We start from the raw sequence: 52,324 nt of genomic DNA, 5'->3' as shown, positions 1-52,324 counted from the left end.
TGATTTTGTGATCCACTACAACCTGGCCCGGATGGGCGCGAACCACGTTGGCCGGCAGGCGGATATTCATATCCATCCCGCTATCCACCGTTTGTGCCCGCGCAAAGGTTACGTCCTGGTAGCTTGCCAGCGGCACGGCATAGGTGCTGCCCCCACCTACCGGGGTGCCTTCTACCTTGAAGCCGTATTTCGCCTCCCCCAGCTTCGGCGTGGTCACCAGCAGGGCGGCACCGCTCGGGCTGGTGCGCCCCAGCGCGATCCCGTCTTTGCTGGCAGCCAGCATGCCGTTGTAGTTGAAGCTGCCGCTGGTCACGTCATTGTCCACCCCGACCCGCACAGAGGCGTCCCCGCGGGTGCCGCTGCGGCGAGCACTTAGCCCCACGGCGTTGGTGCGGCCTATTTCGCTGAAGTCCACGCCCGCGTAGGTGGTGCCGGTGCTGTCCTCAAACTCGCGGCTGTAGCTGCCACCGGTATGGAGCTTGCCGCCGTAATACGCAGCGTTCAGCGTGCCGGTATTGCGGTCCAGCATGATGGTGGTATTCAGGAACAACCCGTAATTGTTGTTACTGTCGTTAAAGCCCCCCTTCTGTACCCCGGTGGAGATCACCGCCCAGACCCCATTGCCGCGCCAGTTCCAGGAGCTCTGCAACTGGTGACGTTCGCTGTTGGCAAAACGGCTGTAGTTGTAGCCCAGACGGGTAGGACCAAACTGACGGCTGTAGCTGAAGGTGGTGCTGTTACTCGCCGGGTACAACGTGGAGACGGCCGTATTCTGGTACTGCGACGCCGTCAGGTAACCCAGTTGCTGGTTGCCTGCCGTCAGGCTGGCATAGCCCCCGACGTGTTTTTCACCGGCCATCAGCCCCACAGTCGGGGTCACGTCCACGTCGGCCACCTGCATCGGTCGGGTCAGGTTGTGCTCCATGGCCCAACTGTTGCCGCTGCCCTTGAGCAGGGCACTGCTGGCGGCAAACCAGGCGGTCTGGAAACTGGCCCCCATATTGAACAGGGTGTGCTCGGTATCCAGCTCTTTGCCGAGCGTCAGGTACCAGCCGGTACCGCCGCCGTAGTTGATGTTGGCAATCTGCTGGTTTTCGGTGCTGACCACCTGACCGCTGCGGTTAACCAGGCGGATCTCCACGTTATAGAACCCGCCGGGCAACTGGTTGTAATCAATCTCGTTGCGACCGATCACTGCCGGTACGCGGCGGATCAGGCGGCCATCGCGGTAAAACTCGTAGTCCCCGTCAGCGGTGGCAAACAGTACCATCTTGCCGGCAGACTGGTTGTCTCGTTTGAGGTTGTCCTGGCTGCCCAGGGTCACGAACTGGTCAAAGCTCGGGTTCAGCGACGTGTTGACGCTGCCCGCAACGTTGTCGCGGCTGTCCTGGCGGCCACCGCGCAAGTAGGTACTGGCGAAGTTCTTTTGCAGATACCAGGTACTGACACCCTGATCGGTAGTATGAACGTCGTAGTTGTGGTTTTCGTTGTAATACCAGTTGAAGTAACCATAACTCTGAGCGGGTAAACCGATAAAACCCTGACCGAAAGCGGAAACCGCTTGGTAATCGTTCGAGGCGGTACGCACATCCAACGACTGGTTATGGATGAATCCCATCATGGTCTGCGGTTGTACATACCGTTTGCTGCCATCGCTAATGGTCAGTGACTGTTTGACTTTATCCAATGAAACAACCTGGCCACCAACCGTGTAATCACAGCCATTGGGGCAAACCGCATAGGGGATATTGGCCAGCACCTTGTTGAGCAAGGCGATCTGTTCGGTGGATACCCCATTCTGGCGGTAGAGAGCTTCATTAAAAGAGAGGCGGTTGTCTTTTGCCGACCAGGTCACCGGCCCTGGCAATGGTTTACTGTCCAGGGTGGCAAGATACTGTATGGAGGTATCCTGTTCGGTATCGGAAAAACCGGCAGGAACCTGATATTCGATCTGGGCACTCTCTGCATATGTCGCGGCTGACGGCGCCAATAACAATAAGCCGGTTGCCCATCCTGGGATAACTTTGGCCATGGAGATTCCATTCTATAAAGAAGTAATTAACGTCAAAGGTTATTAACCTAATATTATTTGCAATAAAACAATTTTGTTTTATTGATGTTTTCCGCAGCAAATTAAAAAACGGCTATTTGCACTGTAAACACATTAAACTTAAATGTATTGCAAAAAACCTAAACAATAGGGTCACCTAAGCAACCCTATTAAATGAATAATGTTCAATAAAGAATATTATGCGACTATATTATGCTTTTGGTTCGAACAGCATAACCAGGTCACCCTGATATGCGCCGTTGGTAGAACCTGTGGCGTTGGTTGGCGCTTTAGCAGTGATCTTCAGCGTATAGGTGTTGTCATAGCCACCTGGTGCAGCGGTGGTCTGAATGACTTTCACAGGCGTGCCCTGAACAACCGCTTTACCCGCGAAGCTAACAGCAACGCTAGACAGCTGGGCACCATCAGCACGTGCAACAGTCAGTGGCTGTACCAGAGAAACATTCACTTCGGTGTCAGTGGTGTAAACACGCACTGGCAGATCGTTAGAAGCGAATGAAGTCTGGGTGTAGTCTTTGGCGAACAGTTCTTCTTTGTCATACCAGGTGCTGCCGTCTGGCTTAGAAACAAAGATGGCATCATTGATATTTGCAACAATAGCGATCTCTTTATTGATACCAGCAGCGTGAGCCATACCGGTAGACAGAACAGCAGCAGCGACAACAGACAGAAGAATCTTTTTCATTATTACTTTTCCTTTTTCAAGACGATCTTATTCATTAAGAAACGTTTTAATCCAGTACTGAACATAGTCAATAACCATCATCAAATGGCTTGCCAGCTCAATAAAGGATGATAACCAAGATTTATTTTTTATGGTCAACAAAGAAGCCAGACACGACAGAAAAACTTCAATCAGCAAGCCCCTTAACCACGGAGACTAATATAAGACTTTTCCTTGGGTCTGGGGAGTTAATGATTTTCTATCATTGATAACAAAAATGACTAATCGTGTGTGGAGTTAGTTGATTTAGAACCTCTATGCCAAATAATTCAAGTTACTTGTTGGCAACAAGAACTAACCCATAGGAGCGGGCCCGACCTGGGTCGGGTAACGCAGGCAGTACCCAAGTAATTTGAAATATCTCAATCGGTGAAATTGTTACCGGTGATTCGGAAGCAGCCAGCCAGGAAGGGCTCGATATCACACACACAAATGAGAAAAATCTTAATTTAAAGTCATTCTTGTCAAGGGCGATTGGATAGATTTGGCATGCAAGAGGTCACGGCGTTACGGCACAATTGTTGAAAACCTGGAGCAACCATACCATTATTCCCATAAAATAAATGCGGTTTAACAGAAAATCAGGATAAGATTAATAAAGTCACGGCATAGCAAAACAACAAAAAAACTTAACTAATTGATTTTTATTAAATAAAAATATCTTTTATCACTATGGTATAATTTTTTTGCATGACGGATAAAAAAATGTTGGATTTACATAAACAGAGAATAATCTTATATTCCCCCTACTGATTTAGTTAGTGGCTTAATTATACCCCCCTTTCTATGTCTAATTAAATTTACCTCTAATACTTAATGGTTTTCTTCACATATAGACTGAAAAATTCAATTTGCAAAAAGGTGGCGACTCGACGGCCCAATGTGGTGAAACCCACAAATGGACTGATTAAAAAAGTCACCCCTTATGAAAATTGAAGCATGATGAATATATTGAAAAAATTTAATCGCATTAAGTTTAGCAGGCAAATACCCCAAACCAAATAAGTTAAATTTTAAAAGGTAAGACGTAATGAAAAAGACACTTCTGTCTGTTGTCGCTGCTGCTGTTCTGTCTACCGGTATGGCTCACGCTGCTGGTATCAAAAAAGAGATTACTATTGTCGCAAATATCAATGATGCCATCTTTGTTTCTAAGCCAGACGGCAGCACCTGGTATGACAAAGAAGAACTGTTCGCCAAAGACTACACCCAGACTTCATTCGCTTCTAACGATCTGCCAGTGCGTGTTTACACCACTGACACCGAAGTGAATGTTTCTCTGGTACAGCCACTGACTGTTGCGCGTGCTGACGGTGCTCAGCTGTCTAACGTTGCGGTTAGCTTCGCGGGTAAAGCAGTTGCTCAGGGCACACCTCTGAAAATCACTCAGACCACCACAGCACCGGGGGGCTATGACAACACCTATACGCTGAAAATCACTGCCAATGCGCCAACCAACGCAACAGGTTCAACCAACGGCGCATATCAAGGTGACCTGGTGATGCTGTTCGAACCAAAAGCATAATATATTTTAATTATCGCTTTTAATTAAGTAATTAGGGTTATTTCTATAACCCTAATTATTACTAAAAAACAATAGAGAATAATAACAAAAAAACTTTTTTTGCTATTGGTTTTTATTGATGTTTTTAATAAACATTATTTTGGAGTTGTCCATCATGAAAAAAATTATCCCAGGATGGGCAACCGGCTTATTGTTATTGGCGCCATCAGCCGCGACATATGCAGAGAGTACCCAGATCGAATATCAGGTTCCTGCCGGTTTTTCCGATACCGAACAAGATACCTCCATACAGTATCTTGCCACCCTCGACAGTAAACCGCTACCAGGGCCAATCAGTTGGTCAGCAAAAGACAACCGCCTTTCTTTCAATGAGGCTCTCTACCGCCAGAATGGGGTGTCCACCGAGCAGATCGCCTTGCTCAACAAGGTGCTGGCCAATATCCCCTATGCGGTTTGCCCCAATGGTTGTGATTACACGGTTGATGGTCAGTTCGTCTCTTTGGATAAAGTCAAACAGTCGCTGAGCATTACCAATGGTAGCCAACATTATGTAAAACCACAGACAAGCTTCGGCTTTATTCATAACCAGTCGTTGGATGTGCGTACCGCCTCGAACGAGTACCAGGCCGTTTCCGCCTTCGGCCAAGGGTTCCTGGGTTTACCTGCCCAGAGTTATGGTTACTTCAACTGGTACTATAACCAGAGCCAGAATTACGACGTTCATACTACCGATCAGGGCGTCAGTACCTGGTATCTGCAAAAGAACTTCGCCAGTACCTACTTGCGCGGTGGCCGCCAGGACAGCCGCGACAACGTTGCGGGCAGCGTCAACACGTCGTTGAACCCGAGCTTTGACCAGTTCGTCACCCTGGGCAGCCAGGAAAACCTGGAACTCGACAACCAGTCTGCCGGCAAGATGGTGCTGTTTGCCACTGCCGAGGGGGACTACGAGTTTTACCGCGATGGCCGCCTGATCCGCCGCGTACCGGCGGTGATTGGCCGCAACGAGATTGATTACAACCAGTTGCCCGGCGGGTTCTACAGTGTGGAGATCCGTTTGATCAACCGCAGCGGCCGGATAGTCAGCACCGAAAACCAGCAGATTGCCAACATCAACTACGGCGGCGGTACCGGCTGGTACCTGACGCTCGGCAAGGAGTTGGATACCAAACGTACCCTGCTCAATATGGGGACCAGTTTCCAGACCGATTGGTTTGCCGCCAGCAGTGCCCTGCTCAAGGGCAGCGGCAACAGTTGGGCCATGGAGCACAACCTGACCCGGCCGATGCAGGTGGCCGACGTGGACGTGACCCCGACTGTGGGGCTGATGGCCGGTGAAAAACACGTCGGGGGCTATGCCAGCCTGACGGCAGGCAACCAGCAACTGGGTTACCTGACGGCGTCGCAGTACCAGAATACGGCCGTCTCCACGTTGTACCCGGCGAGTAACAGCACCACCTTCAGCTACAGCCGTCAGTTTGGTCCTACCCGTCTGGGCTACAACTACAGCCGTTTTGCCAACAGCGAACGTCACCAGTTGCAGAGCTCCTGGAACTGGCGCGGCAATGGGGTCTGGGCGGTGATCTCCACCGGGGTACAGAAGGGGGGCTTTAACGACAGTAACAACAATTACGGGTTGTTCCTGAATACCACCATCATGCTGGACCGCAATACCGGCACGCTGAACGCTGCGTATTACGGCGGCAAGCTCCATACCGGTGGCAGCTACAGCCGCGAGTTTGAGGACAGCACTGGCACCACCTACGCGGGCGTGGACTTCAGCGAAATAGGCCGCACCAACGCCGTGGGGCTAAGTGCTCGCCGCAGCGGCACCCGCGGGGACGCCTCTGTGCGGGTCGGGGTGGACAATGACGTGACCAGCGGCAGCTTCAACTACAACGGCATGCTGGCTGTCAGCAAAGACGGGATCGCGCTGGGGCGCACCAGCCCGAGCGGTGCCGCCCTGCTGGTGACCACGCCGAAGCTGGGGGAGGCGAAATACGGCTTCAAGGTAGAAGGCACCCCGGTAGGTGGGGGCAGCACCTATGCCGTGCCGCTGGCAAGCTACCAGGACGTAACCTTTGCGCGGGCACAAACGGTGGATAGCGGGATGGATATGAATATCCGCCTGCCGGCCAACGTGGTTCGCGCCCATCCGGGCCAGGTATACCCGGTGAAAGCAGAGGTGAGCATGAACCTGTTGTACAACGGTTTCCTGGTGGACTCGCAGGGTGCACCGGTCAGCGGGACGCTGCAGGAGAGTGGCGATACGGTTTATCCGAACGGGTTGTTCTCGCTGGCGTCTTCGACGCTGCTGAAGGAAATCACCGTGAGCGGCAAACAGGGGCGCTATCGCTGTGACCTGACCAAACCAAAAGACAATTACTACACCTGTGTGGTGGCTTAAAACAAATGACAGGAACACAGATGAACCATTGGAAACAGGCACTCACCACGCTATTACTGCTGTGGGTGGGTCTGGTAAGTGCAGCAGATACCCCATTAGGCGGCGTACCGGTCAGCATTACCCTGACTCAAATGCCAAAGATCACCGTAGAAAAACCCGGTGGCGGCTGGTACGACACGCTTACGCTGAGCAACAGCACAGGCAGTGACACCACCTGCTACCAGGCCCAGGTGCCGGTGCAGGTCAGCATCCGTAACGAGCGCAATTTTGCGGTGTCGCTGGTGAACCCGCTGGTGCTGACGCATGAAACCAAACCCGAACTGACATTCACCACTGAGCAGGTGAGCTTTGGCAGCACGCCCACATCACTGCAGGCCCTGAGTACCACGCCGGTTGCCTTCAGCAATCCGCCGCTGGTCGGCGACACCTCAAGTGGCAGTTATCTGCTGTCTTTGAGCGCACTTCAGCCACAAGGGGTATTGGGCAGTATCTCAGGCAATTACCTGGGCAAGCTGGTACTGCTGTTTGAAGTTCAGGTTTAAGGCTGCCGCGTTACTGGCAGGTCGGTCTGGCATGAGGCCGGTGTGACCGATGGTAAATAGCGAACCCGGCAACGGGTTTCCACAAACATAGAGGATAATGTGTAATGAAAACGAAGATTTTTTCTGTATTGGCTTGTGCTTCAGGTCTGCTGGGTATGACGGGCGCTCAAGCAGTTGTCAACATCAGTAACTGCCTGGTTACCGAGATTGGTAATGGCATCTGGGAAGGTTCATTTAATTTTGTTGCAGATAACTTTCCTACAACTCAGACTCTCAACATAATTTATGTCGGTATACCGATCCCAGTGAATGGATTCATCGGTGGACAAACGATGCCAACTGTCACGCCGTCACCGCTGCAAGTGGCAGACTTTACGCTCGCGTTAACATTAGGTAACGCGCAAGTCATCAAACAGAGTGATGGCGGGATAGCGATCGTACCACCGTTCGGGTCCGTACTGCGGAACGTCACAGGTTCTGTCAAGGTCAGGTTCGATATGAGCAACCCCTTGATTTACCCGGCTCTCAGGATAGATACAAGATTTGTATCCCCGGATCAAACTATCTCGGGATGGTATTTTGCCGTCCCTGGCAGGACAACAGGCTGTCTGGCAGGTTCATCTACGGCGATCGCACCCCCAAGGGAGGATCTGATCAATTCAGACCCCAAATTCACGCTGAAAACGGCCCAATGGATATTAGGGACGGCGGACGTGGGTGACCTGCCAGACGTTTCGGTGGCGGGCAACGGTTATGCGGCTACGATCAATGCCGTGGCAAGTAACAACCTGTGCGTGAACTATCTCACCGACAAGGTTAAGGCTAATAGCTATGCCCTGAGCGTCAGCAACAGTTACAGCTCGCAAGGGGGGCGCAACCTGTTTGCCCTGAATGGCAGCAACGGCAGCCAGTTGCTGTATAACCTGCAACTAGTGAGTAATGACGGGGTGACGGGCAATAACTTTAACTTCCCGGCCACTGCCGCTAATTACATTACGCTCTCACAGTTGCCCAGCAGCGTCGATAAACGCAGCGAAATGTGCTGGACGCCAAAAATCAATCTGTTCAAGAATGCAACCACCCAAGCGGGCATGCATACCGACACATTAAATTTTATGATCACGCCAAAAGCCTAAATTCATCTCTAACCGAAGTCATTCGAGTAACGCGGTAACTGAACGAACAACTTGAAGTATGACGAGTATATTCAAGTCACTTCGAGCAGAGCTCTCTCTGCTGAAGTGATGTTTAACCCATATTTTATATTTACTAGCAATTTAAAAGGATATCTATGCGTAAGGGAAAAATTGTCATTCAATCTCCCTGTCACTTTACTTCCATTGGTATTGAGACATTATTTAATCATTCTCTTTACACGAATAAACCAACCGAGCTCGTAACGTTTAAAACCCTGGAGGAGTGTAAGGAATACTGTGTTTCCGTATCAGGTATTGATATTTTAATCCTTGCCTTGAACGGCAAAGAAAACAACCTGGCACCATTAATTAACTTTATATCTAACACATTACCCATAACACACCCAAAAACAAAGGTGTTATTGCTTGTCCATGGCAGGCATACGGAATTTTTAAGCAACTATCTTTCCAGGAATGGCAATATCAGCGCAATACTGGATATCTCTAGTCCGCTAAAGCAAATACAGAAAGTGTTAGATAATGTTTTTAATGGCGTTAAAGAAGATATTAATGCCAATATTTCACTCTCATTACGTGAGTTGTCGGTGTTAAATGGATTATTAAGTGGCAGAACACCAATACAGATAGCCAATGAATTGCGGCTAAGCATTAAGACAGTGAGCCACTACAAACGGGCCGCTCTGGCAAAATTGGGCTTACCCTCTCTGCATCCTATATTTATGCAATGTTCGATTCCTGCGGTAACGTCAAGATATCGTCGGGTAGCAAAAATTGATACACAGAGTAAATCTTGTTTACCTAAAAAACAGGGGGAATTAATAGAACCACCTGAATGCATAAACATGGCCGAATAAAAAGCCAGTAAAACCCTAAACAAACCATTATGGAATGCCGATAAAAACAGCATTAAGTTTAATTAAAAAACAATAAAAGTAAGAAATATATAGTATTTATGAAACACCTGCCAAAATTAAGTCAACTGCAAATATTCGAGTCTATTATACAGCACGGCAGTTTCCGCTCTGCCGCGAAAACCTTGAATCAGGCACAACCCGCATTAACACGGGCAATTAATGAACTTGAAAACACATTGGGTACCTCGCTGATGGTACGTGGCCCGAAAGGTGTCGTGCTGACAGAGGCCGGGCAATTACTGGAACCCCGTATCCAGTTTATCCTGAGGGAGCTGGAACGGGCCGTCAATGAAGTGGAACAGGTGACCTATTCATCGCGCGGGAGCGTCGCATTGGGCAGCTCCTCGCTGCCCTTTTTCGCCATGCTGCCTGCGGCCATTAAACGCTTTCAGAAGCGCTTCCCCCAGGTGAATATCTATCTCACGGAGGGGCAACCTCCTGAGCTGCTGTCTGGCATACGGCAAGGCAAACTGGATTTTGCTATTGGCACCACAGGAGCCGAGGCAATACCCAGCGATTTTATTACCGAGCCCTTTTTCACGACCTCCTTTTGTGTGCTGGCCCGCAAGAAACACCCTCTGGCTCAGTGCACTTCTTTGGAACAACTGGAAGAAGCAAAGTGGTATTTACCGGGGGAGAATCAGGGCTATCACAGCCAGTTAACTCCGCTGTTGTTCCCCAAGCCGCACCATCCCTATACGGTTGTCAGAGGTGATACATTCACCGCAGGGCTGCAAATGGTTTTCGACGCTGATTATTTGATCGTGGCATCCCAAGAGATGTTAAAAGTACCTTATTTAAAAGATCATCTTTGTATGCTTCCGCTTAAAAAGCCGTTGCCGGATGCCACTTATCACTTTATTTACTCGCAACGTCTCCCTCTGACGCTGGTTGCAAAAAAGTTGATGAATGAGCTGCGTGCGGTTGGTGAAAATCATGTCTGGAGCTGATACGGGCAACTAGATGCGCGGTGCGAACCAAGGGCAACCTACATTCCGAGCTTAGCTGGTCGGTAAGGGTAGTCGGTTGCGCCACCAGCGCCAACCGCGTTTCAGCACCTGAGTTTGTGGGCTAAAACGCTGGTTTAACCCATTCGCCAGCACATCCAACGCAAGGCAAAAGATGAAATACACCAGCGCCACAAACAGGAACACTTCCATCGGATACACCATACTGCGGTTATTCACTTGGGTTGCCAGGAACGTCAGCTCCCCGACGCCGACGATATAAGCCAGCGAAGTATCTTTAATCAACGAGATCCACTGGTTGATAAACGAAGGCACCATCATGCGCAGCGCCTGCGGCAAGACAATCATCCGCAGCACCTGCCAGCGGTTCAGCCCCAAAGAAAGCCCCGCCTGCCATTGCCCAGCCCCGATGGCGACAATCCCCGCTTTGACCGCATGAGCCAGATAGGCCGAGGCGATCAGCGCCAGCGCGCACACGACGGTGGTAATTTCTGGAATGTCTACACCGAACACCATCGGCAGTAAGAAATAGGTCCAGAAAATCAGCATGATCACCGGGATAGCGCGGAAGAAACCCAACAGCGCCGCCAGTAACCCCGCCAGCACCCCGCGCGACATCGCCAGCGCTACCCCCAGTAAAGTACCCAAGATCGCCGAGGCGACCCCAGCCATCAGGCTGATCGCCAACGTCAGCGCCGCACCACCCAATGGCCCATCGGGAAAAGTCCCCCACAGCAGGTAACCTAAATTCTCGTGGATAACGGTGAAATCCATCTTAGTGCCCCCCAAGCGGTTTACGCTGTTGACGCCACATGCCCCACCCTTCCAGCAGAGCAATGATGGCGATATACAACACCGTTGCCACGCCAAACGCCTGGAAGGTGCGCAGGGTTTCGGTTTCTACCTGGCGCGAAGCGTAAGACAGCTCCGCCACGCCGATGGCCATGGTCAGGGATGAATTCTTGATCACATTCATGTACTGCCCCAAAAGAGGCGGGAAAGCGATTTTCAGCGCCTGCGGCAACACCACATAACGCATAGATTGCCAGCCAGTCAGCCCTAATGCATGGGCGGCATGCTTTTGCCCAGCGGCAACGCCACGGATGCCAGAGCGGATCTCCTCAGCAATAAAGGCGGTGGAATAGAGCGTCAGGCCAAAGAAACCCGCCAGAAATTCAAATGATGGCCATTCGATCCATCCCAAAGCGTGCGGAGTATTCAGCCACTGCATAGCGGCTGAGGGCAGAATTTGCCCGGCGGCGAAATACCAGAAGAACAGTTGCACCAGCAGAGGAGTATTACGAAACAGCGCGCTGTAAGCCACTGCCAACCCGCTTAACGGGCGGAGAGGGCTATCGCGCATGGCTGCCAGCACCAATCCCAGCAGCGTCGCAGCCAGCCCGGCGCAGGCCGATAGCCAAAGCGTCAGCAGGAAGCCATGCCAGAGCCAGCTCAGATATTGCGGTGCCAGCAGCCAATCTGAGAGTTGTTGCAAATTCATATGCGGTATACCCCTCCTCAATAAGGAAGGGCCTCGGGAGATTAAGCTTTAGGCTGTTGATCCAACGGGCCGATCTTGAAGCTGCCACGCGGCTGGGCAGAATTGGTTTCCGGGCCAAACCAGCGATCGTAAAGCTTCACCGCTTCACCCCCTTGTTCCAGTTTGATCAGCGTATCGTTAATGGTGGCAGTCAGGCGCTCTTCACCTTTAGGAATACCCACGCCCTGGTACTCTTTGGTGATACTGAACGGGGAAATCTCGAAATCCGCTTTTTGCGCCGCAGGCAGATTACCCAGTAGGCCAACCAGCTTGGCATCATCCTGAGTAATCGCCTGTACGTTGCCGTTACGCAGGGCCACAAACGCCAGCGGCGTGTCGTCATAAGAGATCACTTTGGCGGTAGGGTAATGCTCGCGCAGGGTAATTTCCTGCACCGTACCTTTATCTGCGCCAATGCGTAGGTTTTTGATGTCTTCCGGGGTTTTCAGCACGCCTTTATGGGCGATGAACTTCTGGCCGGTGGCGAAATATGGCACGCTGAAGTTCACTTCTTTGGCTCGCTCATCGGTGATGGTGAAGTTGGCGGCAATCAGATCCACCTTTTTGGACACCAGCAGAGGAATACGGTTGGCCGGGTTGGTGGCGCGCAGTTCCACTTTCACCCCCAGCGCTTTGCCGATGGCGTTAGCCACATCGACGTCATAACCCACCAGCTTTTTGCTTTGCGGATCGATATAGCCAAACGGTGGATTACTGTCGAATACCGCGATACGCACCACGCCAGCTTTTTTAATATCGTCGAGTTTGTCGGCATGGGCAGCCCCTACAACAAGACTGCTCAGGCTGGCTAACAAGGTTAAGGCGAGAACGCGCTGTTTCATAAGAGGCTCCTAATGGATGAATGTTGTGCTGGCTGACAAGCTAGCAAGCCTCACTTAGGTCAGGAAATAATATTAAACGCTATATTTATAACCATTTGATATTTGTGGCCTCTTAATGCACCAAAGGCGCTGTTTTCAGCGCCTTTGGGTGTAACACATTGGCAAAATTACTGTTTCTTCTCATCTTTGTTTTCAGCCAACAGCGTTTCCAACGCATCGCCGCCCAGATGGCGGAAGTCCTGGCCTTTAACAAAGTAGAAGATAAATTCGCAGATATTCTGGCAACGATCGCCAATCCGCTCAATCGAGCGGGCGCAGAACAGGGCGGTCAGCACGCTTGGAATGGTGCGTGAATCTTCCATCATGTAGGTCATCAGTTGGCGCACGATACCTTCATATTCCTGATCGACCTTTTTGTCTTCGCGGTAAATACGAATCGCTTCGTCCAGATCCATACGCGCAAAAGCATCCAACACGTCATGCAGCATCTGCACGGTGTGGCGGCCAAGCGATTCCAAGCTCACCAGCAATGGCTGATGCTGCTGGGAGAATTTCTCCAAAGCGGTGCGGCAGATTTTATCCGCCACGTCGCCGATACGTTCCAGCTCGGAAATGGTTTTGATGATCGCCATCACCAAACGCAGGTCGCTGGCGGTGGGCTGGCGTTTGGCAATGATGCGCACGCAGGCTTCGTCGATCGCCACTTCCATCATATTAACCTTGGCATCACCTTCAACCACGCGCTTGGCTAACTCACCGTCCTGATTATGCATTGCGGTGATCGCGTCGGTCAGTTGCTGTTCCACCAGCCCACCCATGGTCAAGACCTGAGTGCGGATGTGCTCGAGTTCTGCGTTGAACTGGCCAGAAATATGTTTGTTTAAATTCAGGTTATCCATGATGCATCCTCATCAACCATAACGGCCAGTAATGTAATCTTCGGTCTGCTTCTTTTGTGGCGCAGTGAACAGGGTGTCAGTATCGCTGAACTCGATCAGCTCACCCAGATACATAAATGCAGTGGAATCAGAACAGCGCGCCGCCTGTTGCATATTGTGGGTCACAATCACCACGGTGTAGTCAGACTTCAGCTCGCTGATCAGTTCTTCAATCTTGCCGGTCGAGATCGGATCCAATGCCGAGCAAGGTTCATCCAGCAACAGCACTTCCGGGCGAATGGCAATACCGCGCGCGATGCACAAACGCTGCTGCTGGCCACCGGACAGGCTATAGCCACTCTGGTGCAGCTTGTCTTTGGTTTCGGTCCACAGCGCCGCCTTGGTTAACGCCCACTGCACGCGTTCGTCCATATCGGCACGCGACAGCTTCTCGAACAGGCGCACACCGAAAGCGATGTTGTCGTAAATCGACATCGGGAACGGCGTTGGTTTCTGGAACACCATACCCACTTTGGCGCGCAGCAGGGCAATATCCTGGTTATCGGTCAGAATATTCTGCCCATCCAACAGGATACCGCCTTCAGCACGCTGCTCTGGGTAGAGCTGATACATCTTGTTGAAGGTGCGCAGCAGCGTGGATTTACCACAGCCGGACGGGCCGATAAACGCGGTCACTTTATTCTTGGCGATATCCAGCGTGATGTTTTTCAGCGCATGGAATTTGCCGTAATAAAAATTCAGATCGCGTACCTGAATTTTGCTGCTGGAAGTAGAGTCAACCATACTCATCAAGACTTCTCTCTTTTCACCGCGCCAGCCAGGCTGGCGCTTAAATTTTTATGAATGCTTTTTCTTGGCGAAAATCACACGCGCCAGGATGTTCAGTAACAGTACGCACAGGGTGATCAACAGCACCCCCGCCCAAGCCAGCTGTTGCCATTCGGCAAACGGGCTCATGGCGAATTTGAAAATGGTCACCGGCAGGTTGGCGATTGGCTGCATCAAATTCGTGCTCCAGAACTGGTTCGACAGCGAGGTAAACAGCAGCGGCGCGGTTTCACCCGCAATACGCGCAATCGCCAACAACACGCCAGTGATGATGCCAGAAACCGAAGCCTTCAAGGTGATCGCCGAGATCATGCGCCATTTCGGCGTACCCAACGCGTAGGCCGCTTCGCGCAGCGTATCCGGCACCAGTTTGAGCATGTTCTCAGTGGTGCGAATAACGATCGGGATCTGCAGTAAGGCCAGCGCGATAATCCCCGCCCAACCAGAGAAGTGCTGCATTTTCGCCACGACCACGGTGTAAACAAACAACCCCACCACGATGGATGGCGCAGACAACAGAATGTCGTTAATAAAACGGATCACTTCCGCCAGCCAGGATTTACGGCCATATTCCGCCAGGTAGATCCCCGCCATAATGCCCAGTGGGGTGCCAAAAATGGTCGCCCACAGGATCAGCAGGCCGCTACCGGCGATAGCGTTCGCCAAGCCACCACCTGCGGTGTTCGGCGGCGGCGTCATTTCAGTGAACAGCGCCAGCGACATGCCGTCGATGCCTTTGGTGACGGTAGAAAACAGGATCCACACCAGCCAGAACAGGCCAAATGCCATCGTCGCCATCGACAGGAACAGCGCAATACGGTTCTTCTGGCGGCGCCAGGCCTGCATTTTGCGGCGGCTTTCTGCCAGTGCCGCAGGGTTTTGCATATCCATCGTTGCCACGTTAGCGTCCCTCGTTCTTAGCCAGGCGCATTACCATAAATTTCGATAGCGCAAGGACGATAAAGGTGATCACAAACAGGATCAGCCCCAACTGCATTAACGCAGAAGTGTGCAACCCGGACTCTGCTTCGGCAAATTCGTTAGCCAGCGCCGAGGTGATGCTGTTGCCCGGCATAAACAGCGAGAAGCTGTCGAGCTGGTAGGTATTACCGATGATAAAGGTCACCGCCATGGTTTCCCCCAGCGCACGGCCTAGCCCCAGCATGATGCCGCCAATCACGCCGTTTTTGGTGAACGGTAGTACGATGCGCGAGATCACTTCCCAGGTAGTACAACCGATGCCGTAGGCCGACTCTTTCATCATCACCGGGGTTTGTTCGAACACATCGCGCATGACTGCGGCAATGTAAGGAATAATCATAATCGCCAGGATCACCCCAGCGGCCAGGATGCCGATACCAAACGCCGGGCCGGAGAACAGCTCACCGACAATCGGGATGCCGGAGAGCACGTTGCCCACCGGGGTCTGGAAATATTGGGCAAACAGCGGAGCGAACACGAACAGGCCCCACATGCCGTAAACAATGCTGGGGATCGCCGCCAGCAGCTCAATGGCAATACCCAGTGGGCGCTTCAGCCAGTTAGGAGCCAACTCGGTCAGGAACAGGGCGATCCCAAAGCTGACCGGTACGGCGATCAGCAACGCAATCAGTGAGGTCACCACCGTGCCGTAGATCGGCACCAGCGCACCAAACTGTTCAGCCGGTGCATCCCACTCTTTGGTCCACAGGAAGGCGAAGCCGAACTTCTGCATGCTCGGCCAGGAGGCAATAATCAGCGAAACAATAATGCCGCCCAGTAACAATAGGGTAATCAGCGCCGCCAGTTTAACCAGCGCGCTGAAGATAATGTCACCATTCTTACTTGGTGCTTTCATGGTCGGCTTAGATCCAGCCATAGGTTACTCTTCTGTTTAAAGCTAGGAGGGCCCAGCACGCTGAGCCCTGACACATCAGGCTGAGGCGCGGTAAATTCCGCACCCCCTGCATAGTTAGAACAAGGCTTTACCGGAACTGTCTTTAATGTTGGTTCTCCAGGCGGCACGGATCTGCTCAACCACTTCCGCAGGCAGTGGAGCATAATCCAAGTCGCTGGCTTGCTTGGCACCGGTTTTGTAAGCCCAGTCAAAGAACTTCAGCACTTCTGCGCCTTGCTCAGGCTTCTTCTGCTCTTTGTGCATCAGAATGAAGGTGGTGGAGGTGATCGGCCAGACGTTGTCGCCTTTCTGGTTGGTCAGATCCTGAGCAAAAGTTTTACTCCAGTCCGCGCCCTTGGCCGCTGCGCTGAAGCTCTCTTCAGTTGGGCTAACCGGTTGGCCGTCTGCTGAGATCAGTTTAGTGTATGCCAGGTTGTTTTGCTTAGCGTAAGCGTATTCAACATAGCCGATAGAACCCGGCAGGCGCTGAACGAACGCCGCGATGCCGTCGTTGCCTTTACCACCCAGCCCGGTTGGCCAGTTAACGGTTGAACCTGCGCCGATATTCTCTTTCCACTGCGAGTTGGCTTTAGACAGGTAGCTGGTGAAGACGAAGGAGGTGCCAGAACCGTCCGCGCGGCGGACGACAGCAATGTTCTGATCCGGCAGCTTGACGTCAGGGTTCAGCTTAACGATCGCCGGGTCATTCCATTTTTTGATGTTACCCAGATAAATATCACCCAGGGTTTGGCCATCAAGGGTCAATTCACCAGACTTGATGCCAGGAATGTTCACGGCCAGCACCACACCGCCAATCACGGTAGGGAACTGGAACAGGCCGTCGGCAGCCAGTTTGTCGTCCGACAGCGGTGCATCAGAAGCACCAAAATCAACGGTATTGGCAATGATTTGCTTCACACCGCCGGAGGAGCCAATCCCCTGATAGTTAACTTTGTTGCCAGTCTCTTTCTGATAAGAATCTGCCCACTTGGCGTAAACCGGCGCGGGAAATGTCGCACCTGCACCGGTCAAGCTGGCAGCAGCGAACGCAGACACAGAGGCCAGGGAGAAAGTCGCTGCCACAATACCGGCGACGGTAGTACGCATCAGTTTCATAATCCCTCCTAATGGGATATTCAAAAATCAACTTTGGGTTGTTTTCATCAGAGTAAGTATTGTTGCAGGAGGGAAAATAGGACAGTTTCGTGACAGAAAAATGTATGAAATATGACAGTTGTATTACAACGAACAGAAACCTACAAATCCAGTTTAAAATCAATGAAATAAAAATGGCAGTGCGTCACTGCCAGCCAGATTTATATTGCGATCGGGTTTAAAAATAGTAGTTGAGTAACAATTGCCAACGCCGTTCTGGGCTCGGCTGCCCCCATTGTGTTGCATCCATACGATAGACTTTCTGCCATTGCACCGCCAAGTCCACCGGGCCGATATGGCGACGCACCTCAGCAAACCCCATATTACGCTGCCGCTGCAGATCGCGCTGCCAGATGGCGTTGATATCGTAATTATCAACAGCATCTTTCCAATAGGCCTGGAACAGCACGGAGCGGCGCGGCATCAGCCCGTTTTGCACCTGCTGCTGGGACTCACCGAGAGAGATGTTACCTTGTGCCGTAGCATAAGATGGCAAATTGGAGAAGAAACCCAAGGCTCGCTGATTATCCGCACTCCCGTTGTAGTGGCCTTCGGCACGTAGCGTTAACCGGTTTTCACCGCTCCAGGTGAAACCATAGGCCAAGCGGTTACGCCAGCGGACTTCCTGCTGCTGTTCCGGCCAGGAAGTTTGCCAAGCGTAAGCCTGCCGCCCACCAGCCCATTCGGTGTAAAACAGAGTGGAATGGGACAGTACCCTGGAAAGGTTGAAACCCAACTGCGGCGAGCGGCCTTGCTCTTGCAAAAACAACCCTTGTGGATTCAGATTCTCTGCAAATTGATAGCTGCCCACCAGCAAAATACGCTGTCTGGAGTTGCTGGCACCCCAATCCAGGCTGGCACTTTGCTGGCTTGGCTGTTCGCTGAGCTTGGGTGACCAAATAGCCGTAAAAGCAGCCTTATCCCAAAGATACTGCCAACGGAGCATGGCATTGCCCAAACGGTTATTTCTCAGTGTTTCAGGATCGGCAGAGGTAACCGAGCGCACCGTACCCTGCCCAAGGAAATCGGTAGGATTGTAACCAAATGCCAGGCCATAGCGCGTATTGACCCGGCCCGCATCTAACAGCAGGCGCGGCGTCACTTTATAAGCCAGGTAGGCTTCTTTCAGCGAGTTCACGCTGCTGTCACTACGCAAGGCCGGGGAGAAATGGCTGTCAAAACGGTTAGCCAATATAAAACGCCAATCCTGAGAAGGATTAGCGGTCAAAGGCGCATCCCAACGCAGATCGATAGAAACACGTTGCGCATTGCCACCGTTCTCTTTCATGCTGGTGGCCGCTTCCGCCATCATGTTGAGCTTTTTGCTCTTTATGAGTGAAAACGAGGTGTTGTCAGCCAGATCCAGAGCCGCCAGCGTAGCATCTTCTGCATGGGCAGACTGGCCATAGAGAACCGATAATGCCACCATCCATGACAAAGAAGAGTATCGCGCTCTGTTCATCCACTAGTCATCCTTGAAATGTGGCAGGTAATCCCGCTGTAACCAGGCTTCAGGAACATCGTACCAGGCGAAATCCTGATGCTTGAGCACGGTAACCAACTGTGAGTTTACCCCATCAATAATCACCGCCTCTGTCGGGCGATCGCCACCAAGCACTGGCTGGTAACGACGAAAATAGGTGGTCTTCAATAAATTGCCGTTCACAGCGTAAAACTCGGCTTTGCAGCTTTTGAAGTCCTGTTTGTCTACCCAGAGATCCATCGACGGATAGGCCGCATCCTGATGACGGGCCACCAGATGCAGGCGATAACAATCACGCTGCTTGCGTTCCCCGTCCAACACCTGCTCTTCACCGGCTAAAGTGGCCTGATAGTCGTAACTCCAGTTTGCCGTCACCACATCACCATTGGCGGCCTGCCCCAGCAGACGTTGCTGTGGCGAAATCGGCACACTGGCCTGGCTGACCGGATCGTAAAGCCACAGATCCCTGCCGCTTTTCAAGGTCAACTTACCGGCATCGCGCTGCGGGCTGATAAACTTCACCAGGCTGCGAAACTGGCCACTCGGATAGGCACGAGAATATAGACGCAATGTGCTGGTCTCATGCTGTTTGCCATTTTTATAGCTGACCAGAACGGTACTCAGGCTAAAAGAGCGATCGGGGTTACGAACCTCATCACTTTTTTTCAATATTTCCTGAGCATCGAGCGCAGCCAATGCTTGGCCACCGGTAAACAGGCTGAATAAAAGACCAGAGATTAAGCAAAGCTTCATTAGGTAAATCTTCCGTGTAAGTGAACAATATCCCACCATCCATTGCGATGGGATCAGGCATGGCGCAGCGCTTGTACAATATGAACGTTGGCTGCTCGCCGGGCAGGCCACCAAGATGAACACACCGCGGCTAACATCAGGATAACCAGCACGCTTAACAGCATCGTCCATTCCCCCCAGATGCGTATCCTGATCGGGATCGGTGAAATAACGCCCGGCGGATGCCAGGTGAGGCCGGAACGGTTAATGATATAAGCCAAAAACAGCGAAATAATGATACCGGCAATACAACCGATAATGCCGAGCAGGACGCCTTCATTCAGGAACAGGCGCTGGATATCCTGGCGTTTCAGCCCCACCGCACGCAGCGTGCCGATCTCAGCCGTACGCTCCATGACAGCCATGCTCATCGTGTTGCTGATGGTAAACAGCGCAATACACAGGATGAGTACCAGCAGGAAATGGAAAATCTTGCCAAACATGTCCAGGATCTGGCTGTACAACGGCTGCAACTGAGAAAAATCGTATACAGCGAGAGGCTCATCAGCTAACGAGGTCTGGAACAATTGTTGCAAACGCGTGCGTGCAGCCTCTAATTGTTCTGTATTACGCAACTGCAGATTAATCGCCGTGACGCCAGGCTGCTCACGCCCAAAAACCAGTTGCTGAGCCTGCGCCAAATGGATGCCGACGTAGCTGTCGTCCAGCTCTCTGGCAGCCTGCGGTTGAACGGTTTCCACCTTTACACGAATGATGTTGGGTGCCCCACCAACCGAGGCGGCCAAAAGTTCAATTTGATCTTCGGCAGCTGGTTCCCTTTGTTCATGCGTCTGCTGCGCCAGCAGTTGCAGATCGTCAGGCAACTCTGTGCTGCCGCTCTCTGCCAGAGGGGCTGAACTGCCACAGAGCTGATCGGCGATAAAACCACACAACTGCAACATGCGGGCCACCCCTGTACCAATCAATGCTGCATTGGGTTCCTTCGCACTGAGAGTGTTATCACGGATCCCTTTGCCAAGATGGTATTCGTCCCATTGGTTCAGAGCCTCCTGCCCTGCCGCTTCACTGCCATAAATTAATACTGGCCGAGAGGTGCCCGCAGCATAGTTCCCGGCAATACCATTGAGGATCAACACAGGCGTGCTGACCACGACCATCTCGCGTAATTCGGGGTCTTTATCAATTAACGCCATGATTTTCTGGTAGTGCTTGATGCTATATTCTGCCGGGTTGGCCGTTCCGTACAATAAATAGTCTTTGTGTTGAATTTGCAGGTGGCCGGTATCGCGGACAAAAGTTGTTTGCAAACTATATTCAATAGAGCGGTTATAGCCACCGAACAACAGAATGCCGATGGCGCCAACGATAATTGCACAAAGGGTCGAAAAAGTCCGCCGCCTGTTGCGTAGTAAATTGCGTAAGGCTAGCTTGAATGTTTGCATGGTGATTATTTCTCCAGCGGGAAACTTACTGCATTGCAATCTGGGTAACGTTGCCGTCATGTACCTTATAAAGAACATCAGCTTCCGCAATAACTTGGGGATCATGGGAGGAAAACACCACGGTCACCGAATGTTCCTGCTGCAAACGCCGAAGCAACTGCAAGATAGAGTTGCCGGTTTTGCTGTCCAGATTAGCGGTTGGCTCATCTGCCAACACTAAAGAAGGGCGATGGATAAGCGCCCGGGCAATAGCGACACGCTGACGCTGGCCGCCAGAGAGTTGCCCCGGTAACGAACGAGCCTTGTCTGCCAAGCCAACGGTTTCCAACATATTCGTAATTACAGATTTCCGCTGTGCAACGGTTGTCCCTTGCAGGATGAGTGGGATCTCAACATTCTCCCAAACGTTCAAGACAGGGATTAAATTAAAGTTCTGAAAAATAAACCCTAAATAACGAGCGCGAAATGCACTGCGCTGATCGTCACTTAACTGTGACATTTCCTGCCCGGCAATAACCAAACGACCACTATCGGGGCAATCAATCCCCCCAATCACATTCAATAACGTCGTTTTACCACTCCCGGATTGGCCAGATAATACGGTGAAACGCTGAGAGGCAATCTTTATATTAATATCTCTCAGTGCCTCTACCTTGGATTGCCCGAGATAATAACTCTTGCAAATCTCTTTAATTTCCACCGCCCACATTTCTCACTCCTTTGAGAAAAAACTCCTTATTTCCTAACGAATATACCACAAACTCGATATAACATTCACTCAACAATTTAAATTACTTTTTTAAAATTTAGAAATCATTCATTTATCCCTAATATGATTCAGCCTTATTCTAAGATAAAGTAAAGTTAATTAAGCATAATCTTAGACTTAATTGCCCACAATAAAAAAAGGTATTACTTTAATAATTCGAGTGGTGGGAAAACAGCGATGCAGCGCCAAGAGGCAAAACTGGAATGCAAAAAACCGGCACAAAGGCCGGTTTTTTTAGTGGCTGACAAGCGGTTATTCTACGGTGACAGACTTCGCCAGGTTACGCGGCTGATCCACGTCGGTACCTTTGATCAGCGCGACATAATAGGACAGCAACTGCAACGGTACAGTGTAGAAAATAGGTGCCACGATCTCTTCAACATGTGGCAACTGGATGATGGTCATGCCTTCACTGCTGACAAAACCGGCATCCTGATCGGCAAACACGTACAGTTGACCACCACGCGCGCGCACTTCTTCGATATTGGACTTCAACTTCTCCAACAATTCGTTGTTTGGCGCCACCACAATCACCGGCATATCCGCATCGATCAGCGCTAACGGGCCGTGTTTCAACTCACCCGCGGCATAAGCCTCTGCGTGGATGTAAGAGATTTCTTTCAGCTTCAGCGCCCCTTCCATCGCGATCGGATATTGATCGCCACGGCCAAGGAACAGTGCGTGATGCTTGTCAGAGAAACCTTCCGCCAACGCTTCAATACTCTTATCCAGAGACAACATCTGCTCAATGCGTGCTGGCAGCGCCTGCAAACCGTGAACAATTTCATGCTCGACGCTTTCAGCCATGCCTTTGAGGCGGCCAATACGTGCCACCAGCATCAACAATACGGCAAGCTGAGTGGTGAAGGCTTTGGTTGATGCTACGCCAATTTCGGTCCCGGCTTTAGTCATCAGGGCCAGATCGGATTCACGCACCAGAGAAGAACCGGCAACGTTACACACCGCCAGTGACCCCAGGTAACCCAACTCTTTAGACAGGCGCAGTGCAGCCAGCGTATCCGCCGTTTCACCAGACTGAGACAAGGTGACGATCAGGCTACCAGGGCGCACGGCAGACTTGCGGTAACGGAATTCTGAAGCAATTTCCACATCGCATGGCACACCCGCCAGCGATTCGAACCAGTAACGCGCCACCATACCAGAGTGATAAGAAGTACCACAGGCGATAATCTGTACGTGTTGCACTTTTGCCAGCAGCTCATCAGCGCGTGGGCCCAGTTCACTCAGATTGATCTGGCCATGGCTGAAACGCCCTTCAAGGGTGTTTTTCAGCGCCATTGGCTGTTCAAAAATCTCTTTCTGCATGTAATGACGGTACGCGCCTTTATCACCAGCATCGTATTGCACCTGAGATTCAATCTCTGGGCGCTCAATCGCGTTACCCTGCTTGTCAAAAATACTGACAGTGCGGCGGGTTACTTCCACCACATCCCCCTCTTCCAGGAAGATAAAGCGGCGGGTTACCGGCAGCAGTGCCAACTGGTCAGAAGCGATAAAGTTTTCACCCACACCACGGCCAATCACTAACGGGCTACCTGAACGGGCAGCAACCAATACGCTCGGATCGCGGCTGTCCATCACGACGGCACCATAGGCACCACGCAGTTGCGGGATCACTCGCTGAACCACTTCCAGCAGTGTACCGCCCTGTTTTTGCTCCCAATGCACCAGGTGGGCAATCACTTCGGTATCGGTTTCTGAGCTAAAGCGGTAACCACGTTCAACCAGCAGTTCACGCAGCGGTTCATGGTTTTCGATAATGCCGTTGTGCACCACGGTAATGTAATCAGAAATATGAGGATGCGCATTCGCTTCGGTAGGTTCACCGTGCGTTGCCCAGCGGGTGTGAGCAATACCGGTTCCTCCGTGCAGAGCATGCTGTTCTGCCGCTTCGGCCAGTTTTTGTACTTTGCCGACACGACGCAAACGGCTGACGTTGCCTTCAACATCAACCACAGCCAACCCCGCAGAGTCATAACCACGGTATTCCAGACGGCGTAAACCTTCTAACAGGATCTCTGCAATATCACGTTGCGCTACTGCGCCTACAATTCCACACATCAGTTTGTATTCCTAATTAAACGCCTTTCGGGGCGTCTTCGATGTCTTGACCTGATTTCGCCGGTTTTTTTACTCTAAATAATTCGAGTTGTAGGAAGGCGGCAAGTTCGCGAGTTCCCAGGAACATAGATAACTATGTGACTGGGGCGAACGAACGCAGCCAATGCACATACAACTTGAAGTATGACGAGTAAACCGTGCATCCCCGAGCCTGTAGATGGTGGGGTTATTATGTTTTGCTCTGCGCTCTAGGATAAAAGTACAGAGCAAAACAGGGGCAGGAGTGGTTTATTCCCCTCACCCCAACCTTCTCCCACAGGGAGAAGGGGGCGAAACGAGTTACTTTTTCTTCACCGGGCGCTGCCAGCCTTGAATATGCACCTGCTTAACGCGGCTCAGTACCAGTTCATCTTCTGCAATATTCTGGGTAACCGTAGTGCCAGCAGCAATAGTGGAGCCTTTACCTACCGACACCGGAGCCACCAACTGGGTATCAGAACCCACAAACACGCCATCACCAATAATGGTCTTATGCTTGTTAGCTCCGTCGTAATTACAGGTGATCGTCCCGGCACCAATATTCACATCTGCGCCGATCTCGGCATCACCCAGATAGCTCAGATGGCCCGCTTTGGACCCCTTACCCAACCGCGCTTTCTTGATTTCCACAAAGTTGCCGACGTGTGCACCTTCAGCCAGCTCTGCGCCTGGGCGCAAACGGGCAAACGGGCCCACCGTACAAGCCGCGTCCAGTACCGCATCTTCCAGCACGCTGTAAGGGCTGATTTCGCAATCATCACCAATTACGCAATTTTTCAGCACACAACCGGCACCAATCTGCACGCGATGGCCCAGCTTAACCTTGCCTTCAATGATGACGTTGGCATCAATCGAGATATCGCGGCCATGTTCTAGTTCACCCCGCAGATCAAAACGCGCCGGATCCAGCAACATAACGCCCGCCAGCAGCAGTTTTTCAGCCTGTTCGGCCTGATAGACACGCTCCAGTTGCGACAATTGCAGGCGATTATTCACGCCTTCCACTTCGCTCAAGCGTGCGGGATGCACTGTTTCAATCTTTTTGCCGTCGGCATGAGCCAGAGCGATAACATCGGTGATGTAGAATTCACCCTGAGCATTATTGTTATTCAACATCCCCAACCAGCGCTTCAGATCGCGACCATTCGCCACCAGAATGCCAGTGTTGATTTCATTAATCTGACGCTGCTCATCGCTGGCATCTTTATGCTCGACGATACCCACAACGTCACCATTGTTACGCACGATACGGCCATACCCGCTCGGATCGTCAAGTTTTACCGTCAACAGGCCAATACCACCCTGCGGTTTTGCCGCCAGCAGGCGCGTCAGCGTATCGACTGAAATCAATGGAACATCGCCATACAACATCAGAATGTCTTCATTATCGGCGAAATGTGGAGCGGCCTGCTGCATCGCATGGCCTGTTCCTAACTGTTCCGACTGTAGCACCCAGCTAAGCGCATTATCCTTTAACCTGCTTTTCAGCAGATCTCCACCATGACCATAGACCAGATGGACTTTCTGCGCGCCCAATTTCATGGCTGCATCAATAACATGCTGCACCATCGGCTTACCTGCCAACGGATGCAACACTTTAGGAAGATCGGAATACATGCGTGTTCCCTTGCCTGCGGCGAGGATAACCACACTCATTGCGCTGTTCGACATAAGCAACCTGGTAACTCCATTTTGATGGACGAAAGTAAAACCCTTTGGTGGTGAAAATACTACATATTTCTCTACACAAATTCAGCACAGGCCGCATGGCTCTAAGCGTGCCGCTAACCGGAACAATATCAGCCGGTGGTGAAAAAAACTGTCGGCGATCGGAGACGCTTTAATCCCGCTGACCAAGCTAATACATCACAATGCCAACCCGGTTGAAACGCTTATTTTAAAGCAAAAAAAAAGCGACCACATGGGCCGCTTTCTTAATTCCAGGCACTGTATACAACGCCGGGATTTTACATCGCTTTTCTGGTGAGCTCGATAACGCGCAGTTTCGCGATCGCTTTCGCCAGTTCAGCAGATGCCTGAGCATAGTCGACATCACCATGAGAGCTACGGATGTGCTCTTCAGCTTTACGCTTCGCTTCCAGCGCTCTAGCTTCGTCGAGGTCCGTTCCACGGATGGCAGTGTCCGCCAACACGGTAACCACGCTCGGCTGCACCTCAAGGATACCGCCGGACAGGTAGATGAACTCTTCTTCACCGTGCTGTTTAACAATACGCACCATGCCAGGCTTGATGGCAGTCAGCAGCGGCGCATGACCAGGGAAAATCCCCAGTTCGCCTTCGCTGCCTGTCACCTGGATCTTCTGCACCAGGCCGGAAAACATCTGTTTTTCAGCACTGACAACATCCAGATGGTAAGTCATAGCCATATAAACCTCCTCTCAGGCGTTACAGTTTCTTGGCTTTTTCCACTGCTTCTTCAATGGTGCCAACCATGTAGAACGCCTGCTCTGGCAGGTGGTCATAGTCGCCTTCCATAATGCCTTTGAAACCACGGATGGTGTCTTTCAGCGATACGAACTTGCCCGGAGAACCGGTAAAGACTTCTGCCACGAAGAACGGCTGAGACAGGAAACGCTGGATTTTACGCGCACGGGATACCACCAGCTTGTCATCTTCTGACAGCTCGTCCATACCCAGGATCGCGATAATATCTTTCAGTTCCTGATAGCGTTGCAGAATAGACTGCACGCCACGCGCGACGTCGTAGTGCTCCTGGCCAACAACCAGTGGATCCAGCTGACGGCTGGTGGAATCCAGCGGGTCAACAGCCGGGTAGATACCCAGAGAAGCGATGTTACGGCTCAGTACCACGGTTGCATCCAAGTGAGCAAAGGTGGTGGCTGGTGATGGGTCAGTCAAGTCATCCGCAGGCACGTAAACGGCCTGTACGGAAGTGATCGAACCGGTCTTGGTTGAGGTGATACGCTCTTGCAGAACGCCCATCTCTTCCGCCAGCGTTGGCTGATAACCTACCGCCGATGGCATACGGCCCAGAAGTGCGGACACTTCGGTACCGGCCAGGGTATAACGGTAAATGTTATCCACGAACAGCAGAACATCACGGCCTTCGTCACGGAACTTCTCAGCCATGGTCAAACCGGTCAACGCAACGCGCAGACGGTTACCTGGTGGCTCGTTCATCTGGCCGTAAACCAGGGAAACTTTGTCCAGTACGTTGGAGTCGTTCATTTCGTGGTAGAAGTCGTTACCCTCACGAGTACGTTCACCCACGCCCGCAAACACCGAATAACCGGAGTGCTCGATCGCGATGTTACGGATCAGCTCCATCATGTTTACGGTTTTACCTACGCCCGCACCACCGAACAGACCGACTTTACCGCCTTTAGCAAACGGGCAGATCAGGTCCATTACTTTGATACCGGTTTCCAGCAGATCCTGGGAGTTCGACAGCTCTTCGTAGCTTGGTGCCGGACGGTGAATCGCCCAACGTTCTTCTTCGCCGATGTCGCCCTTCATGTCGATTGGCTGACCCAATACGTTCATGATACGGCCCAGGGTAGCTTTACCTACCGGTACTTCGATTGGGTGCTGCAGGTTGGTCACTTTCAGACCGCGACGCAGACCGTCTGAGGTCCCCATGGCGATACAGCGAACCACGCCACCACCCAACTGCTGCTGAACTTCCAGCACCAGTTTCTCGGTGCCGTTTTCGACCTCAAGAGCATCGTACACTTTTGGTACGGCATCCTGAGGGAACTCGACGTCCACTACGGCGCCGATTACCTGGATAATCTTTCCAGTAGCCATCTTGAATCCTCTACGTAATTCGTTTACCCGTCATATTTCAAATTGCTGTTGCGTTAGCCGCATCCCCGCAACCTGAACTATTAAGGGTAATAACCTGGTTAAACCGCGGAGGCTCCCGAAACGATCTCGGTGAGTTCCTGAGTGATGCTGGCCTGACGCGCTTTGTTGTATACCAACTGCAGCTCTTTGATCAGGCTACCGCCGTTATCGGTTGCGGCTTTCATCGCGACCATTCGTGCGGCCTGCTCGCTGGCCAGGTTTTCCACGACGCCCTGATAAACTTGCGATTCCACATAGCGGCGCAGCAAGGTATCAAGCAGCACTTTTGGATCGGGTTCATACAGGTAATCCCAGGATTTTTTCTTCAGCTCACCGTCATCGGAAGGCGGCAATGGCAGAAGTTGCAGTATCTGCGGTTCCTGGGACATCGTATTAACAAATTTGTTGCTGACGATGTACAGCTTGTCCAAACGACCTTCGTCGTAGGCTTGCAGCATCACTTTCACTGGCCCGATCAGGTCCGACAGGGAAGGGTTATCCCCCATGCCGGTTACCTGGGCAACCACTTTGCCGCCCACGGAACCAAAGAAAGAGGTGGCTTTTGAGCCAATCAGTGCCAAATCAACTTCGACACCTTTCTCAGACCAGCCTTTCATCTCTGCCAGCAGCTTCTTGAACAGGTTAATGTTCAAACCGCCGCAGAGACCACGGTCAGTAGACACCACCAGATACCCAACGCGCTTAACGTCACGCTCATCCAGGTACGGGTGCTTGTATTCCAGATTCCCTAACGCCAGGTGACCGATCACCTCGCGCATGGTCTCTGCATAAGGACGACTGGCCGCCATGCGATCCTGCGATTTACGCATTTTGGAGGCGGCGACCATCTCCATCGCTTTAGTGATCTTTTGCGTGTTTTGCACGCTAGCGATCTTACTACGTATCTCTTTTGCGCCGGCCATCTCTGCTTCTCCTCATTGCCAGACAGCCTGCTGTTTTTCAACAGCAGGCTACTGTGCGTTACCAGGACTGGGTTGCCTTGAAGGTATCGAGGATGCCTTTCAGCTTGCCTTCGATCTCATCGTTATAAGCGCCAGTTTGGTTGATGTGGTTCAGCAGTTCGGCATGTTCGCGATCGGCATAGGCAACCAGAGCGGCTTCGAAGCTCACGACTTTCGCGACTTCAACGTCGTTCAGATAGCCACGCTCAGCGGCAAACAGCACCAGAGACTGTTGTGCGACAGACATTGGCGCATACTGTTTCTGTTTCAGCAGCTCGGTCACTTTCTGACCGTGGCTCAGCTGTTTGCGGGTTGCATCATCCAGATCGGAAGCGAACTGAGAGAACGCAGCCAGTTCACGATACTGTGCCAGAGCGGTACGGATACCACCGGACAGTTTTTTCATGATCTTGGTCTGTGCTGCACCACCCACACGGGATACGGAGATCCCTGGGTTAACTGCCGGACGAATACCAGAGTTGAACAGGTTGGATTCCAGGAAGATCTGACCATCGGTAATCGAGATTACGTTGGTCGGAACAAACGCGGAAACGTCACCAGCCTGGGTTTCAATGATCGGCAGAGCGGTCAGTGAACCGGTTTTCCCTTTCACTTCACCTTTGGTGAAAGCTTCAACGTATTCAGCGTTAACACGCGCTGCACGCTCCAGCAAACGGGAGTGCAGATAGAATACGTCACCAGGGTAAGCTTCACGACCTGGTGGACGACGAAGCAGCAGGGAGATCTGACGATAAGCAACAGCCTGCTTGGACAGGTCATCGTAAACAATCAGAGCATCTTCACCACGATCACGGAAGTATTCACCCATTGCACAACCGGCATAAGGCGCCAGGTACTGCAGTGCAGCAGATTCAGATGCGGTAGCAACCACCACGATGGTGTTAGCCAGTGCGCCGTGCTCTTCCAGTTTGCGCACCACGTTAGCGATGGTTGACGCTTTCTGGCCGATAGCCACGTAAACACATTTGATACCGGAATCGCGCTGGTTGATGATCGCATCGATCGCCAGAGCGGTTTTACCGGTCTGACGGTCACCGATCACCAGCTCACGCTGGCCACGGCCAATCGGGATCATGGCATCAACAGACTTATAACCGGTCTGTACAGGCTGATCGACCGACTGACGCTCGATAACGCCAGGTGCGATAGTCTCAACCGGGGAGAAACCGTCGTGCTCAACCGGGCCTTTACCGTCGATAGGTGCGCCCAAGGTGTTGACCACACGGCCCAACAGGCCACGGCCAACGGGAACTTCCAGAATACGGCCAGTACATTTAACCTTCATGCCTTCGGCCAGATCCGCGTACGGACCCATTACCACGGCACCTACAGAGTCACGCTCCAGGTTCAATGCGATTGCATAACGGTTGCCTGGCAGTGCGATCATTTCGCCCTGCATAACATCGGCCAGACCATGTACGCGGATGATCCCGTCACTGACGGAAACAATGGTACCTTCATTGTGAGCTTCGCTCACTACATTGAACTGAGCAATGCGCTGCTTGATCAGTTCGCTGATTTCGGTGGAATTCAGTTGCATGCTCCAGTCCCCTTAAGACTGCAAGACGTCTGTCAGGCGTTCAAGACGACCGCGAACGCTGCCATCAATCACCATATCGCCAGCACGGATAATGACACCGGCCAGTACAGACTTGTCAATTTTGCAATTCAGCTTAACTTTGCGTGACAGACGTTTCTCCATCGCAGCGGCAATCTTGGCCTGCTGTTCATCGCTCAGTGCACTCGAAGAGAGCACGTCGACTTCGATGGTGGATTCCAGCGCAGCACGCAGTTCGATGAACTGCTGCAACACGGCTGGGAGAACCAGTAAACGTCCATTTTCGGCCATTACGCGGATAAAGTTCTGGCCATGTTCGTCGAGCTCATCACCACAGATCGCAATGAACGTTTTGGACAGCGTTTCTGGTGCAACAGCACCGGAAAGCAATTCAGCCATCTGTTCGTTACGGGTGACAACAGCAGCAAACGCCAGCATTTGTTGCCAGCGCTCCAGGCTTTGGTTCTCAACGGCAAAGTCAAAAGCTGCTTTGGCGTAGGGGCGAGCTACAGTAACAAATTCAGACATCAGCCCCTTCCTCCTTACAGTTCAGCGACCAGTTTATCAACGATGTCGCTGTTAGCAGCTTCATCCACGGAACGTTCGATAATCTTCTCGGCACCAGCAATTGCCAGCATCGCGACTTGTTTACGCAACTCTTCACGAGCGCGCTTACGTTCGGCTTCGATCTCAACCTGAGCCTGCGCCACGATTTTGTTACGTTCCTGCTCGGCTTCTGCTTTCGCTTCATCCATGATCTGAGCTTTGCGTTTGTTGGCTTGCTCGATGATCACCTGAGCTTCTGCTTTAGCAGTTTTCAGTTGGTCGGTCGCATGGGCTTGCGCTAAGTCCAAATCTTTTTTGCCACGCTCTGCAGCAGCGAGACCGTCAGCAATTTCTTTCTGACGCTTCTCAATGGCAGCCATGATAGGCGGCCATACATACTTCATGCAGAACCAGACAAACAGGATGAACGAAATAGCCTGGCCGAGGATTGTTGCGTTAAGATTCACAGCACAATGCCTCTTTAAAAGTTAATAATGTGGTTTCTTTGTCGAGAACTATTTCGACTTACGCGACAGCAAACATCACGTACAGACCCAGACCAACAGCGATCATCGGGATGGCGTCAACCAGACCCATAACGATAAAGAACTGTGTACGCAGCAGAGGAATCAGGTCAGGCTGACGAGCAGCGCCTTCCAAGAATTTACCACCCAGGATGCCGATACCGATCGCAGCACCGATTGCCGCTAAACCCATCATCACAGCGGCAGCCATGTACAGCAGATCCATACTCAGGTTTTCCATGACAGTCTCCAGTTTATTTCAGTTTATAAAGTGCAAGTGTTTTAAGAAAATCAGTGCTCTTCAGATGCCATCGACAGATAAACGATCGTCAGAACCATGAAAATAAAGGCTTGAAGCGTAATGATCAGAATGTGGAAGATTGCCCAAGGCAAGCTCAGAACCCACTGTGACCACCACGGCAACAGGCCGGCAATAAGGATGAAGATCAACTCACCCGCATACATGTTGCCGAACAGTCGCAGACCCAGAGAAACAGGCTTGGACAGCAGGCTGACACCTTCAAGAATCAGGTTGATTGGAATAAACAACGGATGGTTGAACGGCTGCATGGTCAACTCTTTAGCAAACCCACCAACGCCTTTCATTTTGATGCTATAGAACAGAATCAGGACAAACACGGCCAAAGCCATCGACAGAGTGATGTTAACGTCTGCGGTAGGCACCACGCGCAGTGCAGGCAACCCTGACCACGTACCGAGAAGCGGCAGGAAATCAACCGGGATCAGGTCCATCATGTTCATCAGGAACACCCAGACGAACACGGTCAGCGCCAACGGTGCGATCACCTTACTCTTGCCGTGATACATGTCTTTCACGCTGTTGTCGACAAACCCAACCAGCAGTTCAACAGCGGTTTGCAGCTTACCGGGAACGCCGCTGGTGACGTTTTTAGCCACTTTACGGAAAATCGCCAGGAAGATAACCCCGAGGACAACGGAGAAAAACATTGAGTCGACGTTAATCGACCAAAAACCCGTCCCGATCTGAAGATGCGTCAGATGGTGACCGATATACTCCTGTGGAGTGTTGATTGCTCCTGCAGACATGATGCCTCTTACCCTTTATTGAGTTAAGTTCGGTAACGGTTAATCACGGTCGGTGCCACGATCTGCACCACTAACACCGCTAAATAGGTCAGGACAAGCGGCATAAACACCGCTTTGAACACCCCAAGCGCCACGATCAACAAAACAATGGTGACCACGACCTTTAATCCTTCGCCAATAGCAAACGACCATGCAACCCTGCCGGGTGCTGGCGTTTGCGCCTGATGGCGCAAGGCAAACAGCATAAACATGGCATTCGGCAACCAGGCAGCAAGCCCCCCCGCCAACGCCGAGACGCTCCATTCCAGGCTTTTCAACCCGAAAGCAGCGCTGATCAGAACAAAAGTCATTAACTGCAAGAACAGCAGCTTGCGTGCAACTTTTCCGCTGTAAAGGGACACAGACATGACGTTTGTTCTCTCCGTACCCTAAAGGGTATGCTGAGTGACGTATAAAACTGTTTTTGCGGTTCCAAGTCAAACAGCCAAAAACGAGCAAATTATACGGGCCACTCCAACGAATTCAATCGATAAGTAGCGAAAAGGTGAACAATTATTTAAATTTCCCTTTTTCGAGCAGCTTATGTCAGAAAAAAGCCGGAATAATCGTACGCATTTAATTGTCTGATTATTCCTGTATTGCTCAAGAAAACGTGCACCTGATCACAATACTCATCATCATTAATTTATACCTCACCCTTTCGGCCAGAGTCTTTAGCTAATCGAGCGATAAAATTTTATTATAAATCAAAATATTGCAGGTTAACCTTTCAAAAACAATCCTTCTACCCGAGAAAAACCTTCTATTGACATTCTCAGGACGAATGCAGCAACAGCAAATTAACATCGACCGCACAACAGAATCTTTCACATATCGTCGCTAACGTGACTATTACATTTGGCAATAGGGTGGTTTTCTGTAATCGAAGCGTGCCTTTATTGTTAAAAAAAAGTAAAAAAGATAAAAGGCAGATTGTTTTTTATTAACCCGCTTATATTTACCTTCCCGATGACCGCTTAACCGATACTTATTTGATTCTGAGCAAACTTAATTCGCCTTGAGTACCACCAGATGCCGTTCTCCTTCCAATTCAGGAACATGCAAACGAACCACTGACTCAAGGGTAATATCTGCAGGCAACTGAGCCAGTTCCTCTTCAGGGTGAACACCTTTCAGCGCATAAAAACGCCCTTGCCCTTTTGCAGGCAGATGGTGACACCAGGCAAGCATATCCTGCAGTGACGCAAAAGCACGGCTGATCACCCCGTCGAACGGTGGCTCCGCTGGAAAGTCCTCCACACGGCTCTGTACCGGCTCAATATTTTTCAGCCCCAGTTCATGTTGTACCTGGCGCAGGAAACGCACGCGCTTGCCCAGGCTGTCCAACAGGGTGAAATGTGAATCCGGGCGCACGATCGCCAACGGGATCCCCGGTAACCCAGGGCCAGTACCGACATCGATAAAACGCGATCCCTGCAGATAAGGGTTAACCACAATGCTGTCGAGGATATGACGGACTAACATTTGCAATGGATCGCGAACCGAAGTGAGGTTGTAAGCCTTATTCCATTTGTCGAGCATACCGACATAACCCAGCAACTGCTGTTTTTGTTGATCGGGAAGCGCAATTCCTGCCGCAGAGAGCAGCGAATCTAATTTTTTTTGCACAATGGGATCCTCTGACAAAAATGGAACAACACATCTGGCCATGCGGTTCTGTAGAGCGGCTATGATAATTCAGGCATGGGGTAATGTCAGTGGCCGTTTGCTCAGCAGATAAGCAAACGGCAAAATGAACACAGGTTTTATGCGCTGCGGCGCAGCAAGCCCTGCTTTTTCAGCCAGATCAGCAGAATGGAAATGGCCGCTGGAGTAATACCTGAAATACGCGAAGCCTGGCCGATCGAATTCGGTTTATGATCGTTAAGCTTGGCAATCACTTCATTCGATAACCCGGAAACCTGGCGATAATCGAGATCTAATGGCAACAAAGTATTCTCATTGCGTTGCTGTCTGTCTATCTCTTCCTGCTGGCGCACAATGTAGCCTTCATACTTCACCTGAATTTCTACCTGCTCAGCGGCTTGAGAATCAGCCAGTGCCGGGGCAAAAGCGCTAAGCCCGGTCAAGCGGGTGTAATCCATTTCAGGCCGACGCAGCAACTCTTCACCGTTGGCCTCACGTGACAACGGCGATTTCAGCAGAGTGTTAACCTGTTCCACGTTTTCTGAATGTGGATGAACCCAGATATCGCGTAAACGCTGGCGTTCCTGCTCAATATGCTCCAGTTTCGCGTTGTAGCGAGCCCAGCGAATGTCGTCCACCAGCCCCAATTCACGGCCCTTTTCCGTCAGGCGTAGATCGGCATTATCTTCACGCAGCATCAAGCGGTATTCAGCCCGCGAGGTAAACATACGGTAAGGCTCTTTGGTGCCTAAGGTGCTGAGATCGTCTACCAGCACCCCAAGGTAAGCCTGATCGCGGCGCGGTGACCAACCTTCATCGTCAGCCGCATAGCGCCCAGCATTCAGGCCAGCCAGCAAACCTTGTGCTGCCGCCTCTTCGTAACCGGTGGTGCCGTTGATCTGACCTGCAAAGAACAACCCTTGGATAAATTTGCTTTCCAATGTGGGTTTTAAATCGCGGGGATCGAAGAAATCATACTCAATGGCGTAACCCGGGCGCACGATGCGGGCATTCTGCATCCCTTCCATTGAACGCACGATCTGCATTTGTACATCAAATGGCAGACTGGTGGAGATCCCATTCGGGTAGATCTCGTTACTGGTCAACCCTTCGGGCTCCAGGAAGATCTGGTGTGAGTTTCGATCGGCAAAACGCATCACTTTGTCTTCGATCGACGGGCAATAACGTGGCCCGATCCCTTCGATGATCCCGGCATACATCGGACTACGATCCAGATTATTGCGGATCACATCATGGGTTTTTTCGTTGGTATGGGTGATATAGCACGGCATTTGTTGCGGGTGCTGGCTGGCACTCCCCAGGAATGAAAATACCGGGCTTGGCGTATCACCATGTTGTTCGGCCAATACGCTGAAATCGATAGTTCGTGCATCGATACGTGGTGGAGTTCCGGTTTTTAAGCGATTAACACGTAAAGGCAATTCACGCAGGCGTTGTGATAACGAGATTGATGGCGGATCGCCAGCACGGCCACCGCTGTAGTTTTCCAAACCAATATGGATCTTGCCATCAAGGAAAGTTCCCACCGTCAACACCACGGCTTTGGCACGGAATTTGAGCCCCATTTGGGTCACTGCACCTACAACACGATCGTTTTCCACTATCAGATCTTCAACAGCTTGTTGAAAGATCATCAGGTTTGGCTGGTTCTCCAAAGCGGTACGGACGGCTTGGCGATACAACACGCGATCGGCCTGAGCACGGGTAGCTCTCACCGCCGGGCCTTTGCTGGCGTTTAGTATCCTAAACTGGATGCCTGCATGATCGATCGCCGTTGCCATTAGGCCACCGAGTGCATCGATTTCTTTAACCAGATGCCCTTTCCCAATACCTCCAATCGCTGGATTACAGGACATTTGTCCCAGCGTGTCGATATTGTGAGTCAGTAATAACGTCTGACGACCCATACGTGCCGCAGCCATGGCAGCTTCGGTACCGGCATGGCCACCACCGATGATGATGACGTCAAATTGATCTGGATAAAACATGGAACTGCACCTCGAAGTACTTGCGAACGATCTTGATCTGCCCTGGGGGAGGATTCTACTCAAGTTTAGACGATCGACCAAGCGCTCAGGATCGTCGTTAATTAAAAGAAGATCTTTTTTATTTAAAGATCTCTTTATTAGATCTCTTATTAGGATCGCGATCCTTTGTGGATAACTGGCAATTATCGATGAAGATCAGCAGATTAATGAGGATCGTTTGCTGTTAATGATCGGTGATCCTGGCGCTGATAAGCTGGGATCTAAAAGGCATGTTATGCACAGCATGAAAAGCGTACTGCGGTTGTTATTGGGATAACTACGGCTTTTACCCTGCTTTTAAGCTTAGTTATCCACAATCGTTCGCGCGATCTTTGAGCTAATTAGAGTAAATTAATCCAATTCTTTACCCATTCCTCGGCAGGATCCTCAGGGATTTCGTGCTGGGTCACGTCGATCTCGAGTCGATCGCCGATCCTTTTTGCTCCACGAGCCACTAAAAGATCGTCGATCTGTTTGATCGCACCACAGAAGGTGTCGTATTCAGAACTCCCCAAACCGATAGCACCAAAGGTTACCGAGGAGAGATCGGGTTGCTGCTCTGCGATTTGTTCTAGCAGTGGTTGCAGATTGTCGGGTAAATCACCGGCTCCATGGGTGGAGGAAACCACCAGCCACCGCCCATTCAGCACCAGTTCATCCAATTCAGGGCCATGCAGCATTTCTGTGGAGAAACCTGCGGCTTCCAGTTTCTCAGCCAAATGCTCAGCGACATACTCAGCACTGCCAAGCGTGCTGCCACTGATCAGAGTAATATCTGCCATGAATGATCCCAACCTTGCCAAAGAGGCAGCATTGTACGCTGTGAATGGGCTGGGATCTAGTTGTGGATAATCAGGGGATAGAAATCGCTTCGTTAAGGCACAATGGTACGCATTATGGGGTTCTGCAACGAGATCAGAGTTTCGGTTGACTGGATCTCGTCGATAGTCTGGATCTTGTTGATAAGTACCTGTTGCAACGCGTCTATGGAACGGCACATCACCTTGATAAACACGCTGTAATGCCCGGTGGTGTAGTAAGCTTCCACCACTTCCTCCAGGCTTTCGAGTTTTCTCAATGCTGAAGGGTAGTCTTTAGCACTCTTCAATATAATGCCGATAAAACAGCAGACGTCGTAACCCAACTGTTTTGGGTTCACATCCACCCGTGCGCCAGTAATGATGCCAGCCTGTTTCATTTTCTCTACCCGGACATGAATTGTGCCGGGGCTGACGGCAAAAGCCTTCGCCAGTTCAGCGTAGGCGGTACGTGCATTTGCCATTAAGGCGTTGAGAATGCCGCGATCGAGATTATCGATCTGATAAATTTCTGCCATTAAATCCCCCTATAATTGATGATTGTTGAATTATCACCGCTTAAAAATGAACGATTAAAAACGAAAAGGCAATATTGATTAATGGATATTGAATTGTGATGCCATTCTGTTGCTTAATCGTCGGCAACTAGACAGGTTATTTAAGAGATACGGCAATGAAAAAGCAGTTTATTCAAAAACAACAGCAAATCAGCTTCGTGAAATCTTTCTTTTCTCGCCAACTGGAACAACAGTTGGGGCTGATTGAAGTCCAGGCTCCGATCCTCAGCCGCTTGGGCGATGGCACGCAAGACAACCTTTCCGGCAGCGAGAAAGCGGTGCAGGTTAAAGTGAAAACCTTGCCTGATGCCACGTTTGAGGTGGTGCATTCTCTGGCGAAATGGAAGCGTAAAACCCTCGGTAGTTACGATTTCAGCGCAGGCGAAGGCTTGTATACCCATATGAAAGCCCTGCGCCCGGATGAAGATCGTCTGACGCCGATCCACTCGGTCTATGTCGATCAGTGGGATTGGGAACGCGTAATGGGCGACAGCGAACGTCATCTGGCTTACCTGCAAGACACCGTTACGCGCATCTATGCTTCGATAAAAGAAACGGAAGCAGCAGTGAGCCGTGAATATGGTCTGACCCCGTTCCTGCCAGAGCAGATTCATTTTGTTCACAGTGAAACTCTGCTGCAGCGTTACCCAGAATTGGACGCCAAAGGCCGTGAACGTGCTATTGCCAAAGAGTTAGGTGCCGTGTTCCTGATTGGTATCGGTGGCAAACTGTCACATGGCAAATCGCACGACGTGCGTGCGCCGGATTATGATGACTGGACGACACCAACAGCCGATGGGCTGGCTGGTTTGAACGGCGATATCGTGGTGTGGAACCCGGTATTGCAGGATGCGTTTGAGCTGTCCTCCATGGGGATCCGCGTTGATGCCGCTGCGCTTAAGCACCAGTTGGCGTTGACCGACGATCAGGAACGCCTGAAGCTGGAATGGCACCAGTCATTACTGCGTGGTGAAATGCCGCAGACTATTGGTGGCGGTATCGGTCAATCACGTTTGGTGATGCTGTTGCTGCAACTGTCGCACATCGGTCAGGTACAGTGTGGCGTGTGGGCACCTGAAGTGCGTGAAGCGGTTGAAGGGCTGCTGTAAGTTGCGTTTAGCGCCGCCAGCGGCGCATTAAACGGCTTTTTAGCCCGGTATCGAAGCGCCAGATATGATCGAAAATGCGCATGATGCCGGGTTTGCCATAAGCAGACATCGCTACCGCATGAAATCGTTGTTGGTGGCTTTGTTGCTGTAATTTCACCTTTTTGATCACTTCGTCTGGCAATCGCTGGGCAATAAAGTCAGAAATAATCACCGCGTCAGCATCAACCCAACCGCTTTCTGCCATTTTGCTCACCGCTGCACTCAAACAGGCGGCCAGATCGGTGCCCCCACGAAATTGCTGGCCGAGGAAGCGTACGGCTTGCTCAATGCCGCTGGCGGCGGTCAGTTCATAGTGCACAATCTGGTTGGCGAACAGCATAATGTAGCAGCGGCGGTTATCGGCCAGGGCAATGCGTAACAGGGCCAGGCAAAAGGCTTTGGCGCACTGTTCGTTAAATCCCCCCATTGAACCGGATGTGTCAACGCAGACGATGAATGGCCCGCGCGGCTGCTGATCCTGCTGCTTATGGGTAACCTGGCGCATCACGATCTGTTCCTGCCAGGCATCGCCTTGCAGTCGATAGCTTAATAAACGCTTCTCCAGCAGCCGTCGGTAAAACTCAAACTCCAGCTCTTCAATGCCTAACGTTGCCAGCTCGGGGGGTAATAAACGCAGAATATCGTCACTTTGGTGAATACCGCTGACTTCTTCTGGCTGAATGGCAGGAACCTGTACCATCATGCGAAAAGGTTCTGGCTGCGCATCCTGTTGCAGCACCGCTTTGGCCTCATAACTGCGCCCCAGTTGCTCTGCCAGTTTTTGCAATTCCGGCTGTTGCTGCAGAAAATCACCGTATTCCACCAGCCGCTGATAATCACCACGCTGTAAATGGCCTTTGCTCATGTCCCATAAACGCCCGGCAGCGGTGTCGTTATCAGCCAGTATCGGCTCCAGCGCACCGCTTAACGCCAGCCGCTCCTGCAATTCTGCCATCAACTGTTCGCGTTCCTGCTCAAGCAACTGATGATGCAGCATGGTGGCCTGCAGCGTCAGGCTGATGCGCCAGCGCTGTAAAAACAGGGTTTGGAAACTGTCTGGCTGGTTTTGCCGATCGGCTGCATCAACCAGCTCCTGCGCCTGCTTATAAAATGGTGAGACTAACTGACGCAGCAGTTCGAGCGTGTCGTTGAGGTGATGAAAGAATTGGGTGTTGTTTTCCAACTGGCACTGTTGGTAACGGTAAAACTCCTGCGCCAGTGCGGGGGGCACCATTGCCTGATGAATGCGTTCTTTTAGCTGTAATCTCCAACGTGGCAAATCGCGGTTGAGCGCCCGGCGTATGGCTGGGAATTTATTAAAAAACATCATGAGCTGCGGGGCTGCCAGCATGCCAATGATCATCTCTTCGATCAGTTCCCCTTCGGCGATCGACAGCAGCAGATCAATCGTTTCAAGGCTGAGCATCGTTATTGACCGCGCATCTGCTGGTACTGCTGCTTAACCTGTTCGGCAACCTGCAACAGGCTGGCTTCAATCTTTGCCAAGCCGCTGGCTGAAACAAACAGGCATGGCTGATGCAGGCTGAATAACCTGCGCTGCTCCGCCAAGCGTTGGGTCAGCGTTTCCATTTCGTCCAGCAGTGCTTGCGGTGTGCCGCCGGTTGGTTTACCTGCAGAAGTCAGTAACGAAGGTTGGCGGCTGATATCCAGCACCGTCAAATGCAGTTGCTCGTCTACTTCCAGTTCGATCTGCTGGGCAAAACCAATGCCATTCAGCTTGGCACGCACGTCACCGCCTTTTTGCAGCCAGTTTTCCAGGGCGCTGCTTTCAATGCTGAGGTGATTAACCTGGATGTCGTGCAGTTGCAGCGGTTTTTGCAGCAGCAGGGTTAACGTACTACCCGCGAGCGGGGTTTCCAGCGCATATTGCGGCTTGCGGCTGAACATACCGCCTTTTTTAACCAGGTAGATCGCCTGGCGATCGCTTTGTTGCTGCTGGTGCTGCATCCAACGGGTATGTGTCTGCTGTAGCTGGATTAATAGCGTTTGCTGCTGATAGGCCTGCTCAGCCAGCAGTTGATCGACCTGCTGCTGCAACAGTTTCAGTGAGGTAAGATCGTGCCACAGGCAATCTTTCAGCAGCATCAAATCCAGCGGAGCAATAGCATCGCGACCGCTAAAGAATGCGCTGGCCTGCAGCAACCGCAACGATTTTTTCCAGCGGCGATCGGAGACATAAGGAGCCTGTTCCAGCGCATCCAAACGCTGGCGCAGCAGGAAAATCAGCTCAAAACAATTTTCCGGCAATTTGACTTTATCGATTTGCGGCTGCCATTGGTGGAACTCTTCATCGCTGATGCTCAATGCTTCGGGCACCGGGTTGTCACTTTCACTTTGGCGGTTGATCAACAACGAACGGAAATTCTGCTTATCCTGTACCTTATCGAGCCACAGGCGGATCAGCATCCGATCGTAAAGGGCTTCAAGGCTGTTATCCGCTTCTGGCAGTTCGTTAGAGGCGGTGACCAGCAACCGCAGAGGAATGGCTTCTTCGCTGTTGCCGTTGCGGAAGCGGCGTTCGTTGATCGCGGTCAGCAGCGTATTGAGGATTGCCGGACCCGCTTTCCAGATCTCATCAAGAAACACGATTTCCGCTTCGGGTAAATAACCGGAGGTTAAGCGCTGGTAGCGTCCTTCATCTTTTAGCGCCTGAATCGACAACGGGCCAAACACTTCTTCCGGCGTAGAAAAACGCGTCATCAGATATTCGAATGAACGGGCACTGCGGAAAGCGAACTTTAACCGGCGGGCTATCAGGCTTTTGGCGATCCCTGGGGGGCCAAGCAAGAAGACGCTTTCGCCGCAGAGTGCGGCCAGTAAACATAACCGGATGGCTTCCTGTCGTTCATAAAGGCCGCTCTCCAGCGCACTGCTGAGGCGGGAAATCCGTTCTGCCAGAAGTGATGATGACGCCATAAAATAGTCCGCGTTGTCCGTGGTTTAAGGCCAGCTTAATGGGCTGATAGCCAATCTTGCTGGAGAATGAGATGATAAACCACCTTTTTCTAAAAAACGGTATAGCTTGTTGATTCGTATTGTTTTCACCTGAAAAAGAGTGGATATGGTTCACATTTTGTTTATTTTTAGCGACAGAGATCAGGGTAGGTAACCCTGATAAATGGTGCATACTGTGCGCCTTTTATCTTCTTTGTCTTTCCAGGCACAGCGTTGTAGGTTATTCAACTACACTTGAAAGCCATTGGATGCGTGGGCGTAATGGATCTTGGAGCCCGTATCTCTAGCTTGATGCGGATGCATCGGTTGCCAGATGACCTAGCAAAAGAAATGAATTATGAGCACAGAGCATAAACAGTCTTTATCGGCGGTAACCCTGGCGGCTATTGGGGTGGTTTACGGTGATATCGGTACCAGCCCTCTTTATACCCTGCGGGAATGTTTCTCCGGTCATTATGGGTTTGATGTCCGTCCTGATGTGGTTTTTGGTTTTCTTTCCCTGATCTTCTGGATGCTGGTAGTTATTGTTTCCCTGAAGTATCTCACCTATGTGATGCGTGCGGATAACGCTGGTGAAGGCGGCATTCTGACATTAATGTCGTTAGCCGGGCGCAATACCTCACCACGCACTACCGCCTGGTTGGTGATATTTGGCCTGATTGGCGGCAGTTTCTTTTATGGCGAGGTGGTGATCACCCCGGCCATCTCGGTGATGTCGGCGATTGAGGGGCTGGAAATCGCCGCGCCGTCGCTTGATCCCTATATTGTGCCGTTATCTATTCTGGTGCTGACCTTATTATTCGTGATTCAGAAGCATGGCACCGGTAGCGTCGGCAAGCTGTTTGCGCCAGTCATGCTGTTATGGTTCATCGCGTTGGCATTGCTTGGTTTACGCAGCATTATCGATAACCCTGAAGTGTTGCAGGCGTTGAACCCCAAGTGGGCGCTGAACTTCTTTATTGAATATAAGAAGGTCTCATTTTTTGCGCTCGGTGCGGTGGTGCTGTCTATTACCGGCGTAGAAGCTTTGTATGCTGATATGGGGCACTTTGGTAAATTCCCGATCCGCCTGGCCTGGTTTAGCGTGGTGCTGCCTTCTCTGGTACTCAACTACTTTGGTCAAGGGGCTCTGCTGCTGAAAAACCCCGAGGCGATTAAGAACCCTTTCTTCCTGCTAGCCCCTGACTGGGCCTTGATCCCATTGCTGATCCTGGCGACACTGGCCACGGTTATTGCTTCTCAGGCGGTCATTTCCGGCGTATTTTCACTGACCCGGCAGGCGGTGCGCTTGGGGTATCTGTCCCCCATGCGCATTATCCACACCTCAGAAATGGAGTCGGGCCAGATCTATATCCCGGTCGTCAATTGGCTACTGTACATCTCCGTCGTGCTGGTGATCGTGGGCTTTGAGCATTCAGGTAATCTGGCGGCGGCCTATGGTATTGCGGTAACCGGAACGATGGTGCTGACCAGCGTTCTTATAACGTCGGTAGCGCTTAAAAACTGGCATTGGAACCGCTTTCTGGTGGGTGGCACGCTCGCGATCCTGCTGATTATTGATGTGCCGATGTTTGCTGCCAATGCGCTGAAGTTGTTCTCTGGCGGTTGGCTACCGCTGACGTTGGCGCTGATGATGTTTATCATCATGACCACCTGGAAAAGCGAGCGCTTCAGCCTGTTACGCCGTATCCATGAGCACGGTAATTCTCTTGAGGCGATGATTGCCTCGCTGGAGAAATCCCCGCCGGTTCGTGTGCCAGGCACCGCAGTGTTTATGTCTCGGGCCACCAACGTGATCCCATTTGCGTTGCTGCATAATCTCAAACACAACAAAGTGCTGCATGAGCGTGTGGTTCTGTTGACGCTGCGTACCGAAGATGCGCCTTATGTGCATAATCTGCGCCGGGTAACCATTGAACAACTGTCTCCGACTTTCTGGCGCGTGGTGGCCAGTTATGGCTGGCGTGAAACGCCAAACGTTGAGGAGGTGTTCCACCGTTGCGGTTTGGAAGGGCTACAGTGCCGCATGATGGAAACCTCGTTCTTTATGTCGCACGAATCGCTGATCCTCACCAAACGGCCATGGTATCTGTTCCTGCGTGGCAAACTGTTTATCGCGCTGAGCCGCAATGCGTTGCGCGCTCCTGACCAGTTTGAGATCCCGCCAAACCGCGTTATCGAACTGGGAACGCAGGTCGAGATATAAACCCTGAAGGGCTGAGTTGACTGACTTAGCCCTTTTCTTGTATTCAGAAAACCCCCAGCTAGGCTGGGGGTTCCGTAAAGCTTCCAGCTTTGAGTCGGCTCTTTTAATGGCCAGTAACGCTTGTGGTCAGGTAGCAACAAAGCACCTCTGGAGATAGATAAGCCGCTAATAGTTGATGAGAAAGGCTTAGCGCATACCCGATGAATGAGAGAAGTACCAACACGTTACTTATTCAGTGTCTTGGGGGGTAAGTACAAAGGAAACTGTCATATGCGCTAAGGAAGATATGTGTATAGAAAGATGTGATGGTAACTACAGTCGCCCTTACATTGATGTAGCCCGTTTACGGGCAGTAAGTAACAGAAGTAATGCAAATGTGAGGTAGTCATGCGCCTGTTAGGGCGCGGCAGGTAAGAGAGCCTTACAGGCGCATATGAAAAACCTCCGGCTATGCCGGAGGATATTTATTTATCTGCTTGTCAAACGCGAGCGAAACGTTTCGATGGCGATCACGTTTTTGCAACTTTATGGTTGTCTTCCCCCGCTGTTTTTTTAAACTCCATTATGAGCGAAACGTTTCGCTGTTGGAGTGAAAAGATGAAAAAAGGCGTGCTACTAAATTCTGAAGTTTCTGCGGTGATTTCCCGCCTCGGTCATACCGATCAGATCACCATTTGTGACGCGGGGTTGCCGATCCCGGCAGCGGCGCAGCGTATCGATCTGGCGCTGACCCAAGGAATACCGACGTTTTTACAGGTGGTCGGGGTGGTTACGCAGGAAATGCAGGTAGAAAACGCCATTCTGGCGGAAGAGATAGTTAAACAAAATCCGCAACTCCATGAAGCGTTGCTTGCTCAGTTGCAACAACTTAGTCAACACCAGGGCAATACCATAAGCGTGAGCTATATCAGCCACAGCGAGTTTAAGGCACAAACCGAGCACAGCCGAGCAGTGATCCGCAGTGGAGAATGTTCGCCATATGCCAACGTCATTCTCTGCTCCGGCGTCACTTTCTGAGGCAACTATGCAACCGTTACTGCAACTGCAAGGAATAGATAAAGCCTTTCCCGGCGTTAAAGCGCTTTCTGGCGCTGCCCTCAGTGTCTATCCCGGCAGGGTAATGGCACTGGTGGGGGAAAACGGTGCCGGGAAATCCACCATGATGAAAGTGCTGACCGGTATCTATAGCAAAGATGCGGGCAGCCAGCATTTTCTGGGCAAAGAGGTGGTATTCAACGGGCCGAAGGATTCGCAAGAAGCGGGCATCGGCATTATTCATCAGGAACTGAATCTGATCCCTCAACTGACCATTGCTGAAAACATTTTTCTTGGCCGTGAGTTTGTTAACCGCTTTGGCCGCATCGATTGGAAACGCATGTATGCCGAAGCGGACAAACTGTTGGCGCGCCTGAACATGCGTTACAGCAGCCACCGGCTGGTGGGGGAATTATCGATTGGCGATCAGCAGATGGTCGAAATTGCCAAAGTGCTGAGCTTTGAATCGAAAGTCATCATTATGGATGAACCCACCGATGCGCTGACCGATACCGAAACGGCTTCTTTATTCAGCGTCATCAATGAACTGAAAGCAGAAGGCCGTGGCATTGTTTATATTTCCCATCGTCTGAAAGAGATCTTTGAAATCTGCGACGATGTGACCGTGTTCCGCGATGGTCAGTTTATCGCCGAATGCCCGGTCGCCGAACTGCAGGAAGATTCGCTGATCGAAATGATGGTGGGCCGCAAGCTGGAAGAACAGTATCCGCGCCTGAATCTGCCACGCGGTGAAAAGCGCCTGCAGGTCAGCCATGTTTCGGGCCCAGGCGTCCACGACGTCAATTTTACCCTGTATCGGGGCGAAATTTTGGGTGTCGCTGGCCTGATGGGGGCCGGGCGCACCGAATTGATGAAGATTCTGTACGGTGCAGCTCCGCGTCACAGCGGCAACGTCAGCCTTGATGGCCGCGAGGTCGTTACTCATTCACCACAGGATGGGCTGGCGAATGGCATTGTTTATATTTCCGAAGACCGTAAACGTGATGGTTTAGTGTTAGGGATGTCAGTGAAGGAAAACATGTCACTGACCGCCCTGCGCTATTTCAGCCGTCGCGGTGGCAGCCTGAAACAGGCCGACGAACAGCAGGCCGTGAACGATTTTATCCGCCTGTTTAATATCAAGACGCCATCAATGGAACAGCCGATTGGCCTGCTTTCGGGGGGGAATCAGCAGAAAGTGGCGATCGCCCGTGGCTTAATGACCCGGCCAAAAGTGCTGATCCTCGACGAACCGACCCGTGGCGTCGACGTCGGTGCCAAGAAAGAGATTTATCAGTTAATTAACCAGTTCAAGCAGGAAGGGTTGAGCATCATTCTGGTGTCTTCGGAAATGCCAGAGGTGCTGGGCATGAGTGACCGCATTCTGGTGATGCACGAAGGCCATATCAGCGGTGAATTCCCGGTTGAACAGGCTACTCAGGAAGTGTTGATGGCAGCCGCTGTCGGCAAGCAATACGGCGTAAAGCAGGAGTAATCAGATATGAGTTCCCAGACTATCACAGCTAAGCGCTGGTTGAGTAAAGAGTGGCTGTTAGAGCAGAAATCGCTGATTGCGCTGCTGGTGCTGATTGCCGTGGTGTCTTCAATGAGCCCGAATTTCTTCACCCTCAACAACCTGTTCAATATTTTGCAGCAAACGTCGGTGAACGCCATTATGGCGGTGGGTATGACGTTAGTGATCCTGACTTCCGGTATCGATTTGTCGGTGGGATCACTGCTGGCGCTGACCGGAGCGGTAGCGGCGTCGATTGTCGGCCTTGAAATCAATGCGGTAGTCGCCGTGGCGGCAGCTTTGGCATTAGGGGCCGCCGTAGGGGCTGGCACCGGGATTATTGTTGCCAAGGGCAAAGTTCAGGCATTTATTGCCACGTTGGTGATGATGTTGCTGCTACGCGGTGTCACCATGGTGTATACCAACGGCAGCCCGATAAATACCGGCTTTACCGATGTGGCGGATGCTTTCGGCTGGTTTGGTATTGGCCGCCCATTGGGGGTGCCAACGCCGATCTGGATTATGGCGATCGTGTTTATCGCCGCCTGGTACATGCTGCATCACACTCGCCTGGGCCGCTATATCTATGCGCTGGGGGGGAACGAGGCCGCGACCCGTTTGTCTGGCATCAGCGTCGATAAAGTGAAAATCATCGTTTACTCATTGTGCGGCCTGTTGGCTGCGCTGGCTGGGGTGATCGAAGTGGCACGTTTATCGTCGGCACAGCCTACGGCGGGGACCGGTTATGAACTGGATGCCATCGCTGCGGTGGTGCTGGGGGGGACCAGTTTGGCTGGGGGCAAGGGGCGCATTGTCGGTACACTGATCGGTGCGCTGATCCTCGGCTTCCTGAATAACGGTTTGAATTTGTTGGGTGTTTCTTCTTACTACCAAATGATCGTGAAAGCAGCCGTTATTTTGCTGGCGGTTCTGGTTGATAACAAAAAGCAGTAAGTCTCTTTAGAGGCGGGCTCGCCAGCCCGCAGTATTCACAGACGCTTCTTCTCCTACAGGAATCTCGAACATGAAAATGAAAAAACTGGCCGTACTCGCTTCTGCTATTGCTTTGTCGGCCACTCTGAGCGCCAATGCGCTGGCTAAAGACACTATCGCGCTGGTGGTTTCAACGCTGAATAACCCGTTCTTTGTTTCGATGAAAGAAGGGGCACAGCAGGAAGCCAACAAATTGGGTTACAACCTGGTGGTGCTGGATTCTCAGAACAACCCGGCAAAAGAGCTGGCCAACGTGCAGGACCTGATGGTGCAAAACCCGAAACTGCTGCTGATCAACCCAACCGATTCTGATGCGGTAGGGAATGCCGTTAAGATGGCCAATCAGGCCAAGATCCCGGTAATCACCTTGGATCGTGCTGCTGCCAAAGGTGAAGTGGTCAGCCATATCGCTTCTGACAACCGCGCAGGCGGTAAAATGGCCGGTGATTTCATTGCCAAGAAAGCCGGGGCTGATGCGAAAGTGATCCAGTTGGAAGGTATCGCCGGGACTTCTGCGGCACGTGAACGTGGCGAAGGCTTCAAACAGTCTCTGGAGCAGAACAAATTTAAACTGCTGGCCAGCCAGCCTGCGGATTTTGATCGCACGAAAGGTTTGAACGTGATGCAGAACCTGCTGACTGCCCATCCAGACGTGCAGGCAGTATTTGCCCAGAACGATGAAATGGCGTTGGGTGCGCTGCGTGCGCTGCAAACTGCCGGTAAAACTGACGTAGTGGTGGTCGGTTTTGACGGCACCGATGATGGCGTAAAAGCGGTTGAAGGTGGCAAACTGGCGGCAACCGTGGCACAACGCCCGGATCAAATCGGGGTAATTGGCATTGAAACGGCTGATAAAGTGCTGAAAGGCGAAAAAGTGCCAGCCACTATTCCGGTCGATCTGAAGCTGGTGACCAAGTAAGTCATCTTTACGCCACCGGAACGGGTGTTACGGTGGCGCGTAATTTTTCAGGAATCAATGCGATGGAAACAGGAAAGCTGGTGGTTTTGGGCAGTATTAATGCCGACCATATCCTTAATATCGAACAGTTTCCCCACCCAGGGGAAACGGTGATCGGGAAGCACTACAACGTTGCTTTTGGCGGCAAAGGCGCTAACCAAGCGGTGGCTGCCGGGCGCAGTGGTGCAGAGATAGCGTTTATTGCCTGTGTCGGGGCTGATGATATTGGTGAACGTATTCGCCAGCAATTGGTAGCCGATCGCATTGATACCCAACCGATTGAGGCCGTTGCTGGACATACCACCGGGGTGGCGCTGATTTTTGTTAATGCTGAAGGTGAGAACGTGATTGGTATCGACGCTGGTGCCAATGCGGCCCTGACGCCCGATTATCTCAAGCGTTATCAGCAGCAAGTGATTGAGGCCGACGCGTTACTGATGCAGCTCGAATCTCCGTTAGAGACGGTGATTGCTGCTGCCGAGCTGGCAAAGCAACACCATACGCAGGTGATCCTTAACCCTGCACCGGCTCGCGAGTTGCCGGATGAGTTACTGGCGATGATCGATATCATCACGCCGAATGAAACAGAGGCTCAACGCCTGACCGGTATTGCCGTTAATAATGACAGCGATGCTGCCCGTGCCGCTAATGCGTTGCATGATAAAGGTATTGAGCGGGTGATTATCACGCTCGGTAGCCGGGGTGTCTGGCTGAGTGAAAACCGTAACGGCAAATGTGTGCCGGGCTTTAAGGTGAAAGCGGTCGATACCATTGCGGCTGGTGATACGTTTAACGGCGCATTGGTGACGGCGTTGCTGGAAGGCAAGGCGATGGATGATGCCGTGCGCTTTGCACATGCGGCGGCAGCGATTGCCGTTACCCGCCCAGGCGCTCAGCCTTCAGTACCTTGGCGTGAAGAAATTGACGCTTTCTTGTTGCAACAGGGGTAATACTTTTGGCCACCATGAAAGATGTTGCTCGTCTGGCTGGTGTTTCAACCTCGACGGTATCGCACGTTATTAATAACAATCGTTTTGTCAGTGATAGCATACGCGATAAAGTCATGGTGGCCGTCGAACAGCTTAACTATGCCCCGTCAGCATTGGCGCGCAGCCTGAAACTCAACACCACGCATACCATTGGTATGCTGGTCACCTCCAGCAATAACCCGTTTTACGCCGAAGTGGTGCGTGGCGTAGAGCGCAGTTGCTATGAACGTGGCTATAGTCTGATTCTGTGCAATACCGAAGAAGACGAGGCACGTATGAACCGCAGTATGGAAACACTGTTGCAAAAGCGAGTCGATGGCTTGCTTTTGATGTGCACCGAGAATCATCGTCCATCACCGGATGCGCTGAGCCGTTATCCCTCCTTACCTATTGTGATGATGGATTGGGCTCCGTTCGGTGGAGCTAATGATATTATTCAGGATAACTCGTTACTTGGTGGTGAAATGGCAACCGAGTATTTGATTAGCCGTGGCTATCGCAAAATTGCCTGCATTGCCGGGCCACAGGATAAAACCACCGCGCACCAGCGTTTGGAAGGGTATCGCCGGGCGATGCATCGTGCCGGGCTCGAGATTCCGTCTGGCTATGAAGTGTATTGTGATTTTGAATTTGAGGGTGGCGTTCAGGGGATGCAGCAACTATTAGCACTGGCCGAACCGCCACATGCGGTTTTTGCCGGGAACGACGCCATAGCCGTAGGGATTTATCAGGCTCTGTATCTGGCGGGGATGGTGGTGCCGCAGGATATGGCCGTCATGGGGTATGACGATATCGAGCTGGCCAAGTATTTGACGCCGCCGCTGAGTACTATCCATCAGCCAAAAGATTCACTCGGGGAGTTGGCCATTGATGCATTGCTCAACCGTCTGCAACACCCCGAACGCGATGCTCAAGTGTTGGTACTGACCCCCGAGTTGGTGGAACGCGCCTCTGTTGGTTACCGCTAACCGGTTTGAATCTTTCTTCTTTATATAAGCAGTGAGTTTATTCGTTATCTTGCAACAAAGCTTGGCATGCTGCTAAAGCGGCCTGGCTGTCGCCAGACACAATGGCATCGACAATCGCCTGATGGTTTTGCAGTTTAATCACATCATTACCGCTAATCGCACGAAAATAGTCCTGGTACACCGAACTGAATAACTTGGCGAATGAGGTTAAAAAAGGGTTGGCGCTGGCTTCGTATATCAGTTGGTGGTACTGGGTATCGACCTCAATCCAGCGCTCGTGGTCAAAATTAGTGTGCAGCGTGTGCATTTCCAACATTAATTGCGTGAGCTGCTCTTTCTGTTGCGCTGTGGCATTGGCCGCTGCCAGTGAGCAAGCCTGGGGTTCGAGCGTGGTACGCAGGATCAGAAAGTGCTGCATGACCCGATCGAAGTTCTCTCTTGTCATCCACCAGGCTAATAAATCCTGATCGAGAAAATTCCATTGGCTCTGTGGCATCACTCTTGTACCAATACGTGGGCGAGGCAGCAGCATCCCTTTGGCAGCCAGTATTTTTACCGCTTCTCTCACCGCCGTGCGGCTGACACCAAATTGTTCCCCCAACTCCATCTCACCGGGCAGGATACTGCCAGCCTCATATTCGCCAGCTAAAATGCGTTGACCGAGTTTTTCTGCCAGCAGATAAGAAAGATTTCGTTGTGCGGCCTGTTGCTGAGCATCAAATTGCATGGCTGTGGATCCTTGGCTTGCTTTATTATCTTTTATTTTACTCTAGGGGGGCCTGTTTTACGGCGATTTTAGGGGGTAAGTGATAAAAACGCTGACTTACACAGCGTTTTGTTGAAAATAACCGCGCTTGAACCGTTTTTTGAATTTAGGGGTTGCGGCCTGCGCGGAACTCCCTATAATGCGCCTCCACTGACCGGGAACAACGACCAACACGTCGCCCAGGCAAGAAGAAGCAACCCGGTAAAGATACCGGTTCTCGCAAGAGAAAAAAGTTGACTCTTCAGCGGGAAAGCGTATTATCTGCCTCCCGCGTTACCGAGAAGCAACCCGGTAACCACGCTCTTTAACAATTTATCAGACAATCTGTGTGGGCACTCACAAGATGATATCCAGCTGCTTCGGCAGCACAAAAAAATATCAAGTCTTGAAGAGTGACCAAGCAGTAATTCATTTGAATGAATTATTACGAACGTTGATTTTCGAGCATCGCTGTACATGTTGCAGCACATCAAGCTTTTAATTGAAGAGTTTGATCATGGCTCAGATTGAACGCTGGCGGCAGGCCTAACACATGCAAGTCGAGCGGCAGCGGAAAGTAGCTTGCTACTTTGCCGGCGAGCGGCGGACGGGTGAGTAATGTCTGGGAAACTGCCCGATGGAGGGGGATAACTACTGGAAACGGTGGCTAATACCGCATAACGTCTTCGGACCAAAGTGGGGGACCTTCGGGCCTCACACCATCGGATGTGCCCAGATGGGATTAGCTAGTAGGTGGGGTAATGGCTCACCTAGGCGACGATCCCTAGCTGGTCTGAGAGGATGACCAGCCACACTGGGACTGAGACACGGCCCAGACTCCTACGGGAGGCAGCAGTGGGGAATATTGCACAATGGGCGCAAGCCTGATGCAGCCATGCCGCGTGTGTGAAGAAGGCCTTAGGGTTGTAAAGCACTTTCAGCAGGGAGGAAGGCGACATATTTACTACATGTGTTGATTGACGTTACCTACAGAAGAAGCACCGGCTAACTCCGTGCCAGCAGCCGCGGTAATACGGAGGGTGCAAGCGTTAATCGGAATTACTGGGCGTAAAGCGCACGCAGGCGGTTTGTTAAGTCAGATGTGAAATCCCCGCGCTTAACGTGGGAACTGCATTTGAAACTGGCACGCTAGAGTCTTGA

General features: G+C 51.6%; 46 protein-coding genes and 1 rRNA gene. 15 read left to right on the top strand and 32 right to left on the bottom strand.

The window, feature by feature from the left end; genetic code table 11:
• Both IV04_RS18845 and IV04_RS18840 read right to left on the bottom strand, forming a co-directional pair.
• Nucleotides 1–2,032 (bottom strand): TcfC E-set like domain-containing protein (locus tag IV04_RS18845; protein ID WP_051916860.1); only part of this gene is annotated, 2,032 nt, incomplete at its 3' end.
• A 229-nt stretch (nt 2,033–2,261) separates the two neighbouring features.
• On the bottom strand, nt 2,262–2,756 hold the full coding sequence (locus tag IV04_RS18840; protein WP_037404611.1) for a CS1 type fimbrial major subunit: 495 nt from the start codon (nt 2,754–2,756) through the stop codon (nt 2,262–2,264).
• 1,069 nt (nt 2,757–3,825) lie between these two features.
• Here IV04_RS18840 and IV04_RS18835 point away from each other — a divergent pair.
• From IV04_RS18835 to IV04_RS18810, 6 genes are all read left to right on the top strand, one after another.
• Nucleotides 3,826–4,320, top strand: a complete 495-nt coding sequence (locus IV04_RS18835) for a CS1 type fimbrial major subunit (protein ID WP_037404610.1) — start codon at nt 3,826–3,828, stop codon at nt 4,318–4,320.
• Nucleotides 4,321–4,474: 154 nt separating this feature from the next.
• On the top strand, nt 4,475–6,727 hold the full coding sequence (locus tag IV04_RS18830) for a TcfC E-set like domain-containing protein (protein ID WP_037441222.1): 2,253 nt from the start codon (nt 4,475–4,477) through the stop codon (nt 6,725–6,727).
• Nucleotides 6,728–6,747: 20 nt separating this feature from the next.
• Nucleotides 6,748–7,269 (top strand): hypothetical protein, encoded by a 522-nt coding sequence (locus IV04_RS18825; RefSeq protein WP_037404121.1) that lies wholly within the window; start codon nt 6,748–6,750, stop codon nt 7,267–7,269.
• A gap of 104 nt (nt 7,270–7,373) precedes the next feature.
• Nucleotides 7,374–8,405 (top strand): hypothetical protein, encoded by a 1,032-nt coding sequence (locus tag IV04_RS18820; RefSeq protein WP_037404122.1) that lies wholly within the window; start codon nt 7,374–7,376, stop codon nt 8,403–8,405.
• Between the two features lie 155 nt (nt 8,406–8,560).
• A complete protein-coding gene (locus tag IV04_RS18815; protein WP_037404123.1) occupies nt 8,561–9,280 on the top strand; it encodes a LuxR family transcriptional regulator in 720 nt (239 codons plus the stop codon).
• 98 nt (nt 9,281–9,378) lie between these two features.
• Nucleotides 9,379–10,290 carry a LysR substrate-binding domain-containing protein gene (locus IV04_RS18810; protein WP_037404124.1) on the top strand — a complete coding sequence of 304 codons (912 nt, stop codon included), beginning with the start codon at nt 9,379–9,381 and terminating at the stop codon, nt 10,288–10,290.
• A gap of 51 nt (nt 10,291–10,341) precedes the next feature.
• Here the strand turns inward: IV04_RS18810 and IV04_RS18805 are convergent, their stop codons facing one another.
• From IV04_RS18805 to asnC, 27 genes are all read right to left on the bottom strand, one after another.
• The gene (locus IV04_RS18805) at nt 10,342–11,082 is read right to left on the bottom strand and encodes an amino acid ABC transporter permease (protein WP_037404125.1); all 741 of its coding nucleotides are present in this window, start codon (nt 11,080–11,082) and stop codon (nt 10,342–10,344) included.
• 1 nt (nt 11,083) lies between these two features.
• A complete protein-coding gene (locus IV04_RS18800) occupies nt 11,084–11,809 on the bottom strand; it encodes an amino acid ABC transporter permease (RefSeq protein ID WP_037404127.1) in 726 nt (241 codons plus the stop codon).
• A 41-nt stretch (nt 11,810–11,850) separates the two neighbouring features.
• Entirely contained in the window at nt 11,851–12,690 is an 840-nt protein-coding gene (locus tag IV04_RS18795; RefSeq protein WP_037404128.1) for an ABC transporter substrate-binding protein, read from the bottom strand.
• 167 nt (nt 12,691–12,857) lie between these two features.
• Complete coding sequence (gene phoU / locus IV04_RS18790) at nt 12,858–13,589, bottom strand: phosphate signaling complex protein PhoU (protein ID WP_037404129.1); 732 nt, start codon at nt 13,587–13,589, stop codon at nt 12,858–12,860.
• A 12-nt stretch (nt 13,590–13,601) separates the two neighbouring features.
• Complete coding sequence (pstB, locus tag IV04_RS18785; protein WP_369794942.1) at nt 13,602–14,372, bottom strand: phosphate ABC transporter ATP-binding protein PstB; 771 nt, start codon at nt 14,370–14,372, stop codon at nt 13,602–13,604.
• A gap of 54 nt (nt 14,373–14,426) precedes the next feature.
• A complete protein-coding gene (gene pstA, locus IV04_RS18780; RefSeq protein ID WP_037404131.1) occupies nt 14,427–15,317 on the bottom strand; it encodes a phosphate ABC transporter permease PstA in 891 nt (296 codons plus the stop codon).
• 1 nt (nt 15,318) lies between these two features.
• Nucleotides 15,319–16,275: a phosphate ABC transporter permease PstC gene (gene pstC / locus IV04_RS18775; RefSeq protein ID WP_037404133.1), complete on the bottom strand. Its 957-nt coding sequence runs from the start codon at nt 16,273–16,275 to the stop codon at nt 15,319–15,321.
• Between the two features lie 93 nt (nt 16,276–16,368).
• A complete protein-coding gene (pstS, locus tag IV04_RS18770; RefSeq protein WP_037404134.1) occupies nt 16,369–17,409 on the bottom strand; it encodes a phosphate ABC transporter substrate-binding protein PstS in 1,041 nt (346 codons plus the stop codon).
• A 217-nt stretch (nt 17,410–17,626) separates the two neighbouring features.
• Entirely contained in the window at nt 17,627–18,910 is a 1,284-nt protein-coding gene (locus IV04_RS18765; RefSeq protein WP_037441219.1) for a hypothetical protein, read from the bottom strand.
• Nucleotides 18,911–18,913: 3 nt separating this feature from the next.
• Nucleotides 18,914–19,684 (bottom strand): outer membrane lipoprotein-sorting protein, encoded by a 771-nt coding sequence (locus IV04_RS18760; protein WP_152562914.1) that lies wholly within the window; start codon nt 19,682–19,684, stop codon nt 18,914–18,916.
• 53 nt (nt 19,685–19,737) lie between these two features.
• Nucleotides 19,738–21,126: an ABC transporter permease gene (locus tag IV04_RS18755; protein ID WP_231566325.1), complete on the bottom strand. Its 1,389-nt coding sequence runs from the start codon at nt 21,124–21,126 to the stop codon at nt 19,738–19,740.
• Nucleotides 21,127–21,151: 25 nt separating this feature from the next.
• Nucleotides 21,152–21,835, bottom strand: coding sequence for an ABC transporter ATP-binding protein (locus IV04_RS18750; protein WP_037404139.1), 684 nt, complete (start codon nt 21,833–21,835; stop codon nt 21,152–21,154).
• Between the two features lie 312 nt (nt 21,836–22,147).
• Nucleotides 22,148–23,977, bottom strand: coding sequence for a glutamine--fructose-6-phosphate transaminase (isomerizing) (glmS, locus tag IV04_RS18745; protein WP_037404140.1), 1,830 nt, complete (start codon nt 23,975–23,977; stop codon nt 22,148–22,150).
• A gap of 339 nt (nt 23,978–24,316) precedes the next feature.
• On the bottom strand, nt 24,317–25,687 hold the full coding sequence (gene glmU, locus IV04_RS18740; protein ID WP_037404141.1) for a bifunctional UDP-N-acetylglucosamine diphosphorylase/glucosamine-1-phosphate N-acetyltransferase GlmU: 1,371 nt from the start codon (nt 25,685–25,687) through the stop codon (nt 24,317–24,319).
• Nucleotides 25,688–25,983: 296 nt separating this feature from the next.
• Nucleotides 25,984–26,403, bottom strand: coding sequence for a F0F1 ATP synthase subunit epsilon (locus tag IV04_RS18735; RefSeq protein ID WP_004933814.1), 420 nt, complete (start codon nt 26,401–26,403; stop codon nt 25,984–25,986).
• Nucleotides 26,404–26,422: 19 nt separating this feature from the next.
• Entirely contained in the window at nt 26,423–27,805 is a 1,383-nt protein-coding gene (gene atpD / locus IV04_RS18730) for a F0F1 ATP synthase subunit beta (protein WP_037404142.1), read from the bottom strand.
• Between the two features lie 98 nt (nt 27,806–27,903).
• Nucleotides 27,904–28,767: a F0F1 ATP synthase subunit gamma gene (gene atpG / locus IV04_RS18725; protein ID WP_037404143.1), complete on the bottom strand. Its 864-nt coding sequence runs from the start codon at nt 28,765–28,767 to the stop codon at nt 27,904–27,906.
• A gap of 58 nt (nt 28,768–28,825) precedes the next feature.
• Nucleotides 28,826–30,367 carry a F0F1 ATP synthase subunit alpha gene (gene atpA / locus IV04_RS18720; protein WP_037404145.1) on the bottom strand — a complete coding sequence of 514 codons (1,542 nt, stop codon included), beginning with the start codon at nt 30,365–30,367 and terminating at the stop codon, nt 28,826–28,828.
• A 12-nt stretch (nt 30,368–30,379) separates the two neighbouring features.
• Nucleotides 30,380–30,913: a F0F1 ATP synthase subunit delta gene (atpH, locus tag IV04_RS18715; protein WP_037404146.1), complete on the bottom strand. Its 534-nt coding sequence runs from the start codon at nt 30,911–30,913 to the stop codon at nt 30,380–30,382.
• Nucleotides 30,914–30,927: 14 nt separating this feature from the next.
• Nucleotides 30,928–31,398: a F0F1 ATP synthase subunit B gene (gene atpF / locus IV04_RS18710; protein ID WP_037404148.1), complete on the bottom strand. Its 471-nt coding sequence runs from the start codon at nt 31,396–31,398 to the stop codon at nt 30,928–30,930.
• Between the two features lie 58 nt (nt 31,399–31,456).
• Entirely contained in the window at nt 31,457–31,696 is a 240-nt protein-coding gene (gene atpE / locus IV04_RS18705; RefSeq protein ID WP_004093904.1) for a F0F1 ATP synthase subunit C, read from the bottom strand.
• Between the two features lie 50 nt (nt 31,697–31,746).
• Complete coding sequence (atpB, locus tag IV04_RS18700) at nt 31,747–32,523, bottom strand: F0F1 ATP synthase subunit A (RefSeq protein WP_037404149.1); 777 nt, start codon at nt 32,521–32,523, stop codon at nt 31,747–31,749.
• A 23-nt stretch (nt 32,524–32,546) separates the two neighbouring features.
• Nucleotides 32,547–32,930: a F0F1 ATP synthase subunit I gene (gene atpI, locus IV04_RS18695; RefSeq protein ID WP_037404150.1), complete on the bottom strand. Its 384-nt coding sequence runs from the start codon at nt 32,928–32,930 to the stop codon at nt 32,547–32,549.
• A gap of 640 nt (nt 32,931–33,570) precedes the next feature.
• Nucleotides 33,571–34,191 (bottom strand): 16S rRNA (guanine(527)-N(7))-methyltransferase RsmG, encoded by a 621-nt coding sequence (gene rsmG / locus IV04_RS18690; protein WP_037404151.1) that lies wholly within the window; start codon nt 34,189–34,191, stop codon nt 33,571–33,573.
• A 137-nt stretch (nt 34,192–34,328) separates the two neighbouring features.
• Complete coding sequence (mnmG, locus tag IV04_RS18685; protein ID WP_037404152.1) at nt 34,329–36,218, bottom strand: tRNA uridine-5-carboxymethylaminomethyl(34) synthesis enzyme MnmG; 1,890 nt, start codon at nt 36,216–36,218, stop codon at nt 34,329–34,331.
• 380 nt (nt 36,219–36,598) lie between these two features.
• Nucleotides 36,599–37,039 carry an FMN-binding protein MioC gene (mioC, locus tag IV04_RS18680; protein WP_037404154.1) on the bottom strand — a complete coding sequence of 147 codons (441 nt, stop codon included), beginning with the start codon at nt 37,037–37,039 and terminating at the stop codon, nt 36,599–36,601.
• A 92-nt stretch (nt 37,040–37,131) separates the two neighbouring features.
• The gene (gene asnC / locus IV04_RS18675; protein WP_037404155.1) at nt 37,132–37,593 is read right to left on the bottom strand and encodes a transcriptional regulator AsnC; all 462 of its coding nucleotides are present in this window, start codon (nt 37,591–37,593) and stop codon (nt 37,132–37,134) included.
• A gap of 155 nt (nt 37,594–37,748) precedes the next feature.
• Between asnC and asnA the strand changes: the two genes are divergently transcribed.
• Nucleotides 37,749–38,741, top strand: a complete 993-nt coding sequence (gene asnA / locus IV04_RS18670; RefSeq protein WP_037404156.1) for an aspartate--ammonia ligase — start codon at nt 37,749–37,751, stop codon at nt 38,739–38,741.
• Nucleotides 38,742–38,748: 7 nt separating this feature from the next.
• Here asnA and viaA read toward each other — a convergent pair whose 3' ends face one another.
• Both viaA and ravA read right to left on the bottom strand, forming a co-directional pair.
• Nucleotides 38,749–40,206, bottom strand: coding sequence for an ATPase RavA stimulator ViaA (viaA, locus tag IV04_RS18665; protein WP_037404157.1), 1,458 nt, complete (start codon nt 40,204–40,206; stop codon nt 38,749–38,751).
• Between the two features lie 2 nt (nt 40,207–40,208).
• Nucleotides 40,209–41,717 (bottom strand): ATPase RavA, encoded by a 1,509-nt coding sequence (ravA, locus tag IV04_RS18660; RefSeq protein ID WP_037404159.1) that lies wholly within the window; start codon nt 41,715–41,717, stop codon nt 40,209–40,211.
• 376 nt (nt 41,718–42,093) lie between these two features.
• Between ravA and kup the strand changes: the two genes are divergently transcribed.
• From kup to rbsR, 7 genes are all read left to right on the top strand, one after another.
• Nucleotides 42,094–43,962: a low affinity potassium transporter Kup gene (gene kup / locus IV04_RS18655; RefSeq protein ID WP_037404160.1), complete on the top strand. Its 1,869-nt coding sequence runs from the start codon at nt 42,094–42,096 to the stop codon at nt 43,960–43,962.
• Between the two features lie 597 nt (nt 43,963–44,559).
• Entirely contained in the window at nt 44,560–44,979 is a 420-nt protein-coding gene (gene rbsD, locus IV04_RS18650; protein ID WP_037404162.1) for a D-ribose pyranase, read from the top strand.
• 7 nt (nt 44,980–44,986) lie between these two features.
• Complete coding sequence (rbsA, locus tag IV04_RS18645) at nt 44,987–46,492, top strand: ribose ABC transporter ATP-binding protein RbsA (protein WP_037404164.1); 1,506 nt, start codon at nt 44,987–44,989, stop codon at nt 46,490–46,492.
• Between the two features lie 6 nt (nt 46,493–46,498).
• Nucleotides 46,499–47,464 carry a ribose ABC transporter permease gene (gene rbsC, locus IV04_RS18640; protein ID WP_037404166.1) on the top strand — a complete coding sequence of 322 codons (966 nt, stop codon included), beginning with the start codon at nt 46,499–46,501 and terminating at the stop codon, nt 47,462–47,464.
• Between the two features lie 70 nt (nt 47,465–47,534).
• Nucleotides 47,535–48,422: a ribose ABC transporter substrate-binding protein RbsB gene (gene rbsB / locus IV04_RS18635; protein ID WP_037404168.1), complete on the top strand. Its 888-nt coding sequence runs from the start codon at nt 47,535–47,537 to the stop codon at nt 48,420–48,422.
• A gap of 62 nt (nt 48,423–48,484) precedes the next feature.
• The gene (rbsK, locus tag IV04_RS18630) at nt 48,485–49,411 is read left to right on the top strand and encodes a ribokinase (RefSeq protein ID WP_037404169.1); all 927 of its coding nucleotides are present in this window, start codon (nt 48,485–48,487) and stop codon (nt 49,409–49,411) included.
• Between the two features lie 5 nt (nt 49,412–49,416).
• The gene (gene rbsR, locus IV04_RS18625; protein WP_037404170.1) at nt 49,417–50,418 is read left to right on the top strand and encodes a ribose operon transcriptional repressor RbsR; all 1,002 of its coding nucleotides are present in this window, start codon (nt 49,417–49,419) and stop codon (nt 50,416–50,418) included.
• Between the two features lie 37 nt (nt 50,419–50,455).
• On the opposite strand, the gene IV04_RS18620 is transcribed toward rbsR, so the two are convergent.
• Nucleotides 50,456–51,145 (bottom strand): FadR/GntR family transcriptional regulator, encoded by a 690-nt coding sequence (locus IV04_RS18620; RefSeq protein ID WP_037404171.1) that lies wholly within the window; start codon nt 51,143–51,145, stop codon nt 50,456–50,458.
• A 517-nt stretch (nt 51,146–51,662) separates the two neighbouring features.
• Between IV04_RS18620 and IV04_RS26610 the strand changes: the two genes are divergently transcribed.
• Nucleotides 51,663–52,324: ribosomal RNA gene (locus tag IV04_RS26610) — 16S ribosomal RNA — on the top strand; the annotation flags it as partial.

It is taken from the genome of Serratia sp. Ag1 (genome assembly GCF_000743355.1).
Lineage (GTDB): Bacteria > Pseudomonadota > Gammaproteobacteria > Enterobacterales > Enterobacteriaceae > Chania.
Note: the sequence above shows the minus strand (reverse complement) of the source record. Positions and strands in the feature narration are given on the sequence as shown.

Coding starts and splice junctions, on each gene's coding strand:
- IV04_RS18840 (WP_037404611.1), bottom strand. CDS start 2,756: ATGAAAAAGATTCTTCTGTCTGTTGTCGCTGCTGCTGTTCTGTCTACC.
- IV04_RS18835 (WP_037404610.1), top strand. CDS start 3,826: ATGAAAAAGACACTTCTGTCTGTTGTCGCTGCTGCTGTTCTGTCTACC.
- IV04_RS18830 (WP_037441222.1), top strand. CDS start 4,475: ATGAAAAAAATTATCCCAGGATGGGCAACCGGCTTATTGTTATTGGCG.
- IV04_RS18825 (WP_037404121.1), top strand. CDS start 6,748: ATGAACCATTGGAAACAGGCACTCACCACGCTATTACTGCTGTGGGTG.
- IV04_RS18820 (WP_037404122.1), top strand. CDS start 7,374: ATGAAAACGAAGATTTTTTCTGTATTGGCTTGTGCTTCAGGTCTGCTG.
- IV04_RS18815 (WP_037404123.1), top strand. CDS start 8,561: ATGCGTAAGGGAAAAATTGTCATTCAATCTCCCTGTCACTTTACTTCC.
- IV04_RS18810 (WP_037404124.1), top strand. CDS start 9,379: ATGAAACACCTGCCAAAATTAAGTCAACTGCAAATATTCGAGTCTATT.
- IV04_RS18805 (WP_037404125.1), bottom strand. CDS start 11,082: ATGGATTTCACCGTTATCCACGAGAATTTAGGTTACCTGCTGTGGGGG.
- IV04_RS18800 (WP_037404127.1), bottom strand. CDS start 11,809: ATGAATTTGCAACAACTCTCAGATTGGCTGCTGGCACCGCAATATCTG.
- IV04_RS18795 (WP_037404128.1), bottom strand. CDS start 12,690: ATGAAACAGCGCGTTCTCGCCTTAACCTTGTTAGCCAGCCTGAGCAGT.
- phoU (WP_037404129.1), bottom strand. CDS start 13,589: ATGGATAACCTGAATTTAAACAAACATATTTCTGGCCAGTTCAACGCA.
- pstB (WP_369794942.1), bottom strand. CDS start 14,372: ATGGTTGACTCTACTTCCAGCAGCAAAATTCAGGTACGCGATCTGAAT.
- pstC (WP_037404133.1), bottom strand. CDS start 16,275: ATGGCTGGATCTAAGCCGACCATGAAAGCACCAAGTAAGAATGGTGAC.
- pstS (WP_037404134.1), bottom strand. CDS start 17,409: ATGAAACTGATGCGTACTACCGTCGCCGGTATTGTGGCAGCGACTTTC.
- IV04_RS18765 (WP_037441219.1), bottom strand. CDS start 18,910: ATGAACAGAGCGCGATACTCTTCTTTGTCATGGATGGTGGCATTATCG.
- IV04_RS18760 (WP_152562914.1), bottom strand. CDS start 19,684: ATGAAGCTTTGCTTAATCTCTGGTCTTTTATTCAGCCTGTTTACCGGT.
- IV04_RS18755 (WP_231566325.1), bottom strand. CDS start 21,126: ATGCAAACATTCAAGCTAGCCTTACGCAATTTACTACGCAACAGGCGG.
- IV04_RS18750 (WP_037404139.1), bottom strand. CDS start 21,835: ATGTGGGCGGTGGAAATTAAAGAGATTTGCAAGAGTTATTATCTCGGG.
- glmS (WP_037404140.1), bottom strand. CDS start 23,977: ATGTGTGGAATTGTAGGCGCAGTAGCGCAACGTGATATTGCAGAGATC.
- glmU (WP_037404141.1), bottom strand. CDS start 25,687: ATGTCGAACAGCGCAATGAGTGTGGTTATCCTCGCCGCAGGCAAGGGA.
- IV04_RS18735 (WP_004933814.1), bottom strand. CDS start 26,403: ATGGCTATGACTTACCATCTGGATGTTGTCAGTGCTGAAAAACAGATG.
- atpD (WP_037404142.1), bottom strand. CDS start 27,805: ATGGCTACTGGAAAGATTATCCAGGTAATCGGCGCCGTAGTGGACGTC.
- atpG (WP_037404143.1), bottom strand. CDS start 28,767: ATGGCCGGCGCAAAAGAGATACGTAGTAAGATCGCTAGCGTGCAAAAC.
- atpA (WP_037404145.1), bottom strand. CDS start 30,367: ATGCAACTGAATTCCACCGAAATCAGCGAACTGATCAAGCAGCGCATT.
- atpH (WP_037404146.1), bottom strand. CDS start 30,913: ATGTCTGAATTTGTTACTGTAGCTCGCCCCTACGCCAAAGCAGCTTTT.
- atpE (WP_004093904.1), bottom strand. CDS start 31,696: ATGGAAAACCTGAGTATGGATCTGCTGTACATGGCTGCCGCTGTGATG.
- atpB (WP_037404149.1), bottom strand. CDS start 32,523: ATGTCTGCAGGAGCAATCAACACTCCACAGGAGTATATCGGTCACCAT.
- atpI (WP_037404150.1), bottom strand. CDS start 32,930: ATGTCTGTGTCCCTTTACAGCGGAAAAGTTGCACGCAAGCTGCTGTTC.
- mnmG (WP_037404152.1), bottom strand. CDS start 36,218: ATGTTTTATCCAGATCAATTTGACGTCATCATCATCGGTGGTGGCCAT.
- mioC (WP_037404154.1), bottom strand. CDS start 37,039: ATGGCAGATATTACTCTGATCAGTGGCAGCACGCTTGGCAGTGCTGAG.
- asnC (WP_037404155.1), bottom strand. CDS start 37,593: ATGGCAGAAATTTATCAGATCGATAATCTCGATCGCGGCATTCTCAAC.
- asnA (WP_037404156.1), top strand. CDS start 37,749: ATGAAAAAGCAGTTTATTCAAAAACAACAGCAAATCAGCTTCGTGAAA.
- viaA (WP_037404157.1), bottom strand. CDS start 40,206: ATGCTCAGCCTTGAAACGATTGATCTGCTGCTGTCGATCGCCGAAGGG.
- ravA (WP_037404159.1), bottom strand. CDS start 41,717: ATGGCGTCATCATCACTTCTGGCAGAACGGATTTCCCGCCTCAGCAGT.
- kup (WP_037404160.1), top strand. CDS start 42,094: ATGAGCACAGAGCATAAACAGTCTTTATCGGCGGTAACCCTGGCGGCT.
- rbsD (WP_037404162.1), top strand. CDS start 44,560: ATGAAAAAAGGCGTGCTACTAAATTCTGAAGTTTCTGCGGTGATTTCC.
- rbsA (WP_037404164.1), top strand. CDS start 44,987: ATGCAACCGTTACTGCAACTGCAAGGAATAGATAAAGCCTTTCCCGGC.
- rbsC (WP_037404166.1), top strand. CDS start 46,499: ATGAGTTCCCAGACTATCACAGCTAAGCGCTGGTTGAGTAAAGAGTGG.
- rbsB (WP_037404168.1), top strand. CDS start 47,535: ATGAAAATGAAAAAACTGGCCGTACTCGCTTCTGCTATTGCTTTGTCG.
- rbsK (WP_037404169.1), top strand. CDS start 48,485: ATGGAAACAGGAAAGCTGGTGGTTTTGGGCAGTATTAATGCCGACCAT.
- IV04_RS18620 (WP_037404171.1), bottom strand. CDS start 51,145: ATGCAATTTGATGCTCAGCAACAGGCCGCACAACGAAATCTTTCTTAT.